We start from the raw sequence: 56,211 nt of genomic DNA on the forward strand, positions 1-56,211 counted from the left end.
CCTTCAACACCAAAGAGACCTATCCCGAGCAGAAGCTCGACAACGATCTCTGTCAGGCCGTGGTCACGCAGGGCGGCAAGACGGTCTGGCTGCGCGGCCAGTGCCCGCAGAACCTCGACGATGCCAGGAATATCGAGAGCCACGACCCGGTGGAGCAGACCCACAAGGTCATGCAGAACATCCGGCAGCTCATCGAAGAAGCCGGCGGCTCGATGGAGCATCTGGTGAAGGTGGTGGTCTATATCACCGATGTGCGCCACCGCGAGGCGGTCTACCGCACCATGGGAGAATATATCAAAGGCGTGCATCCGGTCTCGACGGGGCTTGTGGTGAGCGCGCTGGCACGGCCCGACTGGCTGGTCGAAATCGACGGCACCGCCGTGATCCCCGACGACTACAAGGCCTGATCGCATGACCTTTTCGCTCGTCGCCCGCTGCCCCGAGACCGGCATGTTCGGTGTCGCGATCTCCTCCTCCTCCCCCGCCGTCGCCGCGCGCTGCTCCTATGCCCGCGCGGGCGTGGGCGCTGTCGCCTCGCAGAACGTCACCGACCCGACGCTCGGGCCGCGCACGCTCGACCTGATGGCGGGCGGCATGAGCGCCGCCGAGGCGATTGCCGAGATCAAGGCGACGGGCAGCTTTATCGAGTACCGGCAGGTGCTGGCCGTCGATACCGACGGCAACACCGCCATCCATTCCGGCCCCAACTCGCTGGGCATCTGGACGGAGGCGCGGGCGCGGGATGTCGCCTCGGGCGGCAACCTGCTGGCCAATGACGGCGTCCCGCAGGCCATCGTCGACGCCTATCTCGCCAGCACCGGCCATATCGGCGACCGGCTGCTTGCCGCGATGCGCGCGGGCCTCGCCGCCGGCGGCGAAGCCGGGCCGGTGCATTCCGCCGGCATGATGATCGTCGACAGGGTCGCCTGGCCGGTCGCCGATCTGCGCTGCGACTGGACCGAGGAGTGCCCCATCGAAGCCGTCGCCACCGCCTGGGACATCTACAAACCTCAGCTCGACGCCTATGTGCAGCGCGCCCTCGATCCGCGCGAGGCGCCCTCCTATGGCGTGCCGGGCGACGAATGACGCACAGACCGACAAGAGAGACATCATGGACCTGAGCTTTGCCGACTGGCAGGAGGCCGCCGCCGCCCTCTGCTTCCGCACGAAAGCCTATATCGACGGGCAATTCACCGACGCGGCCTCGGGCAAGACCTTTGCCACGATCAACCCGGCGACGGGCGAGGAGATCGCGCAGATCGCCGAGTGCGACGCCGCCGATGTGGACCGCGCGGTCAAGGCCGCCCGCGCCGCCTTTGAGGACGGGCGCTGGTCGCGCATGGATCCGGGCGGGCGCAGGGCGGTGCTGCTGAAGCTCGCCGAGCTCATCCGCGAGAATCTGGTGGAGCTGGCGCTGCTCGACAGTCTCGACATGGGCAAACCGGTCACGGATGCGGCCACCGTCGATGTGCCCGGCTCGGCGCATTTCTTCCAGTGGTATGCCGAGGCCATCGACAAGCTTTACGACGAGGTCGCCCCCACCGGCAAAGGCGATCTGGCGCTGGTGCGCCGGGTGCCGCTGGGGGTTGTGGGCGCGGTGGTGCCGTGGAACTTCCCGCTCGATATGGCGACGTGGAAATCCGCCGCGGCGCTGGCCGCCGGCAATTCCGTGGTGTTGAAACCCGCCGAGCAGTCGCCGCTTTCGGCGCTGCGTCTGGCGGAGCTCGCCTCCGAGGCGGGGGTGCCGCCGGGCGTCTTCAACGTGGTGCCCGGCTTTGGCACCACGGCGGGCAAGGCGCTTGGCCTGCATATGGATGTGGATTGCCTCGCCTTCACCGGCTCCACCGCCGTGGGCAAGAAATTCATGGAATATTCCGGCCAGTCGAACCTGAAAGCGGTCTGGCCCGAGACCGGCGGCAAGAGCCCCAATATCGTCTTTGCCGATTGCGAGGATCTGGAAACCGCCGCCGACATGGCCGCCTTCGGGATCTTTTTCAATGGCGGGCAGGTCTGTTCCGCCAACAGCCGGCTTTATGTGGAGCGCTCGATTCAGGACGAATTCCTCGCGCTGCTGAAAGCCCGCGCCGAGGCGATGGCCCCCGGCAACCCGCTGGACCCTGCGACCAGGCTCGGCGCCATCGTGGACGAGAAGCAGACGCAATCCATCATGGCGCGGATCGCGGCGGCGCGGGAAAGCGCGCGGCTGGTCTCCGGCGGCGAGCGTGTGACGCTTGCGGGCAAGGGCTGCTTCGTGGCGCCCACCGTCTTTGGCGATGTGGCGCAACACGATCCCATCGCCACCGAAGAGGTGTTCGGCCCGGTGCTTGCCGTCATCCCCTTCGACACCGAGGAAGAGGTCATCGCCATGGCCAATGACAGCATATATGGTCTCGCCGCCTCGGTCTGGACCGACAATCTCAGCCGCGCCATGCGCGTCTCCGACCGGCTGCATGTGGGCACCGTCTCGGTGAACACCGTCGATGCGCTCTCGGCCCAGACGCCTTTTGGAGGCATGAAGCAATCGGGCTTCGGGCGCGATCTCTCGCTGCATTCGCTCGACAAATACACGGCGTTGAAAACCACCTGGATCAAGTACAAACTGTAGGTCGCGACGTGGCCAAGAGGCGCCCAATGATCCGTTACACGCTCCGGCAGCTTGAATATTTCGTGGCGGTCGGAGAGGCGGGCAGCATCACCGTGGCGGCGGGGCGGGTGAATGTCTCGTCGCCGTCGATCTCCACCGCGATCTCGCAGCTGGAAACCGAGTTCGGCATGCCGCTTTTCGTGCGCCAACACGCGCAGGGCCTGTCGCTGACGCAGGCGGGCCGGGCGCTGATGGATCAGGCCAGGGCGGTGCTGCGCGAAGCCGACCGGCTGATCGATCTGGCAGGCGACATCTCGGGTCAGGTGCGCGGGCCGATCACGGTGGGCTGCATGCTGACCTTTGCGCAGGTGGTCCTGCCGGCGCTGCGGCGGGATTTCGTCGATGCCTATCCCGACGCCCGCTTCACCCAGTCGGAATACGATGCCAACGATCTGGTCAGCGCCCTGCGCCGGGCAGAGATCGACGTGGCGCTGGCCTATGACCTGGTGGTGCCGCCGGATCTGACCTTCATCCCGCTGATGGCGCTGCCGCCCTTCGTGCTCATCGCCGCCGATCACCCGCTGGCCGAGCGCGAGGAGATCGCCGTGGAGGAGCTGCGCGCCCTGCCCATGGTGCTGCTCGACCTGCCGCAGAGCGCCGATTACTTCCTGTCCTTCTTTCAGGAAAAGGGCATCAAGCCCGAGATCGCCGAGCGTTCGCGCGACATCGCGGTGGTGCGCAGCCTCGTGGCCAACGGCTTTGGCTATTCCATCGCCAATCTGCGCCCGCTGAACGGTCTCTCGCCCGACGGCAAGGCGCTGAAATTCATCCCGCTCGCCGGGGAACTGCGGGCGTTGAAGATGGGCCTTCTGGTGCCGCCGCAGGCCGAGACCACCCATGTGGTGCGCAGCTTTGTCGAGTTCGCGCAGAGCTGGGTGCATGACGGGTTTTCGCGCGGCGGCGTGCCGCTGGAGGTCAGCGGGCCTCAGGCGCGCCCAGCAGTGGCAGGAACAGCGAAAACAGTTCCGCCTGAGAGCTGATGGCGCAGCGGTGATAGAGCTGTTTGCGGAACACCTTGACGGTCTGCGGGCTGAGATCGAGCCGCAGCGCGATGGAGGCGGTGGAATGCCCCTTGAGGATCAGAAACGCGGTTTCCGCCTGGCGCGGGGTCAGTTCGATCCCGAGCCTTGCCGCCGCGTTGCGCCGCAGCCTCTCGACCACCGCATCGCTCTCGGGTGCCGGCGCACCGCCCGGATGGAGCCCTGCCCAGTGCCGCCGCATCAGCGCGAGGCAGACAGGCGCGATGCGCGCGGCCTCGGCCAGATCGCGGCCGGAAAACCGCTTTCCCGACGAGGCGTCGCGACCAAGGCAGACGGTCACGCTCACCCCCGGCGCGGGCGAGGCGACATAGGCGATCTCGTCAGTCAGCGTCGTGCCGGCGTAGTAGGTCAGGTAATAATCGCCCCGGGTGAAGTGATCCGGCGCGATGTCTTGCAGGCGATAGAGCCCGTCCGGCGCCGCATCGAGATGCAACTGGTGGAACGGATCGAGCAGATAGGCACCCTCCAGATAGGCGCTGTCGAGCCGCGCATGCACCCGGGGCTCCGCCGCCGCGCGGTAGAGCATCTCGGGCGCCGCGCCGTCGCGATAAGCCAGCGTCGTGACATTATCGAAGGCAAGCTCGCGGCCCAGCCAGCCCGCCAGCACCGCCGGGAATCCTGCCATACCGAGCGCCTCCAGCGCCGCCGCCAGCGCTGTGGCGCGCGGGTCGTCACCGGTGAGGGCAAGGCTGCGGGTCACGGGATACCTCCTTGGGGGTATATACCCCTCAGAGAATCATATCTTAATCTCAAATCGAGTTGAAAGGGGTATCTCCCCGCACATTCCCACCCTCAGCCGATCAGAGACCGATATGACCAGCACCGCCGAGATTCTTGCCCAGGACAGCCACCTCATCCAGTCCTTCGCCGACCTGAACGCGCTCAAGGCGCAGGGCGCGCGGACCGTCATCAGCCGCGCCGAGGGCGCCCATGTCTATGACAATGAAGGTCACCGGATGATCGACGGTATCGCCGGGCTCTGGTGCGTGAATATCGGCCACGGGCGGCAGGAGATGATCGACGCCATCACGGAGCAGCTCCGCCAACTCGACTATTACTCGACCTTCTACAACTTCACCCACCCCACTGCCGCCGCCTTGTCGGAAAAGCTGGCCTCGCTGGCGCCGGGCGATCTCAACGCGGTCTATTTCGGCAATTCCGGCTCGGTCGCCAATGACAGTGCGATCCGCATCCTGCACCATTACAACATCCGCAAGGGGCGCCCCAACAAGCTCAAGGTGCTGTCGCGGCACGGCGCCTATCACGGCTCCACCCATCTTGCGATGGCGATTACGACGCCCGCCTATTCCGAGGGCTGGACCGCTGCCTCCGATCTCGTCCACCACCTGCGCGCGCCGCATTTCTGGCGCGAGGGCGAGGGCATGAGCGAGGCGGAGTTCCTCGATGCACTGGCCGGAGAGCTGACGGACAGCATCGAGCAGATCGGCGCGGAGAACATCTGCGCCTTCATCGCCGAGCCCATCCAGGGCGCCGGCGGCGTGATCACCGCGCCGGCGGGCTATCACCGCCGCATGCAGGAGATCTGCCGCGCGAATGACATCAAATATATCGCCGACGAGGTGGTCACCGCGTTTGGCCGGCTCGGGCATTTCTTTGCCTCCGAAGCTGTGTTCGACACCACGCCCGACATCATCAACACCGCCAAGGGTCTGACCTCGGGCTATCAGCCGATGTCGGCCACCATCGTGTCGGACGAGATCCACGACGTGATTTCCGGCCCCGACGGCATGTTCCTGCATGGCATGAACTATTCCGGCCATCCCGCCGCCGCCGCCGCCGCGCTCACCAATATCGCCATCATGGAGCGCGAGGGCATTCCCGAGCGCGTGCGGACAACCGGCGCCTATTTCGAGCGCAAGCTGCGCGGGCTTGCCGATCTTGAGTTGGTCGGCGAGGTGCGGGGCAGCCATTTCATGATGGGCATCGAATTCGTCAAGGACCGCGCGACAAAGGCAAGCCATCCTGCCGAGGCGGAGGTCGGGCTCAAGGTTGCCCGCGCCTGCCAGAAACGCGGTCTTGTCGCCCGGCCTCTGGGCAATGTGCTGATCCTGTCGCCGACGCTCATCATGGATGAGCCGATGATCGACGAGATCGAGGGCATTCTGCGCGAGGCCATCACCGAAATCGCGGCGGGGCTCTGATCGCGACACAGCGCAAGGCATCTCATGGACACGCTCTCTCTTCTCGACCGGCTGATCGCCTTCGACACCACCAGCGCCAGATCCAACCTGCCGCTGATCGGGTTCGTCGAGGAATACCTCAGGGCGCGCGGCTTCCACATTACGCGCCTGCCGGACACGACCGGAGAGAAGGCCGGGCTCTTTGCCGTGCTGGGACCGGAGGGTCACGGGGTGATACTCTCGGCGCATACGGATGTGGTGCCGGTGGCAGGGCAGGAGTGGCACCGCGATCCGTTCCGCCTGACCCGCGAAGGCGAGCGGCTCTACGGGCGCGGCACCACGGATATGAAGGGCTATCTCGCCAGCATGCTGGCGCTCGCCGATCGCGCGGCGAAAGTGCCGCTGCGCGAGCCGCTGAAACTGGCCATTTCCTATGACGAGGAGATCGGCTGCGTCGGCATCCGGTCGATGATCGGTGCACTGCCCGAGGCGCTCGGCACGCCGCGGGCCTGTTTCGTCGGCGAGCCGACCGAGATGCAGGTCGCCATCGGTCACAAGGGCAAGGCTGCCTTCGAGGCGGTGTGTCATGGTGAAAGCGGGCATTCGGCACTGGCACCGCGCTTTGTCAACGCCCTGCATCTGGCGGCGGAGTTCGTGACCGAGCTGCGCGGCATTCAGGACCACTACGCGCGAAACGGCGCCCGCGATCCGGCCTATGGCGTGCCCTATTCGACGATCCATGTGGGCACGCTCTCGGGCGGAACCGCGCTGAATATCGTGCCGGACCGCGCCGAGCTGCGCTTCGAATACCGCCACCTCGCCGCCGACCCCGCCGAAGAGATCGCCGCGCGGATCCATGACGCGGCGACGCGCGTCACCGGGCATTTCGCCGCGCAGAGCCCGCAGGCGCGGATAGATGTCACGCAGGTCAATGCCTATCCCGGACTCGATCAGCGCGAGGATGCAGGGATCGTCACGCTGGCCAAGGGGCTTGCGCAAAGCAACGCGGTCACCAAGGTCGCTTTCGGCACCGAGGCCGGGTATTTTCAGGGCCTCGGCATCCCCACCGTGGTCTGCGGCCCCGGCTCGATGGAGGGACAGGGGCACAAGCCCGACGAATACGTCACCCTGCCCCAGCTTGCCGCATGCGATGCGATGATGGACCGCATTCTCGACAGTCTCAAAGACTGAGACCGCCCCGGCAGATTCGGCAAGCAGAACCTTGATCGCATGTCGGCCATTGAAATCGCAGGCAGGATTAGCTAACTTAGCCATATCCATTCCGGAGCCCGCGTCATGCAATTCAACGTCCACACCGCCAAGAGCCAGCTTTCCAAGCTGATCGATGCCGCGCTCGCGGGCGAAGAGGTGATCATCGCCAAGGGCGCGCGCCCGGTGGTGCGGCTGGTGCCGGTGGCACAGTCGGGTTTCAAGCTCGGCACGCAGCAGGGCAAGCTGGGCGCCCTGCCCGATTTCCTCGAACCGCTGGACGAAGACGAGCTGGATCTCTGGGAAGGCCACTGAGTGCCTGCCGTCCTGCTCGACACCCATGCCTGGGTCTGGTCCTTTGCCGACGAGACTCTGCTTTCGCCCGCCGCGCGCGCGGCGATCCTGAGTGCCGAGGCGGTGATGGTCAGTCCAATCTCGTTTTTCGAGATCGGGCAGAAGGTGCGCATCGGAAAATGGCCCGAAATGGCCGGAATGGTCTCTGACCTGCCGCAGATCCTGCGCGATCAGGGCGGGCTGCTGGCGCCGTTCACGCCGGAAATCAGCCTGCGCGCGGCGCTCTGGGACTGGGCGCATCGCGACCCGTTCGACCGGATCATCGGCGCCACCGCCGCCGAGGCCGGCCTGCGGCTGGTCACACGCGACGCGGCCTTTGCCGGGCTGCCGGAACTTCAGCCGATCTGGTAGGCGTTCAGACCTCGTCTTCGTCGCGCAGCCGCGAGCCTTCGGGCGGCGCGCGGCGGATATTGCGCTCCAGATCCAGCACATAACCGATGATCGCCGCCACCGCCTCCCAGTGCTCGACGGGGATCTCGCGGTCGATCTCGCTCACATCGTAGAGCGCGCGCGCCAGCGGGCGGTTCTCGACAATCGGGATCTCGGAGTCGCGGGCCAGCCGGCGGATCTGCGCCGCCATGAGATCGGTGCCCTTGGCCAGACAGACCGGCGCCAGATCGACGCCGTTCTCGTATTTCAGCGCCACTGCGTAATGGGTCGGGTTGGTGAGGATCACCGTGGCGCGCGGCACTGCCGCAGCGATGCGCTGGCGGGCGCGTTCGCGGCGCAGACCCAGCCGCTTGGCGCGGATCTGTGGATCGCCCTCGGTCTCCTTCATCTCGTCCTTGATTTCCTGGAAGGACATGCGCTGCTTGCGGCGATGGTCGAAACGCTTCCACATGATATCGGCGATGGCGATCACCGCCACCAGCGCCAGCGTCATCAAGAGCATCTGCCCCGCCGCCTGCCGCGCGTAATCGGCCAGCATCTCGGGAAAGATCCCCTGCCCCTGCCAGATCTGCCGCACCGCGCGATAGCTCACCCAGCCGGCAATCGCGCCGACCGCGAGCACCTTGCTCACGCTTTTCAGGAACTCGACGAAGGAGGCGAGCGAGAACAGCCGTTTCAGCCCCGCCGCGGGCGAGATCTTGGACCATTTCGGCCGCAGCCGCTCCGCCGCGACCACCACCTCTCCCTGAAGCGCCACGCCGGCCAGCGCGCCCAGCACCATCAGCAGGATCATCGGCGAGAGCAGCAACACGACGCCGCGCAGCAGCTCGCGCGTGACCCCGCCCAGATCGCGCAGCCCGGTGACATCGCCACCGATATGCACCTGCCCCGCCGTCTCGAACACGCCGCGCAACAGCCCGGTGAGCGGCGCCGAGACCGAGGGCAGCACAAAGGCGGTGATCCCGAAGAGCGACAGCACCGCCATCAGCGTGCCGGCCTCTCTGGAGGAGGCGACATCGCCCTTCTCGCGAGCCTTCCGCAGCCGGCGCTCTGTCGGCTCTTCTGTCTTGTTGTCCTTGTCCTCGTCGGCCATGGCTCAGAACACCAGCAGGCCGAGCCAGTCGGCGAAACGATCCGCGAATTCGCGCAGCATCATCGGCGCGGCAAGCCCCAGCACCAAGAGCCCCGCCATGATCAGCACCGGCGCGGCGACAAAGAACACCGGCAGCGCCGGCATCATCCGCGCCGCGAGCCCCATGCCGAGATTGGCCAGGAGCCCCATGACGTAGAACGGCGCGGCCACGGTGAGTCCGAGATAAAAGCTCTGCCCCACCGCCTTGACCATCTGCTGCGCCAGATCGCCGGTGAGGATGCGGCCCGGCGGGAACATGTCGTAGCTCATCATCATGGCGCGGATGATCAGGTGATGCAGATCGGTGGCAAAGATCACCGCGATGCCGCCAAGCATCAGCCCGGTGGAGATCAGCGTGGAGCCCTGAAAAGACCCTAAGTCGGGCGAAAACGCGTTGGACAGGCCCGAGATCAGCCCGATCTGATAGCCGGCGAATTGCAGCCCGGTCATCAGGATCCGTGCCGTCATGCCGATCCAGACCCCCAGTGTCAGCTCGATGGCAAACGTGCCCAAGAGCTGCCCCGGCGTGTCGAGCGAGATCGGCCCCACCGGCAGCGCCGGGTAGAGCGTCAGCGACAGCAGCACCGCGAAGGCCAGACGGTGGCGTGTGGGGATATAGGTCTCGCCAAGCGCCGGCATGAACATCAGCACGCCGCCCAGCCGGGCAAAGACCATCGCCACCCCGAGGAATTCCAGCGTGAGCAGCGCCGAGAGGTTCATCTACTGCCCGATCGTCGCGACGGTGCGCAGCGCCGCCTTGCGGTGGATCTCGTTATGCGAGAGCACCACGGTCATCGGGCTCACCCGTTCCAGCATCGAGCGCACAAAGCTGCGCACCTCGGGGCTGACCAGCAGCGCCGGCCACTGGTCCTGCTCGGCAAAGCGCTGGATCTCGCGCCGTGCCTGCAACACGAATTCCTGCACCCGCTGCGGCGACATCACGAAATTCCGGTCGTCGCCATTGACCCGCAGCGCTTCGAGGAACTCCTTTTCCCAGGCGGGCGACATGGACAGCACGGAAATGAACCCGGTATCGTCGATCAGCGACTTGCAGATCTGGTTAGACAGCCGCCGCCGCACCAGTTCGGTGATCTGCACCACGTTCGAGGTGCTGCGCTTGGCCTCGGCGATGGATTCGACGATCAGCGGCAGGTTGCGGATGGAAACGCGCTCGGCCAGCAGGTTCTGCAGCACATGCTGGATCAGCACCAGCGGCGCGTTGCCCGGGATCTCGTTGGCGAGCTTCTGATATTCGCGGTCCAGGCCCTCCACCAGATCCTGCGTGGCACCATAGGTCATCAGCTCGGGCAGGTGTTCCTTCACCACCTCGGTCAGGTGGGTGATGATCACGCTTTCCGGATCGACCACGGTGAGCCCCATCGCCTCGGCGCGCGGCCCGTTCTCGGCATCGACCCAGAGCGCCTCCAACCCGAAGGTCGGATCCTTGCCGCGCTCGCCCGGCAACCCGCAATCGCCGGGATTGACCACCATGAGCCCGGCGGGCCGCACCTCGCCCCGCGCCACCTCGACCCCCTGCACGATCAGCGCATAGCACTGCCCCGGCAGCATCGGCTCATCCTTGATCCGCACCGAGGGCAGTACGAAGCCGAACTCGCGAGCAAAGAGGTTGCGCAGGCTCTTGATCTTGCCGGCCAGTGCCGCGTCGCTGCTGGAGATCAGCGGCACCAGCGCCTGCCCCAGCTCCAGCCGCAGGCTGTCGAGCTTCAGTGTGTCCTTGATATTGTCCTCGGGCGTCGCGGCCTCGGCCTTTTGCTTGGCCGCCTCGTCGCGCGCCGCCGAGACCCGCGCGGTGCGCGCCTGCTGCGCCACCACCACGCCGAGCGACACCATGAGCCCGGCGAGCAGCGTGAACACCACGCTGGGAAAGCCAGGCAGAAGCCCGATGCCGAAGAGCAGCACGGAGGCCATGAACAGTGCTTTCGGGAAGCGCGAGAGCTGGCCCAGAACCGCCTCGTTGGTCGCGCCTTCGGTGCCGCCCTTGGTGACGATCAGGCCCGCAGCCAGCGACACGATCAATGCCGGCACCTGCGTCACCAGCCCGTCGCCGATGGTCAGCGACGTGTAGAAATCCGCCGCCTCGGAAAGGCTCAGCCCGTGCTGCGCGACGCCGATCAGGATGCCGCCCACCACGTTGATCAGCGTGATGATGATGCCGGCCACCGCGTCGCCGCGCACGAATTTCGCGGCACCGTCCATGGCGCCGAAGAAACTGCTCTCGTCCTCCAGCTCCTTGCGGCGGGACCGGGCCTGTTCCTCGTCGATGAGACCGGCGCCGAGATCGGCGTCGATGGCCATCTGCTTGCCGGGCATCGAGTCGAGCGAGAAGCGGGCGGAAACCTCGGCGATGCGGGTCGAACCCTTGGTGATCACCACGAAGTTGATCACCACCAGAATGGCGAAAACCACGATCCCGATGATGAAATTGCCCGAAACGATGAAGCGCGAAAAGCCCTCGATCACCCCGCCAGCGGCGCTGGCGCCGGTATGGCCTTCGGACAGGATCAGCCGGGTCGAGGCCACGTTGAGCGACAGGCGCATCATCGTCACGACCAGCAGCAGCGTGGGGAAGCTGTTGAACTCCAGCGGCTTCGGAATCCACAGCGCCACCATCAGGATCAGCACCGAGACCGAGAGCGACACCGCCAGCCCGAAATCGAGGATCACCGGCGGCAGCGGCACAAAGAGCACCGCGAGGATCAGGATCACCGCGACGGCAAAGCCGATATCCCGGTTACCCCGGCCCCGCGTCAGCCAGCCGGAGCCGGCGGCGTTGAGGATGGGATCTGACATCGCCATCAGAACATCTTCCGGAATGCGGGCAGCACCGGCTCCATGACGCCGCGCCCGAAGAGACTGCGCGCGCCCTCGGCGGCGGCGCCGGAGCGCTGCGTGAGATCGGAGGTCCAGAAATGCCCCGCCGGCAGCGGTGCTGCGGCGGCGGTCACAACGCCCCCTGCCCCGACCCCGCGAGAGGCTAGCGCACGAAAGATGTCGAGCCGTTCATTGGCGATATCGACATTCTGCTTGAGCCGCGAGAGGTAGGCGTCCTTGTATTGCTCGGTGGCCGAATGATACCGCCCCGCCGCCTCGATCCAGTCACCGGTCTGGCCGTAAAGGCTCACCAGCAGCCGCGCCGCGTAGTCGACATTGCGCGCCGGGTCGAGCCCCTCCTCGACCGAGGCAAAGGCATCCGGGTGCCAGCGCAGATTGACCTGCATGCATCCGACGTCGATGGACTCGACCCCCTGCCCCTGACGCGCGCGCACCCAGCTTGCCGTGGTGCCGGGGCTGGAAAAAAACCGCCCGTCGCCATCGGCATTTGCGACCCAGGGCCAGATCGTCAGCTCGCCCTCATGCATCAGCCCGGCCTCCTGCAAGCCGATGCCGAGCAGCAGATTGCCGGGGATCTGGTGGCGCAGCTGCGCGCGCAGGATCTCCTGAATGCAGACCCCGGCGGGATCGACGGCGGCGCCGGGACGCGCGGCGGCCTCAGCCCGGGCACTGGGACGATAGAAATTGCTCCAGTCGGCAAAGGCCCCCTGCCCCGCCGCGAACACGGCAACCAGCACCGTCAGCATCCCCGCAAGCCAGCGCATCACGAGCCCCCGCTGACGATAAGATCGAAGGCACGATCAGAGAGCGTCTTGACCATGGAGTACATGAAGGGCGTGAAGACCAGCAGCCCGAGAAAAATCGCGACGATCTTGGGCACGAAGGTGAGCGTCATCTCCTGAATCTGCGTCAGCGCCTGAAAGAACGCGATGAGCAGACCTACGACCAGGGCAATCGCCATGATCGGCCCCGCCGCGTAAAGCACGGTGAGGAAGGCGTCGGAGAGTATCCTATGGGTGTCGCTCTCGGTCACAGTGCCCCCTGCCCGATCAGACCGCTGCTCAGACCGGCATACGGATGATTTCCTGATAGGCCTCGACCAGCTTGTCACGCACCGAGACGGCGGTGCGCACGGTCGAATCCAGCTCCAGCGTGGCCTCGACCACCGCCTGGGTGTCGGCCTGCCCCTGCAATCCGGTCTGTGCCACCGCCTCGGCGTGGCGCACGGTCTGCACCGCATCACGACCGGCCTCGGCCAGCATGTCGGAAAAGCTGGGCTTGTCGGCCGCAGGCGCCGCGACGGCGCCCGGTTCGGCCGCCATGTCGCGCGAGGCCCGATAGGCCCCCGAGGCGGCGTTGATCGAAAGGAGAGAAGAGGCATCAGCCATGACGGGTTACCTTATTTCAGCAAATCGAGAAGCTGCGAGCGCATGTTGCGCCCGGTTTCGAACATATTGAGATTGGCCTGATAGCTGCGCGAGGCTTCGCGCATATTGCTCATCTCGAGGATGGTCTTGACGTTGGACACCTTGATGAACCCGTCCTGATCCGCCGCTGGATGGGCGGGATCGTAGCGCAGTTCGAAATCGGTATCGTCGCGGCGAATGCCCGAGACCTCGACCATGGAGTTGCCGCTCTCGCGGTCGACCATTTCCTCGAAGGAGATGATCTTGCGACGATAGGGCTCCTCGCCCGGGCTGGTGCCGGTGGAATTGGCATTGGCGACGTTTTCCGAGACGACCTTGAGCCGTTCGCCCTGCGCCCGCATGCCGCTCGCGGCGATGGCGCTGATGGATTTCAGCGAGTCCATGATGTCCCCCTTAACGAATGCCGGTGACGGCGATGGTCAGCAGCGTGTGACCCTTGCGGTAGAGCTCTGCCGCCAGCCGGTAATTGCCGGCCACCTCGGCGGCCTTGATGGTCTGCTGTTCGAGCGCCACGGTGTTGCCGTCGAGGCTGCCCTCCCAGGCGCTCTCGTCGGTGGTCACCCGCACGCCGTCCGGCGCGCCGCCCACGCTCTGGATATGCTTGGCGTTGGTCACATTCAGCCCGCGCACCGTGCGCGCGCCGTCGGTCATGCTTTCGAAAGAGCTGATCTCCTTCGCCTTGTACTCCGGCGTATCCGCATTCGCGATATTCTCGGAGATCACCGACTGCCGCGCGCCCAGCCACTTCATGCGCTGAGAGGCGAGCTGAAAAAACGACATACCCGCAAGCTTCATCACCAGTTCCCTTTTGCTTGAAACAAGGATAGCATGAATAAATCCGCGTTAGCAATGGATAGAGACCATGCACACAGCCTTTTCAGAGCTTTCAAGCCTTACAAGGACCATTGAAAGGGCAAGTATAACCGGTCAGGTGACCTCTGCGCTGGGGCTGGTGCTCACCGTCTCCGGTCTGGAGCGCGCGATGGGAATCGGGTCGCATTGCGTGGTGCAGGGCAGCGGCGGGCCGGTACTGGCCGAGGTTGTGGGGGTCGATGCGCAGGGCACGCGGCTCCTGCCTTTCGGCAGCTGGGACGGCGTGCGCGCCGGCGATCCGGTCGCGGTCAGCCACAGCGCCGCCGAGATCCGACCCGACGACGCCTGGATCGGCCGGGTGCTCGATGCGATCGGGCGCCCGCTCGACGGTAAGGGGCGGCTGCCCGAGGGCGCCGAACCGCGCACCATCCGCGCGGCCCCTCCCCCGGCCTTTCAGCGCCGCCGCGTCGGGCCCCGGCTGGCGACCCGGCTCAAGGTCATGGATGCCTTCACCCCGCTGTGCCGGGGTCAGCGCATGGGGGTCTTTGCCGGCTCGGGCGTCGGCAAGTCGACCATGATGGCAATGCTGGCGCGCAATGCGCAGGCGGATGTGATCGTGGTCGGGCTGGTCGGCGAGCGCGGCCGCGAGGTTCAGGATTTCCTTCAGGACGATCTTGGCGAAGAGGGTCTGGCGCGCGCGGTCGTCGTGGTCTCGACCGGGGACGAGCCGCCGCTGATGCGCCGGCAGGCCGCCTGGACCGCCACCGCCGTGGCCGAGCATTTCCGCGATCAGGGCAAACAGGTTCTGCTGCTGCTCGACAGCGTGACCCGCTTTGCCATGGCGCAGCGCGAGATCGGCCTGGCGGGAGGCGAGCCACCGACCTCCAAGGGCTACCCGCCCACCACCTTTGCCGAGCTGCCGAGGATGATGGAACGCGCCGGCCCCGGGTCGGGCGAGGCCGGCGACATCACCGCGCTTTATACGGTGCTGATGGATGGCGACGATATGGAGGATCCGATTGCCGACGCGGTGCGCGGCATTCTCGACGGCCATATCGTGCTCGATCGCAAGATCGCCGAGCAGGGCCGGTTCCCGGCGGTGAACCTGCTGCGCTCGATCTCGCGGATGCTCCCGGACTGTCACAGCGAAGAGGAATACGCGCTGTTCAAGACCGCGCGCCGGGCGGCAGCGCGCTACGCGGATATGGAAGAGCTGATCCGGATCGGCGCCTATCGTCAGGGCAGCGATGCCGAGGTCGATTCGGCGATCCGGCTGGCCGAACCGCTGGACGCGCTGCTGTCGCAGGGCAAGCGCGAGGCGATGGAACCGGGCGAGACGTTTGAGCAGCTCAGACAGTGCCTCGCCGGCGCGGGCCTCGCGACATAGCCCACCTGACGCAGCCTGCCCTTTCCCCTATCGCAGACGGCGCGCGACGTTTACAGTTGTAAACAGCCCTCGGCAGCCTTGGCGCATATAGTCTCGAACCGCCGCATTAGACACTATATCCGCGAAAATCCTTGACTTAGAGGGGTGAATCACGGCCTTTGATCTCAAGTGGCGTGAAAAAGGCCACATTTCTGGATTTGGGGCAACCACATGATTCCTGTGACACCACTGGCGACCGAGCGGCCCTCGGCTCTCGCGACCGAAATTTCGGAGCGTCTGAACGCCGCGATCCGCGAGCATCTGCTCTCGGCCTTCGCCCCGGACAACACCAAAACGCTGCGTCATTTCTCCGCCCCCGAGGCGGCAGAGCTGCTGGGTGTTTCGGGCCAGTTCATGCGCAAGGTTCATGCCGAAGGCACCATCCCCGAGCCCGCCGATATCCGCGGCGGGCGGCGCTACTACTCCGCCCAGGAGCTTTGGGACGCCCGCGAAATCCTCGAACAATCCTCGCGCAAAAAGGGCCGCTACGTGCCCCGCCGCAGCGGCGATGAAAAGCTCCAGGTCTGGCAGCTGATGAACTTCAAGGGCGGCAGCAGCAAGAGCACGACGAGCATCCATCTCGCGCATTATTTTGCCCTGCGCGGCTACCGGGTTCTGGTCGTCGATCTCGATCCGCAGGGCTCGCTGACCTCGATGTGCGGCATCAGCCCCGAGATCGAATTCGACGGGCTCACCGTTTACGACGCGATCCGTTATGACAATCCGGTCGACATGGCCGATGTCGTGGTGCCCACCTATTTCCCCGGCCTGTCGATTGCGCCCTCGCGCCTGTTGCTCTCGGAATTCGAGACGGAATCGGCGGTGCATTCCAACCCCGATCAGCCGTTCTTTACCCGCATCCGCAACGCGCTGGCGCAGGTCGAGGGTGATTTCGATCTTGTGCTCATGGACAGCCCGCCGCAGCTCGGCTTTCTGACCATCGCCGGCATGGCCGCCGCCAGCTCGCTGGTCGTGCCGCTGACGCCGTCGATGCTGGATGTCTCCTCCACCGCACAGTTTCTGGAACTCGCGGGCGCCTATATGGGCGTGATCGAGGATGCCGGCGCGACGCTGCAATACGATCACTTCAAGTTTCTCATCACCCGCGACGAGCCGACCGACGTGCCCTCACAACAGCTCACATCCTTCATGCGGGCGCTGTTTCAGGATCGGGTGATCTCGGCAACCGCGCTCAAGAGCACCGCGATCAGCGATGCCACGATGCTGAAACAGTCGATCTACGAGGTTGTCCGATCGGAGATGACACGCGCGACCTACGATCGCGCAAAAAGTTCCATGGATGCGGTCGGCCATGAGGTCGAGACGATGATCCACCAGGCCTGGGGGCGTAAATAATGGCCAGAAAATCGCTCAAGGACATGTCCGGCATCGCCAACACCATCGCCCGCTCGGGCGGCAACGCGCCGGAAAAGACCCCCCGCACCAGCGCCCCTGCCCTCGGTGCGCTTCAGGGCTCGCTCGCCGCGATCCGCGAGATTGACCCCGCACTCATCGACGATTGGGGTCCGGCGGACCGGCTCGAGGAGTTTACAGCTGTAAACCCCGACGAGGATGACGACAGTTTCGAGGCGCTCAAAACCAGCATCGAGGAGGGCGGGCAGCATGTCCCGATCCTCGTGCGCCGCGCCAAAACCGAGGGGCGCTATGAGGCGATCTATGGACGGCGGCGGCTGAAAGCCTGCCGCGAGCTTGGCATCAAGGTGCGCGCCAATGTTCAGGATGTCGACGATGCGACGGCGCTGCTGGCCAAGGGGCTGGAAAACGCCGCGCGGCGCAACCTTTCCTTCTATGAAAAGGCGCGCTTTGCCGAGGCGATTCAGGCTGCGGGCCATGACGGTGCGACCGCGCGGCAGGTACTCAACCTGTCCGCCTCGGGCCTTTCCCATCTGAGCAAGGTCACGCAGAACGTGCCCGCAAAGGTCGGCGACCAGCTTGGGGCCGCGCCGCGATCCGGGCGCCCGAAATGGACCGCGCTTGCCGAGCTCTTCGCCACTGGCAAGCTTACGGAGCGGGCGGCGCTCGATCTGCTTAAAAAGATGCCGCCGGAGCTGAGCTCTGACGAGCGTCTGGAAACCCTGCTGAAAGAGGCGGCAAAGCGCGGTGCCCGGCAGGGCGGCACAGCCACCGAAATCACGCCCGTCGACGGCGTGACAATCAAATCCAGCCGGAGCTCGCTCTCGCTGTCCGTGAAAAAAACAGGCGAAAACGCCGCCTTCGCGGATTGGCTCGACGAGAACCTGGCGGAGATCATCAAGGAATCCTACGCGGCGTTTACAGATGTAAACGCCAAGGATGACAGCTGAACCTGAGGACGAGCAGAAAGGAGGAAGGCGAACAAAGAAAACCCCCGAAACCGGAGTTTCGAGGGCTGCTGCGCAAAGCGCAATTCTTAGATTAGACACCTAGAATCTAGCAGCCAGCGAATCGCCATACAAGAGAAAACGCTCCTGAGCGAACGGGATTTCTTTGTCTGCTGGCAAATAAATGGAACAATTCAACGATGCTCCGCGTGGAGCGACCGGGGCAGGGCTGTCCCGGACAGGATATGCTGTGTCTCACGACAGCCAACCGTCGGGATGGCGCAAGGCAACCGCCGGGCTGGCAATCGCCGAACGACATGCCCGTGCCGGCGAACGCGCCGCCATTCCGAAAGCGCGGGCCTTCACCGCAGCAAAGCGTGTCGGGCCACAGATCGGTCTCAAACCCGGAGACCTTCTGCTACTGGACACGCTCGGTGCCTTTACACAGCCACAGGACTGGACGGCTGGACGGCGACCCATTGTCTGGGCATCGAACGCCTATCTCATGGAACGGACAGGCTTCTCTCTCTCCGCTCTGAAGCGTCATGCGCGACGTTTGACAGAGGCCGGCATAATCACCTTCCGTGACAGCCCTAACGGCAAGCGCTGGGGATATCGCGACGCCGAAGGTGTGATCGTTGAAGCCTATGGCTTCGATCTGTCTCCACTGGCCGCCCGTGCTGAAGAATTCGAGCAACTGCATGCCGAGTTGCAGGCGGAACGCACCGAATGCCAGCGCCTCAAACGGCAGATCACCATCACCCGCCGTATGATCCGCGCCCGCATCGAAGCCGCTCAGCGTGAGACGCTCGACGGCCCTTGGGACCGGCTTTCGGCCTTCTTCGATGATCTGCTTGCACGGCTACCCCGACGCAACGCCTGCCGAGAAACCCTCGAACAGCTGCTGACGGGCTTTCAAAAACTACTAGAGCGGGTCGAAACGATCCTTCTGAGCAGTGTCGAAGCTGTGGAGAACTCAGACCAAACCCCTGAGGAAAGATCTGAAAAATCCACCAAACAGAACACCGTGGGGGCCATTTCCGACCCCCACATACAAGCTACAAATCAACTTCATATTGTAACAAGTACAGGATCGGAAATCGCGACAACACCAAACAACAAGCCTGATACCAAAGGGCAGAACGACATTGAAACACAGCGGGTCGAACAATCACGCAAGCCCCAGAATATGAGCGATGAGCCTCATTTCCCCACAATGGTCCGCGCTTGTCCTGAATTCTCCATCTGGGCAAAGACCATGGGTGAAGCGATAGCGAACTGGAACGATCTACACCGGATTGCAGGCCAACTGGGACCAATGATCGGCCTATCCAAACTGGTATGGAATCGAGCCCAGGAGCAGTTGGGCAACAGGTGCGCAACAGCGGCGCTGGCGCTTGTCTTTGAAAAACACTGTGCGGGTGAGGTGACCTCACCAAGTGGATATCTGTATGGCATGATCCGGAAGGCCAGGGCAGGGGAGCTGCATCTCGACCGAAGCTTTCATGGTCGCTTGAAGCGCCAGACGAAGTTGAGTGCCTTGTGACCCCGGAGTCTTTGTTATGAGGGTGCAGCACTGAAGGTCGGCTGGAAAAACGATGCCAGCCGAAGGCGCAAGCCAGCGCCATGAAAGAGACGGGCGATGTGATCTTTTTCCCTTGATCTCCAAGGCCACTGCTGAGTGAGCATCTGCCATGCACAATGAAAATATTATTGGACATAACTAAGCGTAGTAAAGCGAGGCGGTTCAAGCGCAAGAAAGTCGCGGAAAGCGCCGTGTCCAGGAGATCGTAGACAGGCTACTCGCATGCAGGGACACCACCAACGGCCCTAAGATCATATCTCGGATAACCTCTTGTGCCCATCGCAGCGCATTTGGAATCCACTGAAGATGTGTCGTTTTTGTCGGATCAGCCCACAGAGAACTGCATATTGTGTCCGACAAGAAGAACATCGCCATCACCTTGTGCAGTATGTTGATCCGCTCTCGGCCGGACGATCACGCCAATCTGCCGGATCACCTATGGCGCGCCGAAGGGGATGAGAACCGACATGCTCATGAGGAAAAGCGTTCGAGATAGCTGGCTGACATACCACAACGGCTGCCAGGAGGCGCTGGTAGGAAGACGGGCAGACGCAGCGCCTGCCCGCAGGGTGTGGATCAGGTCTTTGCGTAGACCGGGAAAACGCTGGCGTCGCCGTAGTCCTTGATCGGCTCGATCGTCTTCAGCGCGTCCATGTCTGCCTCGGAAATCTCGAACTCAACAGCGGCGTTGCCCTTCATGTGGTCCGGGTTGCCGGTTTTCGGCAGCGCGACCAGGCCCAGTTGGAGCACGTAGCGGATGCAGAGCTGCGGCACGGTCACGCCGTATTTCTCGGCCATGGCGCCGATCTCGGCATTGTCGAGGATCTTGCCGTGGGCGATAGGCGAATAGGCCTCGACCGTCACGCCTTTGCTCTTGGCATAGTCGATCAGCTCGAACGGCGTGTTGCTCACATGGGCGAGGATCTGGTCGACCATCGGCTTGATGCGCGCGTTTTCGAGCAGGTTGTCGAGATCTTCCTTCTGGAAATTCGACACGCCGATGGCGCGGATCTTGCCGGCGTCATAGGCCTCTTCCAACGCTTTCCACGCCGCGAGGTTGCCCTCGAAAAAGCGGTCGTCGCCAGAAAAATCCGCCCAGGGCTGCGGGCTGTGGATGATCATCAGGTCGATATAGTCGAGCCCGAGGGTGTCGAGCGAGCCGTCGATGGCGGCCTTGGCGCCCTCGTAATCCTTGACCTCGGCGGCGAGCTTGGTTTGCAGGAAGATCTGGTCGCGGGCGATGCCGGCGTTGCGGATGCCTTCGCCAACGCCGCGTTCGTTGCCATAGGCCTGGGCGGTGTCGATATGGCGATAGCCGAGGTCGATGGCGGCTTTCACGGCATCGGCGACCACATCGTCTTCGATCATCCAGGTGCCGAGCCCGAGCTTGGGAATTTCGACACCATTGGACAGAGTGTATGTTTCTTCGAGGATCATCTGAGTCCCTTTCCTTCTGACGTTTCCCGACCCGGCTGTCACACCGGTCCTGCCATCGTTGACGGCCCGCACCGCTGCCGGTCGGCCAATCGCGTCGATGGCGGGATCTGCATGATTGCCCGGCGGGCGCGATCGGTAGCCGACCTCGGCGGTGGCGCGGGGCCGGCTTTACTGCACTCATATATAACGTGGTCCGGCCGCCGGATTAGACCGGGCAGGGCGACAATCACCCATGAACGCATCTCATGAATGCGGTCAGTGTGACCCGGCCTGTGGCCGCATGTGCCGATCCCGCATGACGGGGGCCATGGGTGAGGAGGGGGCCCGGACCCGAGCGTGGCTCACAGCTTCGCCGGTCAGGCGACCTGCCGAGCCTTGCGCAAACCGTCCAGTGCCTCGGAAACCGGAATCTGGCCATCGGTCAGTTCAATGAACTCGCGGCGGATCTCCGGGCGCTCGATCAGTCCTGCCAGAACACGGGCCACGTTCCCCCGCGCGACAGGGCCATATGGCACTGCCGGGCCAAGGCTGACCTTGCCGTTGCCATCCTCGTGCTGGAGCGTCCCGGGGCGGACGATCACCCAGTCCAGATCCGAAGAGGCAACGGCCACATCGGCGCGTTTCTTTTCCGCCATGTAATGTTCGAAACGCGGATTGCGCTCGCGCTGTCGCCCGGCTTCGGGAAAGGCCGAGACGAGGTACAGGCGCGAAATGCCGAGCGCGCGGGCCGCGGCCACCACCTTGATCGGACCCTCTCCGTCGATGGCGGTTGTGCGGTCGAGCCCGCTGCCCGCCGCACCTGCGGAAAATACAATCGCATCGCAGCCGCGCGCGGCGAGAGCAAAATCGTCCGCGCTCATCTCGATGACGTCGCCCGCGACCGGTTCGGCCCCGGCGGCACGGATCGCTTCGGCCTGTTCGGGCTTGCGGTGCAGACCGACAACCTGATGCCCGTTTTCGATGAGCATCGGCAGGAGGCGATGGCCGATCCCGCCGGTTGCGCCGATGATGAGGACCTTCATTGTCATCACTCCTTTCGCGTTCCGTCGCTGTGCATGTAGCGTGGGAGACGCAAGGGCAATGCCAACCCGGTCGTCAGGGATGGCGCTTTGCTTGCCTCAGAGCGGGGCAGGCCGCAGACAATCGAGCCGGCGACCACGAGGATCGCCGGCCGCCTGCGCGCTGGCCTCTCAGGCCGTGCCGAAATGCGCAGAGGAGGGTTTGCGGCCCAGCGTCAGCTCGCTCACCGAATTGGCGATGGCGTGGCGGTCGATGCCGAAATGGTGGGCGAGATCGCCGATGGTGCCGGTCTGGCCGAAATGCTCGACCCCGTGCGGGATCGTCCGGTGGCCCTGCACCGAGCCGAGCCAGGACAGCGTGGCCGGGTGGCCGTCGATCACCGTGACGATGCTGCAATGGGACGGCAGCTCGGCGAGCAGCGACTCGACATGGCTGGTGGCGGCGGGATTGCCGCGCGCGCGCTCGCGCTGCGCCGCCGTCCAGCCGGCGTTGAGCCGGTCGGCGGAAGTCACCGCCAGCACGCCCACGTCGCGCCGGTGCTCGCCGATCATGCCGGCGGCGGCGATGGCCTCGTCGGCCACCGAGCCCTGATAGGCGATGACCACCGAGCAGTTCGGCCCCGGCTTGCGCAGCCAGTAGCCGCCGTCGATGGCGCCCTGACGGAAGGCGTCGTCCACCCGCTTGCCGGGCTGCTCCAGCGGTTTGGTGGTCAGCCGCAGATAGACCGCGCCGCCGGTTTCGTCGCGCAGCCAGGTGCGTTCGTCCGGGTCGCCCTCGCCGTCGCGTTGCAGGTAGTCGAAGGCCCATTCCATGATCACCGCCAGCTCGTCGGCAAATGCCGGCTCGAAGCTCGCCAGCCCGTCCTGCGCCATGCCGGTGAGCGGTGTGCCGACCGACTGGTGCGCGCCGCCCTCCGGCGCCAGCGTCACCCCCGAGGGCGTGCCCGCGATGAGGAACCGCGCGCCCTGGTAGCAGGCGTAGTTCAGCGCATCGAGGCCGCGATGCACGAAGGGATCGTAGAGCGTGCCGACGGGAATGACGCGCTTGCCCCAGAGGCTGTGCGCCAGCCCCGCCGCGCCCAGCAGCAGGAAGAGGTTCATCTCGGCGATGCCCAGCTCGATATGCTGCCCGTCGGGGGCGAAGTTCCACTTTGCGGTCGAGGGGATACGATGCTCGATAAAGGCGTCCTTCAGCTCCTCGCGGGCAAAGAGCTTGCGCCGGTTCACAAAGGCGCCGAGCCCGGTGGTGCCGGTCACGTCGGGCGAGGTGGTCATGATCCGGGCGGCAAGCTCGCTGTCGCCCTTGGCCAGCTCGTCGAGGATCTTGCCAAAGGCCGCCTGGGTCGAGATTTCCTTGTCGCTGGCAAATTCGATCTTCGGCACGTCGAGCCGCACATCCGAATAGCGCCGCGTGCCCTTGGCAAAGAACGGCACGCTGTCGAGGAAAGCCTTCAGCGCCGGCACGTCCTCGACCGTCGCGAAGGGCTCCCATTCCTGTCCTTCGGGCACGCCCATGTCCTTTTGCCAGCCGGCCATCTGCGCCTTGGTCATCAGACCGCCGTGATTGTCCTTGTGCCCGGCGATGGGGGTGCCCCAGCCCTTGATCGTGTAGGCGAGAAAGCAGGTCGGGCGGTCGTGGTCGATGGCGGCAAAGGTCTCGGCCATGGTCTCCACGCAGTTGCCGCCGAGGTTTTCCATCAGCGCCGCAAGCTCGGTGTCGCTGCGCCGGTCGATGAGCGCGCTCACCTCACCCTGATCGCCCAGATCGTCCATCAGCCGTTTGCGCCAGACCGCGCCGCCCATATAGGTCAGCGCCGAATATTCGGTGTTGGGGCAGGTGTCGATCCAGTCGCGCAGCCGCGCGCCGCCCGGTTCCTCGAAGGCCGCCCGTTGCAGCGCGCCGTATTTCACCCGCACCACATCCCAGCCAAAGGCTTCGAAGATCTTTTCGATGCGGGTGAACAGCCCCTCGCGCACGATCCCGTCCAGCGACTGGCGGTTATAGTCAATGATCCACCAGGTGTTGCGCAGATCGTTCTTCCAGCCTTCCTGGAGCACTTCGTAGATATTGCCCTCGTCCATCTCGGCATCGCCCACCAGCGCCACCATGCGCCCGGGTGTGACCTCCTCGCCCCAGCTCTTGGCGGTGATGAAATCCTGCACCATGGAGGCAAGCGCGGTAATCCCGACGCCAAGCCCCACCGAGCCGGTCGAGAAATCCACGTCGTCGATATCCTTGGTGCGGCTGGGATAGCTCTGCACCCCGCCGAAGCCACGGAAATTCTCCATCTTCTCGCGGGTCTGGTTGCCCATGAGATATTGCATCGCGTGGAACAGCGGCGAGGCATGCGGTTTGACCGCCACCCGGTCCTCGGGCCGCAGGGTCGAGAAATAGAGCGCCGTCATGATCGACACCATGGAGGCCGAGGACGCCTGGTGCCCGCCCACCTTGATGCCGTCCACCTTGGGGCGGACATGGTTGGCGTTGTGGATCATCCAGTGCGACAGCCACAGCAGCCGTTGCTCGATGGTCTTGAGGTGGTCGGTCATCGGGCGTCCCTCCTTGTGCGGGGCAGTGGGATTTGGCGGATCACGGCGCGCAAGCGCGGGCGGGCTCCTGCAACCGGTCTGTACCGGCGGGAGTCTTCTGGTGCGTGACCGCGAAATGTTGGGGCAGTATGGCGGATTTTTCGACGGGCATGTGCGATATCGAAAAATCCGGGGTGGCCTTGGGCGAGGGCGCTCCGGGAAAGGCTCTTTCTCCGGAACGCCCGAAGCGCGCCTCAGCCGTCTTTGTAGTAGTAGCTGTAGCCGTTCAGCGCCGGTGCGCCGCCGAGATGGGCATAGAGCACCTTGGAGCCTTCGGGGAAGAAGCCCTTCTTGGTGAGGTCGATCAGGCCCTGCATGGATTTGCCCTCATAGACCGGGTCGGTCATCATCGCCTCGGTGCGGGCGGCCAGGCGGATCGCCTCGTTGGTCTCTTCCGAGGGCACGCCGTAAGCGGGGTAGGCGTAATCCTCGTTGATGACGATCTCGTCGTCGCGCACGGTGCGACCGAGCCCCACCAGCTCGGCGGTGTTGTCGACGATGCCGCGCACCTGCGCGCGGGTCTGTTCCGGCGTGGCCGAGGCGTCGATGCCGATCACCCGGTCGGCGCGGCCCTGATCGGCAAAGCCCACGATCATGCCCGCCTGGGTCGAGCCGGTTACCACGCAGACGACGATATAGTCGAACTTGAAGCCTAGCTCTTCTTCCTGCTGCGCCACCTCTTCGGCAAAGCCGATATAGCCGAGCGCGCCGTATTTGTGCACCGAGGCGCCCGCCGGGATCGCATAGGGCTTGCCACCGGAATCCTTGACCGACTGGATCGCGTCTTCCCAGCTCTTGCGGATGCCGATATCGAACCCGTCATCCACCAGCCGCGAATCCGCCCCCATGAGGCGGGTCATCAGGATGTTGCCCACACGGTCGTAGACGGCATCGTAATGCGGCACCCACTTCTCCTGGATCACCACGCAGTCCATGCCGATCTTGGCGGCGGTGGCGGCGACCATGCGGGTGTGGTTCGACTGCACGCCACCGATCGACACCAGCGTGTCGGCGCCCGAGGCGATGGCGTCGGGCACGATATATTCCAGCTTGCGCAGCTTGTTGCCGCCCATGGCAAGACCCGAGTTGCAGTCTTCGCGCTTGGCGTAGATCTCGACCTTGCCGCCGAGGGCTTCGGAAAGCCGGGGCAGGTGTTCGATGGCGGTGGCGCCGAAGGTGAGCGGGTAGCGGTCGAATTTGTCGAGCAGTGACATGGTGAACTCCTGTTGTCTCTGCCGCGAAGGTTAGCGGATATGATGTGAAAGGTGCTTTCTAATTTTATCCTGATTTTTCCATATTTCTGGGTTTATAAGGATATTGTTGCCGGATATATGTCAAATATCGCCACTATAATGAGAGATTCTTTCATGTCGGGTCTGGACCGAATCGACCGCGAGATTCTGCGCCATCTCCAGCGCGACGGGCGGCTCACCAATGCCGAGATCGCCGAGACGGTAAACGTCAGCCCGGCGACCTGTCACCGCCGCACGCAGCGGCTCTTTGCCGAGGGGCATATCAGCGGCGTGCATGCGCGGGTGAACCCGGTCTCGGTGGGGTTGGGGGCGCTGGTGATGGTGGGGGTGGTGCTCGACCGCTCGACGCCGGACAGTTTTGCCGCCTTCGAGCGTGCCGCGACCGAGATGAGGGAGGTGCTGGAATGTCAGCTCGTGGCGGGCGATTTCGACTATCTGCTCAAGATCCGTGTGCGCGACATGGCCGATTTCAATCTGCTGCACGGCAAGGCGCTCATTGCCCTGCCGGGGGTGCGGCAGATCCGGACCTTCTTTGTGATGAAGGAAGTGAAGGAAAAAACCGCGCTGGCCTTTTGAGCGCGCGGTCCGGGGTGTTCCGTCAGACCCCGCGCAGGGCAGGGGAGAGCGCCGCCGTCACCGCGTCGGTCTGCCCCTCGACGATATCGGCCAGCAGCCGCCCGGTGGTTGGGCCGAGGGTGAAGCCCTGATGCCCGTGGCCGAAATCGAACCACAACCCGCGATGGCGCGGCGCGGCGCCGACCAGCGGCAGCATGTCAGGCAGGCAGGGCCGGTGCCCGTGCCAGGTGCTGTCGGGCACCGGCGCGCCCAGATCCAGCAGTTCGCGCGCGGCGCGCTGGCCGCGCTCGAGCTGGCGCAGGGTGCGCGGCGCGTTGCGGCCCACCAGCTCGGCGCCGGTGGTGATCCGCAGCCCGCGTGTCATGGAGCTCATGACAATGCCGTTTGCATCATCCAGACAGGGCCGGTTCAGCGGCGTCGGCGCGTTGAAATGACCGTGATAGCCGCGCTTCCAGATCATGTGGATGCGGTAGCCCAGCGGTGCCAGAAGATCCGGCGACCAGGGGCCGAGCGCCACCACCACATCCGAGGCCTCGACCGGCCCCTCGCTGCTTTCGACCGTCCAGCCGCTGCCGGTCTCGGTCAGGCTGGTGGCGTCGCCGGTCAGAACCCGACCGCCGCGCGCAAGGAAAAGATCCGCATAGGCGCGGGTCAGCGCACCGGGGTCCGAGGAACTCCAGCTGTCGGTCCAGAGCAGCATCCCGGCCAGCGGGCCGTTTAGCGCCGGTTCGGCCTCGGCCAGCGCGCTGCCGGTCAGAACCTCCGATCCCAGACCGTAGCGGTCACGCATGCGCTCGGCATTGGCCGCCGCCGCGTCCAGCGCCCGCGCCGTCCGGTAAAGCTCGCCCAGCCCGGTGCGCCGGATCAGCGCCTCGCTCTCCGAGGCGGCGATGAGCGGCGCGTGATCGGCGGTGGCGCTGAGCACAAGCGGCGCATAGCCCTTCGAGAGCACCGCGTGACGCGCGGGCGCCGAGTGCCGGAAATAGCGCCAGAGCGCCGGGGCGACCGCCGGCAGGTCGCGCAGGTGCCAGAGCACATCGTTGCTCTGGCCCGTCGCGTAGGAGAACAGCGTCGCGAGATCGCGCGGAATGGCGTAGGGCTCCACCGCCTCGGCCTGGATCACCCCGGCATTGCCGTGGCTGGTCTCCGTACCAGGTGCGCTGCGATCCAGCACGGTGACCGCATGGCCGCGCGCCTGAAGCGCCAGCGCCGCGCCGATGCCGACCATGCCGGCGCCGAGAACGATGAATTCCGCCATTCCGCCTGTCTCCCGAGCCGGGCCTCAGCCCTCTGCGATCACCGTGATTTCCACCTTGGCGTCGATCATCAGCGCGCAGCCGATGGTGGTGCGCACCGGGAAGGGCTCGGGGAACATCTCGGAATAGACCGCGTTGAAATCGGCGAAATCCGCCGGGTCGGTCAGGTAGCAGGTGCAGGAGAGGACATTCGACAGGTCGAGCCCTTCCTTGGCCAGCGTCGCGGTGATGTTCTCGATGCACTGACGGGTCTGCGCCGCGATGCCCTCGGGCATGGTGCCGTCGGCGGCAAAGCCCAGCTCGCCGGAGAGATACAGCGTCTTGCCGGAACGGCGGGTCTTGGAGAGGGGGATAGCCATGAGCTTGGTCCTTTTCTTGGGTTAATCGAAGGTCAGAAAGCCGGGAGCTTCGCTGAGACGCGGCGCGGCGGCAAGCGCCGCGATGTCGGGTCCGCGCGGGGCGAGATCGGAGAGCCCCGCGATCACCGCTTCCAGCTCGGCGGCGAGGGCCAGAACACCCAGATCGTCATGCCGCTTGCCGACGATCTGAAGCCCGAAGGGCATGTTGTTGGTGTCACGCCCGCAGGGGATGGTGATAGAGGGATGGCCCGGAATGGTCGAGGCATAGGCCATGGCCAGCCAGTGATAATAGCTCTTGGTCGGCTCGCCGTCGATCTCGATCGGGTAGAGCTCGTGCCAGTCGCGCGGGCTGATGCAGACGGCGGGCGAGATCAGGTAATCGGTGGTCTCGAAAAACGCCTGCCAGGCGCGGTAATAGCGGCCCTGCGCAAAGATCGCCTGCGCCACATCCTCGGCGGAATAGGAGCGGCCTTCCTCGACGTTGTCGCGCACATTGGGGCCGACCAGCTCGGGCTGCGCGTCCACCAGCTTGGCATGCACGCCGAGGAACTGCACCGCGCGCAACACCGAAAAGATGCGGTCCGCATCGGTGCAATCGGGCGTGGTCTCCTCGACCTGTCCGAAGAACGGGGCGAGCTGTGGCATCACCTTGCGGAAATGCTCGCGCACGATGGTTTCGGTGGGGGCGAAGCCGTAATCCTCGGTCACCGCGATCTTCAGCGACGACAGATCGCGGCGCGGCAGGTTGGCGAACTCGGCGGGATCCCAGAGCGTCTTGCCACCCGCGATCAGCGTATAGGGGTCGTTGCGGTCGGGGCGGGCGAGCACCGAGAGCATGAGCGCGCAATCGGCAACGCTGCGGGCCATGGGCCCCGATGTCGGCATCGGGATCAGCGCCGCCGCCCGGGTGTTGCCGGGCACCACGCCGGGGCTGGGCCGGTAGCCGACGATGCCGCAGAAGGCCGCCGGGTTGCGCAGGCTGCCGCCGGTATCCGAGCCGGTGGCGAGCGGGGCATAGCCGCAGGCCAGTGCCACCGCCGAACCGCCGGACGAGCCCGCGCAGCTGCGCGTCAGGTCATGCGGGTTGGCGGTCACGCCATAGACGCGGTTGCGGGTGTTGCCGCCAGCGCTCCATTCGGGGTTGTTGGTCTTGCCCATGGGCGTCGCGCCCGCCTGCCGCATCGCCGCGACAATGGCGTCGTCGCCGCTGGCGATATTGTCGCGGAACGCCTCGGAGCCGAAGGTGGTGGGCAGACCCTTCACGTCGATCATGTCCTTCACGCCAAAGGGCAGCCCGTGCAGCGCACCCAGCGGCGCGCCGGACATCACCGCCGCCTCTGCCGCTTTCGCCCCGGCGCGCAGCCCGTCGAAATCGCGCGCGACAAGCGCGTTCACCGCATGGTCGATTTTTTCGACGCGGGCAATGCAGGCCTCGGCCAGATCGACGGGCGAAAGCGCCTTGCGCGCGATGAGGCTGCGCGCCTCGATGGCGCCGAGATCGGCGGGGTCGGTTGCGGTCATGTCATGTCTCCCTGCATGCCGGAGGCGGGGCCGAGGCTGCGGCCCGTCGCGACATGGCTCTGATAGATCTCTTCGGGCAGGAAAGCGCCACCGGTGGTCCAGACCACATGCACGGCTTGTGCTCCGCGCCCCGCCAGATGCGCGAAGCAGAACGCCCGTCCGGCCTCGGTGCCTTGCAGCATCCGCGGCCCGCCAAAGCCCGACGCCGCCGAGGGTTCCAGCCGCAGCCCTTCGGCATCGGCCATCGCGAGCCAGCGGAAGAGGTCGTCGTCGGTGACCGTGAACACCCCCGCCAGACGCTTGCGCATGCGCTCGGCCACAAGCTGCGACATTGTGGCGACGGCCATGCCGTCCGCCTCGGTGCGGTTGCTGAGCCCCAGCTCATAGACCGAGGTTTCGCGCCCCGGCCCGTGGCGCATCTGGACCAGCGCGGACGGCGCCTGCACCGGCTCGACAAAGAACGGATGCACATCGGCGCCGAAGACACCGCGCGCGCCATAGGCGATGCCGCCCGGCGCGCCGCCGATGCCGCAGGGCAGGTAGAGGATCAGCGGGCGCTCCGGCCCGATGACAAGGCCCATGGCGTCGAGCTGGTCCTTCAGCTCGGCGGCGGCGGCGCTGTAGCCGTTGAAGAGCAGGGCGGAGCTTTCGTCATCGACGAAATGGGTCAGCGGATCGCGCGCGGCGATGTCGCGCGCGGTGGCCACGGCGGCGGAGTAGTCGCTGCGATGCTGCACCACCTCGACGCCGAGATCGCGCAGCCGCGCCACCTTCCACGCTTTGGCATCGTGCGACATGTGCACCGTCGCCGCATATCCCAGCGCCCGTGCCGAGATCCCGACGCTGAGCCCGAGATTGCCGGTGGAGCCCACCGCGATGCGACGCTTGGCGAAAAACGCGCGGGCATCGGGGCCTGCAAGCGTGGCGATATCGCCGCCCTCGGCCAGAAGGCCGGCGGCGCGGGCCTGCGCCACGGCGGTGCTGAGCACTTCGAACACGCCGCCGCGCGCCTTGACCGAGCCCGCGATGGGCAGCGCGTGGTCGCCCTTGACCAGCAGCGTGGCCAGATCCGGCGCGGCGGCGGCCAGCGCCTCCCGGCAGCCGGGCACGGCAATGAGTTCGGAGCGGATCGCGCCCGACGCGCCGAGCTCCGGCCAAAGCGCGGCGAGCAGCGGGGCAAAGCTCTGCCAGTCCGCCTGTGCCTGCGCGACATCGGCGGCGGCCTGCGGATCTTCCGCAGGCGTATAGTCCGGGTTGGTCCAGAGCACGGGCTGGCCCGCGCGCAGCCGCTCCAGAAGCCTGTCGTCCTGCGGCTGGCTCATCCCATCAGCGCCTTGCGCAGCATATTGCCCGCCAGCAGCAGCACCGTGAGGGCAAAGACCAGCCGCAGCCGGGCGGGGCTCAGGCTGTGGGCGAGCTTTACGCCCACCGGCACCATCAGCAGCGAGGTCACCATGATCAGCGCCACGGCGGGCAGGTTCACATAACCCACGGTGCCCGGCGGCTTGCCGGCGATGCCCCAGCCGGTGAGCAGGAAGGCGATGAAACCGGGGATCGAGATCAGCAGGCCAAAGCCCGGCGATGTGCCCACGGCGCGGTGCGGCGGCACGTTATAGGCGGTGAGCAGCGGCACGGTGAAGCTGCCGCCGCCGATGCCCATCAGCGCCGAGAAAAACCCGATAATCCCGCCATAGAGGGCGCTCAGCGCGCGGCCCGGCAGGGTGTCGGAGATGCGCCAGCTGCGTTTGCCGAGCAGCATGTAAAGCCCCAGCGACACGCCGATGCAGCCGAAGACCAGTTGCAGTTCCTGGCTGCGCAGGCTCGCGGCGGCGAGCACGCCCAGCACCGAGCCGATGGCGATGAACGGCCCCCAGCCGCGGATCAGCTCCATGCTCACTGCGCCGCGCTTGTGATGCGAGGTGACCGAGCGCAGGGAGGTGACGATGATCGTGCCGGTCGAGGTGGCGACGCAGATCTGCATGAGCTGTTCGGGCTGATAGCCGAGCCCGCTGAAGACGTAATAGAAGGCGGGAACGAGGATGATCCCGCCGCCGACGCCCAGCAGGCCCGAGATGAGGCCGGCCACGGCGCCGGCCGCGGCGATGACCGCGAAGAGGGTCAGAAGATCCATCGCTCAGGCCTCCGGTGCGCCATGTTCCGCCAGATCGGCGAAGAGACCGGTCATGCCGAGCAGCGCCTGCCGTGACAGGGATTTCAGCACATGCTCGTTGGGCGCGTGCTGGTTGCAGCCGGCATAGGAATGCGGCACCCAGATCGTCGGCAGCGCCAGCACCTCGGCAAAGCAGTCATTGGGCAGCGAGCCGCCGAGATTGGGCAGGATATGCGGCGCGGTGCCGGTGCTGCGCTCCAGCGAGGCGGTGGCGAAACGCACCCAGGGGTGATCGGGATCGAGCCGCGTGGCGGGGAAGGCACCGCGATCGGAGGGGACGATCTCGACCTTGTCGAACCCGTGCTTGTCGAGATGGCGGCGCAGAGCGGGGAGGATGTCGTCGGGATCGGTGCCAACCACAAAGCGCAGCTGGCAGGTGGCGCGCGCCCAGCCCGAGATCGCGTTGACCGGCGCCTCGGGCACGCCCGACACCATGGCGAGCACCGCAAAGCTGTTCCAGCCAAAGACCCGCTCGGACATGGTCAGGCTTTCCTCGCCCCAGTCCGGATCGAGTGCGATGCCCGACTCGACGCCGGGCAGCACAGACAGCACCTCGCGGATGCGCGGGGTGAGGCTGTCGGGGCGCCACTCCGGCACCGCGATCTGGCCGCGCTCGTCGGTGATGCAGGCCAGCGCATGCGCCAGGATGATCGCCGGATCGGCCAGCAGCCCGCCGAAATTGCCCGAGTGATGCGCGCCCTCGCGCAGATCCACCCGCAGATCGAAGAGCGATCCGCCGCGCGAGCCGGTGAAGATCGTCGGCGCCTCGGGCGACAGGCGCGGCCCGTCCGAGGCGATCAGCACGTCGGAGGCCAGCAGCTCTTTATGTTCTTCGCAGAACTGCTTGAGGCCGGGCGAGCCGTTTTCCTCGCCCATCTCGATCAGCACCTTGGCGTTGAAGCCAAGCCTGCCCTGCGCCTCGATCAGCGCTGCCATGGCGCGGATATTGATGAGGTGCTGGACCTTGTTGTCCGCGCTGCCGCGCCCGTAAAGCCGGTCGCCCTCTTCGGTCAGCTCAAAGGGAGAGAGTCCCTCGCGCCACTGGTCTTCCTGCGCGCGGATCACATCGCCATGGCCATAGACCAGCACCGTGGGCAGGGCGGGATCCTCGATGCGCTGCGCCACCAGCAGCGGGCCGGCGCCGGGCTGCGGGTTGTCGAAGAGCTCGGTGGTAAAGCCCATCCCGCTGAGCATCGGCACCATCGCCTCGGTCAGATAGCCCATGAGATGCGGCGTGCCGCGCGGATCCTGGCTTTCCGTGGGGCGCGCGACCAGCGCCGCCAGCTCGGACCGGAAGCGTCCGCTGTCGAAATACTCGGTGATCTTGGCCAGCGCCGTGTCGCGGATTGCCATGTTGGGTCTCTTTCTTCGTAGGTCAGTCTGCCGTCACCCCGTCGCCCCAGGGCGAGAAGGTCTCGGTGGTGCCGGAATTGGTATTGCCCTCGCGCAGCACCCCGGCGGGGCAGGCAAAGGCGTAGGGGAAAGGCATGCGCTGCGCCAGTGCCAGCGGATGCGCGGCGGCCAGCGCCTCGGCCACGGGTCCGGCGAGCCGTTCGTCGGCCACCACTTGATCGCCGCCCGAGACGTCGATGCGCGGCGCCTCGATGGCCGCCTGCATGGAGAGGCCCTGTTCGATGATATGGCCGGCGATCTGGCCCACGGCGGGCATGATCTTGCGCCCGCCGCTGGCGCCGAGGGCAAAGCGTTTGCCGGGCGCCTCGCCGATCACCGGGCAGACATTCATCAGGCAGCGCTTGCCCGGCGCGAGCGAGTTGGGTTTGCCCGGCTCCGGATCGAACCACATGATGCCGTTGTTGAGCAGCATGCCGGTTGAGGGAGAGACCACGCGCGATCCGAAGATCGACAGCAGCGTCTGGGTCATCGCGACCATGTTGCCGTCGCGGTCGACGATGGAGAAATGCGTGGTGCAGCCCGGCGCCTTGGCGCTTTCGTGGTCGCCCATGCCGTCGAGCCGCGCCTTGTAGGCGGCTTTGAGTGCGGCGGCGCGGGCGAGATGCGCCTTGGGCGTGGCGGCCTCCTCGGCGCTGTAGCCCTCGGTCCATGTGCCGATCGCATGGGCCAGCGTCGGCCCGGCGGTGAGGCCGGGCAGGGCAAAGAGCTGCCCGCCGCGGAAGGGGATGACCAGCGGGTCGGACCAGTCCGGCGCGTAGTCGGCCAGATCGTCCACGGTGAGGAACCCGCCCTTGGCGGTCACGTCGCCCACCAGCATCGCCGCGATGTCGCCGCGATAGAAATCTTCCGCGCCGGCCTCGGCCAGATGGCTGAGCGTGGCGGCATGGCGCGACTGGTCGAGCCTTATGTTCGACAGCGCCGTCCAGCCCGCGCCCTTGGGCCATTGCCCGTCATCGAGGAACAGCGCCGCCGCGTCGGCATCCTGCGCCAGATCGCGCGCCGAGGCGGCGATGACCAGCGCGGCGTACCAGTCCACATGCAGCCCCTCTTTGGCAAAGCTGATGGCGGGGGCGAGCAATTCTTTCCACGGCATCCGGCCATAGCGCCCATGCGCCGCCGAGATCCCGGCGACGGTGCCGGGCACCGCGACCGAAGAGCCGCCGATGACGTTGCGGTCCTCGACCACCGCCTCCCAAGGGAAGAGGTCCGAGGCCTTGCCGGCGCCGGACAGCGGGTAATGCGCCGGATCGAGAGTTGCCGAGCTGCGCATGCCGTAGTTCAGCGCATGCGCGCGGCCCTCGTCCTCGCGCCAGATCATCATGGCGCCGCCGCCCATCGGGCCGGACATCCAGGGCTCCAGCACGCCGATGGCAAAGCTCACCGCAACGGCGGCATCAAGCGCGTCGCCCCCCGCCGCCAGCACCTCGGCCCCGGCCCTGGCGGCCAGCGCGTGCTGGGCCGCCACCACACCGTTGGCGGTGGCGGTGACGCCGGGCTTTCGGGTGATCTGCGACGGCGAGAAGGAGCCGCTCATGCCGCCCCTCCGACACCCATGACGGGGGAGACCGGCGGCAGTTTCGACACGTCGGGCACATCCCAGCCCTGGCCGGGCTGCGCCGCCAGAAGCTGCTGCGTGTAGGGGTGCGACGGGGCGCCGAACACCTCGTCCACGGTGCCGCGCTCGACGATGGCGCCCTGCTGCATGACGATGAGATTGTCGCAGACCTGCGCCGCGACCCGCAGATCGTGGGTGATGAACAGTACCGTCAGCCCCATCTTGTCGCGGATCTCGTTGAGCAATTTCAGCACTTCCTTCTGCACCGACACGTCCAGCGCCGAGACCGCCTCGTCGGCGATCAGCACCTTCGGTTCGACCATGAGCGCGCGGGCAATGCAAATGCGCTGGCGCTGACCGCCGGAAAACTGGTTCGGATAGCGGTTGAGCGCATCGGGATCGAGCCGCACGATCTTCATCAGCTCACGGGCGCGTTCCATCGCCTCGGCGCGGTCGCGACCGAAATTCACCGGCCCCTCGACGAGCTGGTCGCCAATGGTGCGGCGCGGGTTGAGCGAGCCATAGGGATCCTGAAAGACGATCTGGATCATCTTGCGGTAGGGGTGCAGCGCGCGCTTGGAGAAGGCGGCGATATTCGTGCCCTCGACCCAGACCGCGCCCTCGTCGGGATCTTCGAGCCGGATCAGGCATTTGACCAGCGTCGACTTGCCAGAGCCCGACTCGCCCACGATGCCCAGCGTCTCGCCCTTGCGCACGGCGAATTCGATATTCTTGCAGGCATGCACGATGCGGCCCGGGCGGAACATGTTGCCCTTGACGTGATAGGTCTTTTCCAGCCCCGCCACCTTCAGCAGCTCGGGCCGCCCGTCGAGACTGTCGCGCTCGACCCGTGTGCGGCGCGGCACCGCGTCGATCAGCAGGCGGGTATAGGGATGCTGCGGGCGGTTCAGCACCTCTTCGGCTGTGCCTTCCTCGACGATCCGGCCCTCTTTCATCACCACCACCCGGTCGGCGATCTCGGCCACCACGTCGAAATCGTGGGTGACGAACATGATACCCGCGCTGTGATGCTCGCGCAGCTCCTTGAGCAGATGCAGGATCTGCGCCTGGGTCGAGAGGTCGAGCGCGGTGGTCGGCTCGTCGGCGATCAGCAGCGCCGGGTCGAGCGCCAGCGCCATGGCGATCACGATGCGCTGCCGCTGCCCGCCCGAAAGCTGGTGCGGATAGCTGGTATAGATGCGCTCGGGCTCGGGCAGGTGCACCTCTTGCAGCAGGCGCAGTGTGCGGGCGCGGCGCTCGGCGGCGGCAAGATCGGTGTGCTGCTCGAACATTTCCTCGATCTGGTTGCCGACCGTGTAGCAGGGGTTCAGCGCCGACATCGGTTCCTGAAAGATCATCGCCATGCGGCGTCCGCGCAGCTTGGCGTGTTCGCTTGCCGAGATCTTCAGCAGGTCCTGCCCGTCGAAGATCATCTCGCCCGAGGAAGGCGTCAGCGCCTTGGGCAAAAGCCCCATGGTGGTGAAGGAGGTGATCGACTTGCCCGAACCGGATTCGCCGACGATGCAGACGATCTCCTTGGGCTGGATGTCGAGGCTCAGAGCTTCGACCGCGTGGGGGCGGTCGCCACCCTTGGGCAGATCGACCGTCAGGTTGCGGATGGAAAGGATGGGATCGCTCATCAGTTACGGCCCTCCGGTGCGGTGACATCGCGGATCGCGTCACCCAGCATGTTGATCGACAGGACGAGGCAGAACAGCGCCACACCCGGAATGGTGATGAGCCAGGGCTCGAAGAGCAGCATTTCCTTGCCTTCCGAGATCATCAGGCCCCAGGACGGGGTGGGCGGCTGCACGCCGAGCCCGAGGAAGGAGAGCGCCGCCTCCAGGATGATGGCGTGGGCCATTTCCAGCGTGAAGATCACGATCAGGTGGTTCATCACATTGGGCAGGATGTCTTTCCACAGCACGCGGGGCAGGGAGGCACCCAGCACCTCTGCGGCGGCGACATACTCCAGCTTGCGCACCTGCATGGTGGCCGAGCGCAGCACCACGGCGAAGCGGTCCCAGAGCAGCAGGCCCAGCACAGAGACCACCACCATCAGCGAGCCGCCGAAGAGTGCGACCACAGCCAGCGCCACCAGCACCACCGGCATGGCGAGGCGCACGTTGATGAGGAAGGTCACGGCCATGTCGACGCGACCGCCGAAATAGCCCGCGAGGATGCCCAGCACCGAGCCGATCACCGCCGAGATCGTGGCGGCGAAAATGCCGATCATCAGCGAGATGCGCGCGCCATAGGCGAGGCGGGACCAGAAATCGCGCCCCAGCGCATCGGTGCCTAGCCAGTGCTCGGCCTCACCGCCGAGGAACACCGGCGGCTTCATCCGCGCCAGAAGATCCTGGTCGTAGGGGCTGTACTGGGTCAGCAGCGGCGCAAAGATCGCGACGAAGACGATGATCCCCATCAGCGTTGTGCCGAAGATCAGCCCGCGGTGGCGCAGGGCGCGGCGCAGCATGGCCTGGCGCGGGGTCAGCGGCGCTTCGCGGGCGGGGGGCGTTGCGGGGGAGGCGGCAGCGGTCTGTGTCATGTGTCGGCTCCGAGGCTCAGCCCACGCGCAGGCGCGGATCCATCCACGCGTTCAGCACGTCGGCAAGGAAAGTGAAGAGGATGTAGAACATCGAGAAGACGAGGATCAGCGCCTGCATCACCGGCAGGTCGTTGCGGCTGATGCTTTCCCAGGCGAGGAAGCCCGCCCCGTGCAGCGCAAAGATCGACTCGACCACGATGGAGCCGCCCAGCATGAAGCCCATCTGCACGGCGGCAAGCGAGATCACCGGGATCACCGCGTTGCGCAGCGCGTGCTTGAACAGCACCTTGCGCGGGTTCAGCCCCTTGGCGCGGGCGGTACGGATGTAATCCGCCGAGAGCACCTCGATCATGCCGGCGCGGGTCAGGCGCATGATGGCGGGGGTGGCGTAGTATCCCAGCACCACGGTGGGCAGGATGAAGTGTTTCCAGCTGTCGGAACCCGAGGCGGGCACCAGCCCCAGCTTGATCGAAAAGACCACGATCAGGATCAGCCCGAACCAGAAGGACGGGATCGCCTGTCCGACCACCGAGATGAACAGCGCCGCCCGGTCGATCAGCGAATTGGGCCGTACCGCCGCCGCGACGCCCATGGGGATCGCGAGGATCAGCGCGAAGGAGATCGCCAGCAGCCCCAGCGTCATGGTCACGCCCAGCCGGTCGCCGATGATCTGGGTGGTCGGCAAGTCGAAATACCACGACCGCCCCAGATCGCCCTGCGCGGCAGATACCAGCCAGTCGGCATATTGCACCGGTAGCGGCCGGTCGAAGCCGTATCGCTCGGTGATCGCGGCGATGTCTTCCGAGGAGGCGTTCTCGCCCGCGATGGAGATCGCGGGGTCGCCGGCGAGGAAGAGCAGGCTGAAGCTGATCGCCGAAACGGTCAGCGCGACAAGCGCCGCGAGCCCGAGGCGTTTGAGGATATAGAGCAGCATCTGAAGGTCCTGTGGTCAGGCGATGCCCGGCAGCGCGGATGGCTGCCGGGCATCGAGAGAGATTAGTTCCACGAGAAGTCGAAGAAGCGTACCAGCTCGTCATCGGTGGGGGTGAAATCCATCTCCGGGCTCATCACGTAGTTCACGTTATAGGTCCAGAGCGGCACCCAGTAGGCTTCGGTGGCGATCTTCTGAAGCGCCTTGGAATAGAGCGCCTTACGCTCTTCCTTGTCGATGGTGGTGTCGGCGGTCTCGATCCACTCGACCACTTCGGGATCGCGCGCATCGTCCTGCGGGCCTTCGGTGAAGAATTCCGCGGTGATCGCCGAGGCGTCTGCCACCGAGTTCGACCCCCAGGTCAGGAAGGCCATGGGCACCTCACCCTTGCGGTGCTTTTCGCGCAGCGCCGCGTATTGCATGAAGTTGAGGTTGGTGGTGATGCCGACCTCGTTGAGATAGCCCATGATCGCCTCGGCATAGGGCCGGTTGCGATAGGCGTAGAAGTCGATCTCGAACCCGTCGGGATAGCCGGCCTCGGCCAGAAGCTCCTTGGATTTCTCGGGATCGTATTCATAGCCGGTCACCGACTGATCGCAGGCGAACTGTGCCGGCGAGCAGGCGGTGTCGATCACTTCCGACGAGCCCTTGACCAGCGCGTCGACAATCGCCTGACGGTCGATGGCGTGATAGACTGCCTCGCGCACGCGCTGATCGGTCATCGGGCCGTCGCCCGAGCGGCCGGCGGTGTCCATGGTGACATAGCCGACGCGCATCGCCGGCGCGTTCACCACCGTGTATTTGCCCATCGCTTCGAGCTTTTCCGCCTGATCGGCGGGCACGCCCCAGAGGAAATCCAGCGTGCCGTTGAAGAACTCGGCGATCTGGGTATTCACCTCGGGAATGGTGCGGATCTCGACATTGCCGACCCCGGCCATGCCTTTCGGGCCGCCGAAATAGTCGTCGTTGCGCTCCAGCGTAAAGCTCTTGCCCGGTTCCAGTTCGGCCAGCTTGAACGGGCCGGTGCCGATCGGTTTCAGGCCCATGCCGGTCGGGCCGACCTCGGCATAATACTCATCGGGATACATGGCGACGGGACCGGCGAGGAATTCCTCGGCGGCGGGGAAGGGCGCCGGGAGGATGATCCGCACGGTGTATTCGTCGACCTTTTCCGCGTGATCCATCCAGCCGACATTGGCCTTGTTCTTCACGCCGTTTTCCGGGTCGGTCACGTAGTTGATCGTGTAGACCACGTCATCGGCGTTGAACGGCTCGCCATTGTGGAAGGTGACGCCTTCGCGCAGCGTGAGCTCCAGCGTCGTGTCGTCGATCCAGGTCCAGTCGGTGGCCAGGTTGCCCTTGTACTCGCCGGTCTCCGGATCGCGGTAGAGAAGCCCGTCCCAGACTGCGTGATTGAGCAGCAGGCCCTCACGTGCGGTGTTGAAATAGGTGTCGGCGGTCTCAAGCTCTTTGTTGAAGGCCATCGACACGGTGTCGCTGGCTTTGTCCGCGAAAGCCGGGGCCGAAAGGCAGGCGCACAGCGCGGTTCCCGAAAGAAGTTTCCATATTTTCATAAGGTTAAGCTCCGAGTTGGTCATTTTAGTAGTTGTATTCCGTCTTTTTATATTGTATACAGAAATCATGGATTGCATATCGTCAAGGATTTTCTGCTGTGACAGACCATTTGAAGACGGCCGCCCGCATCTGCTCAATAATTGAGCAACGCATCGCCTCCGGCGCTTACGAAGACGGCGACAAGCTGAGTGAGATGGCGCTGGCCGAGCAGCTCAAGGTGTCGCGCACGCCGCTGCGCGAGGCGTTTCAGATGCTCGAGTCCATCGGGCTGGTGACGCTGATTCCGCGCCGCGGGGCATTCGTGAAGCGCCCGACCATGACGCGGCTGGTCGAGATGTTCGAGGTCATGGCCGAGCTCGAGGCCTGGTGCGTGCGGCTGGCGACCAAGCGGATCACCCCGGCGCAGCGGCTTTATCTGCGGCAGGCGGCGCAGGACTGCGAGGCGGCGTTGCAGGCAGGCGCGCCGGATCGCTATTACGAGGCCAACAACCGGCTGCACGGGATGATCTATGAGGCATCGGGCAACCAGGTGCTGGCGGAAGAGACCCAGCGCATGCACCGCCGCCTGCGCCCGTTCCGGCGCCAGCAGCTGGATGTGAGCGGGCGTCTCGCGAAATCCATGAAAGAGCACGCCGATATTCTCGATGCGATGAACGCCGGCGATGCCGACCGCGCGGCGGATCTGATGCGCCTGCACATCAACACGCTGAGCTCCACCTATGACAGCTACCTGATGACGATCGGAGAGCCCGCTAAAGACAGCGTCTGAGCCGCGCCTGATGTCTTCCAATGCCGGTAAGAGCATCTCTTGCCGGTGTGCGACGATGTCTCCCGCGGGGCGATCCTCTGCTGGTCCATCAACGGTTTGACGTTTTCCTGTTCTGCGCAGCGTGGCGACCGCGAGTCACAGGCCTGCTGCCCGGGTCAAATTCATGCGGAACCGTTCCCGCCGGGGTGGGGCGTCGGCGGTGGAGGGCTCCGGCGATTTGGGATCATGGCGCCCGTCGAGTCCGATGCTGTTGATAAGACCTGCACGCAAGGAGTGTCCCGAAAACAGCGCGAGGCGGTCTTTCTCCGGCAGTTCCGCCCGCAGCCCGGCGTCAAGCGCCGTCCGCTTGATCAGCCGCGCGATATGCCTGTCGTTCAGCCGCGTATCGAGTGCGCGCTTGCCGTCGCGCGAGACACGGGTAAAGACCGGGCCGGACTCGATGCGCGCGAAGTCCAGCCATTGTTCGAGCGCGTGCACAGGGCAGCTTCGCTTGGTCGAACCACGTCCAACCTCGATCTCATGCCTGCCGGTTCTGCCGTTCAGGGTCACCAGTGCGCCGCCCTGGAAGATCTCGACATGGCCTCCGCTGCCGGGCGCGTCGCCCGAGCGGAGGTCGAGCCCGACGATCTCGGAGCGCCGCAAGCCGCCGGCATAGCCCAGCAGCAGGATCGCCCGGTCGCGCAGGCCGCGCAGATCGTGGGGCAGAGTGGCGGTCATGGCGAGGATTTCGTCGGCGCGGATCGCCTCTTTCCGCGCCGGCGGGCGGGCCTGCCGTTGCCTGATTTCCGTCAACACGGCGATGATCTCGCGGCTCTTGCGGTCGAGAAAGAGCCCCCGCTGCGTATAGTTCCAGACCAATCCGGAGAGGCGGCGGTCGATGGTTGCCGCCGAGAGCGCGCGGGCTCCGTCCGGCGCTGCTGCCAGGTCGGAGAGATAGAGCGCGATCAGCTCCGCCGATGGGGGCAGGGGATCAACGCCTTTGAGGCGGCACCAGCGGGTGAAATGCGCCCAGTCCCGGCCATACGCCAAGAGTGTGTGGGGGGAGGCGGGCCGTGTTTCCTCTGGACCGCTTGCTGTGTTTGCGCTCGGCGGGGCAGGGGAATCGGGCATCTTGAGCAAGTGTCCATCGGGCGAAGAGCGGGGCTTTGATGTCAAAGAATAGGTCGAAAGCCCTGATGGCGCAATATTATTGGACATCTGGTGCGCCGGATGTAAGCCCGTCCTGCGGCTGATTTCCGCGGTGAAAGCGCCGCCGGGAAAGAGGCTGATACAGGCCGAAAATGGCAGAGACGGTTACCGGTCCGACATCGCCGGCCTGAATGACCGGCCGGGCGGCGCGGTCAGAGCCCGCCGGGCAGCTTGTCGCGCATCGCTTCGCTGCGGTCGAACCGGTCGCCATCGGCTGTGAAGGTGCCGTCGCCGACCGCGTGCAGCAGCCGGGTTTCTTCCCGGTCGGTATCGATATGGGCGGCGACGCCCTGAAGCAGCACGAGGCTCAGGCGGTCGGCGATCTCTTCGACGCGGCATTCGATATTTCCGAGGCACTCGCCGATCAGCGGTGCCCGGACATGCTGCGCGGGCAGGGGGGTAAGGCCGAACCGGGCAAACTTGTCGGTATCGGCGCCCGAGCAGGTGCCGATACCCACGACCGTGTCGAGCATGTCGGCTGTCGGGATCGAGAGCACGCATTCGCCGGTCTCGACCAGCGCGTCCCAGGAATGGTTCCAGGGCCCTGTGGTAAGCGCGAAAGAGGCGCCGAAGCCGCGCACCATCGTCCAGGTGATGGTCATGATATTGGGCCTCGTGCCGTCATGGGTCGTGACCAGAACGACCGGCCCGGGTTCGATCAGGGTAAAGGCGCGGGACAGCGGCAGGGGTTCCATGGGTCTCCTCCTTCGGCGTGGTCGCGTTGCGGCTCTGACTAACCCGGAATGGCGCGCGATGCACGAAGGGTCGGCAGAACGCCGCCGGCCCTGCCGCGATGCGGGCTATGCGCTCCCGCCGGGCGGGCCCAGCGTCTCGCGCACCATTAGCCGGTAGGGCAGGCGTGTCGTCTCGTCATGTGGCGCGCCGTTGATCCGCTCGATCAGGATGCGGCCCGCCGCCTCGCCGATCTCGCGATAGGGCAGGTGGACGGTGGTGCGCTGCGGATGACAGAGCCGGGCGATGGAGACGTCGTTGCAGCCGGTCACGCTCAGCGCCGAGGGCACGGGAATGCCGAGCGCATGCGCCTCCATGGCCAGCGGCGTCGGCAGCATCTCTCCCTTCGACCGGGTGAACAGCTCGTCGTTCAGCGTGCCGCGCAGCCGGTTCAGCGCGTGGCTCACCGCCGATTGCGTGCGCCCGAGCCGATCCTCCGCCCGCGAGGTGCTGCGCTCCAGCATGAGCGCGCCGAAGACCTTCAGCAGGTTGAGGTCGCGATGTTTGTGCAGGATCTTGTCTTGCGCCACCTCCCGCCCCCCTTTCCGTACAGTCCACGGTCCAAGCGCGGCTCGGGGGAGTTTATCCATCATCCGCCCCGGTTCGAGGCGCCGCCAGGGCGCGGGGAGGTTGATCCTCGGGCGCAAAAGATATACATTTTTAAATGTAGATCCTTCCATGGGGGCGCAAGATGCAGGTTTCCAGATGGGGCAATTCGCTGGCCGTGCGCCTGCCTGCGGATCTTGTGCGCGCGCTCGATCTGAAAGAGGGTGACCGGATCGAGCTGCACGCGGATGCCCAGGGCCTGGCCGTGTCGCGCCAGCCCCGTGCAGACGAGATCCTCGCCAGCCTGCGGCGGTTCCGGGGGCGGCTGCCCGACGGCGCGCAGCTGAGCCGCGACGCCGCGCATGAGCGATGAGTTCTTCGATACCAATATCATCCTCTACCTGCTGAGCGACGGCCCCAAGGCCGACATCGCCGAGCGCCTGCTGGCGCGCGGCGGCACGATCAGCGTGCAGGTGCTGAACGAGGCTTTGGTCAACTGCCGCCGCAAGGCCGGGATGAGTTGGGACGAGGCGGGCGCCTTTCTGAGCGCGATCCGGGGTCTTTGCGAGGTGATCCCGCTGACCGAGGACATTCACGATGTCGGTCGGGCCCTGTCCGAGCGCTATGGCTTTTCCGTATATGACGGCATGATCGTCGGCGCGGCCCTGTCGTCGGGCTGCACCCTGCTCTGGTCGGAAGACATGCATAACGGCCTGCTGGTCGAGGGGCGGCTGCGCATCCGCAACCCCTTTGCCGAGCTCTGAAGTCGCCCGCTACCCCGGGTCCTCGCCTTTCAGCATGCCCAGTTGCGTGACCTTTGTCCGGCTTGCGGAGGCCTTCCGCAGACCGCTGCCGTAAACCACCGCAAAGATCGTCACGCCGGCCGCATCGGTCCAGATCGCGCTGGGGAACAGCCCGGCGGGCAGCAGCGCCAGCACCCCGCCGACACCGAGCAGCAGCCGCAGGGCGGTCGGCAGGGTCTGGCGCAGGAAACCCACCATCGCCGCCGTGACCATCAGGATCCCCAGGATGGCCGAAAACAGCGCCCAGAGGATGTGCAGCCAGTCGCCTTCGAGGATCAGCGACGGCGCGAAGATGAACAGGAAAGGCACGATATAGGCGGGCCAGGCGAGCTTCATCGCCGCGATGCTGGTGTCCCAGGCGCTGGCGCCGGCGATATTCGCTCCGGCAAAGGCGGCCAGCGCCACCGGTGGCGTGACCATGGAGAGCAGGCCGAAATAGAGCACGAAGAGATGCGCGGCGACCACCGGAACACCGACCTCGACCAGCGCCGGCGCGACCAGCGTGGCGAGCAGCACATAGACCCCGACCGTCGGCATTCCCATGCCCAGAACGATGCTGATGAGCGCGGTGATCAGCGCCAGAAGAAAGACCGACTGGCCGCTGGCATTGATGATGTGAAGCGTCAGGTTGAAGGCCAGGCCCGAGACGTTGAGTACGCCGATGATCAGGCCTGCGGCGGCGCAGACGATGACCAGTCCGGAGGCGGCGATGCCGGCCTCTCCCAGAACGCTCCAGCTTTCGCGCAGGGGCAGGCGCCGGCCCTTGTAGCCAAAGATCAGGCTGACGGCGAAAAGCGTGCCGATGGCCCAGATCGCCGCTCGCTCGGGCCGCATGTTCAGCTCGAAGAGACCGTAGAACAGCACCGCGAAGGGCAGCAGGAAATGCCAGCCCTGACGCAGGGTCGCGAGCGCGGAGGGCAGTTCGGCGCGGGGGATCGCCGCCACCCCCGCCTTGCCGGCGTTCAGGTCCACATTGATGAAGACCGCCAGGTAATAGAGGGCGGCGGAGGGCAGTGCGGCCAGCATGACGACGGCGTAATCGACGCCGATGAAATCGGCCATGATGAAGGCGGCGGCGCCCATCACCGGGGGCACGAGCTGCCCGCCGGTGGAGGCCACCGCCTCGACCGCGCCGGCATAGGTGCCGCTGAAGCCTGAGCGTTTCATCATAGGGATGGTGACGACGCCCGTGCCCACCACATTGCCGACGGCGCTGCCGGAGATCGAGCCGAAGAGGCCGGAGGCCGCGACGGCGACCTTGGCCGGCCCGCCCCGGAAACGCCCCATCCCGGCGAGAGCGATATCGTTGAAGAAATCCGCCGCGCCGCAGCGCGCCAGAAGCTGACCGAAGAGCAGATAGGGGATCACGATCACGACGCCGACCTTCAGCGCCGTGCCCAGCATGCCGTTGGCGTCGATGGCCAGATAGGTGACGAGCTCGGCGGCGCTGGTCGGGCGGCTGCGCAGCTCGCCGGGCAGCAGGTGGCCCAAGAGGCCGTAGCCCAGGAAGAGCACCACCACCACCAGAATGCCCATGCCGACGCTGCGCCGCAAAGACAGCATGAGCGCGCCAAAGAGCACCGCCGAGATCGCGATCAGCCAGGGCGGCATGAACGGCGCCTCCATGGAGATCTCGGGGTAGAACAGGCCGACATAGAAGCCCATCCCGAGGGTCAGAGCGGCGCAGAGCAGCATGAGTCCGCGCAGCAGCGGGCCTCTCTCACCGTCGATATGGATTTGCAGGAACCCTCTGGCGAGGGCAATCGACAGCACCGTCACGAGAAGCTGCGCGTCATAGACGGAGAGGCCGAAGCGGCGCTGAAGATTGGCCGCATAGGCCACCGGCAGGGCGACCAGCAGGATATTCAGCGTCAGCGCCAGCAGAGTGGCCCATGACGCGCGCGGCGTCATGGTGGAGGTATGATCGGCGGATCCCATCTGCGTCAGTCCATCAGCCCGACGGATTTGTAGTATGCCATGGCGCCCGGATGGTAGGGCAGATCACCGAAGTCCGGCGCCATGGTGTCGATTGCGAACTCGGAAAAGGTCGAGCGGATCGCGCGGACACCGTCGGGGTCGTCATGCAGCGCGCCGAGGATCTGTGCGACCACCTCGTCGGACACATGCGCGCCGGCCACCAGCACATAATCATAGCCCATCATTGGTGTCGGCTCCGCCACGCCCACGGCGGTCGGGCCGGGCTCCACGGTCTTGATGTATCCGGTCGGCAGAACGCCCTGCATCGCGGCTTCCGCCTCCGGCGTGTCGTCGAGCGCGAGCCAGCGGATTCCGACCGCGGCGTCGGCCTCTCGGGTCTTGCCGCCCTGAAGCGCAAAGAAGGCCACGTCAGCCGCACCGGCGATGAACTCGTCCACGCCATTGGGCACCGAAGGCACCATGACCGGCTCCATCTCGTCGATGGACAGCCCGGCGGCGGCGAGTATGCCATTGACCTGCGTGACAAGGTTCGGCTGCGCCGAATAGCCGTAGGTGATTGTCTTGCCCGCGATGTCGGAGACCTTGGTATAAGGCGAATCCGCCCGCACCATGAACCCCACGACCGAGGGGCTGAGCGAGGCGAGAACGCGCAGCTGCGACAGCTGCCGGCCTTTGAACGCGCCCTTGCCGCCGGCGGCTTCCTCGAATTCCGGGCTCGGCACAAGCTGAAGGTCGAGCCGTCCGGCGTCGATCAGCGGCATGGATTGCCCCGAGCCGCCATAAGACTGGACGCGCAGGTCCATGCCCGCCTCTTCGGTCAGAAAGCTGGCGAGCCCGGCATTGCTGGCATAGTTCTGCGAGCCCTGACGGCCCGCACCGATGCCGAGCGACTGCGCGGCGGCGATGTCGCCGAACGCAATCGCGGCGGTGACGCAAAGCATGAACAGTTTGAAGATTTTCATTTTCCCCTCCCTTGGTTGAAAACGCTCGCGCGCGCCTCTGGTCCTCCCGGCGCGCGTAAGGTGGTCACAGGCCGGAATATCCGGCGCGCGCGACCCAGTAGTCCCAGGCCCGTGCCAGCGGCATCTTGCCCAGAAGCATGGCGCTGGTCTTTTCGATCTCGCCATCGGTCAGCGGAACCGGCTCGCCGATCTGGAGCGCCTGCTGCACCAGCTCGGCATTGTCCCGCAGACCCATCGAGATCATGCAGACCGACTTGATGTCGGGGGCGACGCAGATGCAGCCATGCCCGCGCAGCAGCGCGACGCTGTTCTGCCCCAGCGTCCGGGCCAGCGAATGGCCCATCTCCATGCTGTCGACCAGCATGTTGGTGTCGCCGAATTCGTCCTGGCTTTCCCAGATCGGCACCTCCTTGCCGATGACCGAGGACATGTGAAAGATCGGCCGCAGCGAGATATTGTTCATGGTGAAGGGGATGATCGAGCGCGCATGGTGATGCGTCACCGCGTTCACATCCGGGCGGTCCTTGTAGAGCGCGCCGTGAATGTGCCGTTCGCTATAGGGCCAGCGGTGATCCTTGCTCAGAAGCTCGCCTTCGAGCGTGAACTCCATGATATCGTCGCGTGTCACATTGCCCGGGCTGCGCGAGCGCGACAGCAGATAGCGGTCGCGGTGCACCGGATGTCGCACGCTGACATGGCCGAAATTGTCGATCACGCCTTCATGGTCGAGAATCCGGTTGGCAACCACCAGTTCGGCAATCGCGGCATCGACCAGCTGCGACTGGCCGGGAGTGTTCATGTCGTTGGGCATCGAGGGCTCCTTCTGCATTTCATGGGCGGAGCCTAGCAATCGCTAAAGAACTGGAATAATATATATCTTATGGTGTTTTTATAGCTATCAGGGTATGTAATGCGCTCGGTGATTTCACAGCTTTCGCTGCACAAGCTGGAAGTCTTCTGCATGGTGGCAGAGCTGGAATCCGTGTCACGGGCGGCGGAACGGCTGGGGCTCGCGCAGCCGGTGGTGTCGGCGCATATCAAGGCGATGTCGGAAAAGCTCGGCACGCCGCTCACGCAGCGCAACGGGCGCCGGATCACCCTGACCGAAGAGGGGCGCCGGGTTCTGAAATGGGCGCAGGAGGTCACCGTCCGGACGCGGGAGCTGGAGCGCGAGCTGGTGGAAAGCAAGAGCGGGCTGCGCGGCACCGCGAGCGTCGGCGCCTCGATGACCATCGGGTCGTTCATCCTGCCCGGCATGATCTCGACATTCCGCAAACGGCATCCCGGCGCGCAGATTTCCGTGCATGTGGCCAGCCCGGCTTCGGTCATGGAGGCGGTGCAGAGCGGCGGCTGCGATTTCGCCTTCACCATTCTCGACCCAAGGCACGATCTGGCCGGCGTGCAGATCGAGCGGCTGCGCGACGAAAAGCTGATGCTGGTCGCCGCTGAGAGCTCCGATATCAGCGGAAACCGCATCGCGCCGGGCGATCTGTCGAAACACTGGTTTGTCACCGCGCAGACCGGCACGCCCCGGCGCGAACTGGAAGAGGCGGCGCTGCGCAGCCACGGCGTCTCGCGCGGTCGGATCGCCATGGAGTTCGGCCATGCGGAGGCGATCAAGCAGGCGGTGCGCGCGGGGGCCGGGCTCGCCTTTCTGTTCGAAAGCTCGGTGCGCGACGAGCTTGCCTCCGGGCTGCTGCGCGAGATCGAGACGCCGGGCATGAGCCTCGCCGTACCCGCCTATCTGGTTCGGCGCGAGGGCAAGCGGCTGAATCAGTACCAGACCCGGCTCATGGAAGAGCTCACCGCCGCCATGCGCAGCGGCGACATGACCTGACGGGCGGAAAGGCGGAGCGTCATGACTCCACCATCCGCTCCGAGCGCAGCCAGTCGATAAGCCGGGCCAGGGGCGGGGAGGGGGCCTGGGTCTTCGGCCACACGAGGGAATAGGCGCCATCGGTTTCGCTGTAGCCGTCATGGGCCGGCACCAGCGCCCCGGTCTCGAATTCATGCGCCGCGACAAAATCCGGCAGCAGCGCGACCCCCATGCCGACCGCCGCCGCCCGCGCCATCGTGGCGACCTGATCGAACATCATGCCGCGCAGCTGGGCGGTCTCGACGGATTGCGCGTGAAACCACTCCTCCCAGCCGCCCGGGCGCGTTTCGAGATGCAGGAGCGGTTGGTCGCGCAGGGCTTCGGCGGGAAAGGGCAGGGTCGGGGCAAAGCCCGGGGCGCAGGCGGGAATGACCCGGTCGCGCGACAGGGCGAGAGAGTGCACATTGCCCCAGTCCTGCGCGCCGGAATGGATCGCGGCGTCCATGTTCTCCTGAAAGAAATCGAACGGGGCCAGCCGGGTGTACTGGTTGATCAGGATATCGGGTGCCCTTTCCTGAAACCGCTTCAGCCTCGGGGTGAGCCAATAGGCGCCGAACGCGGGAGGCGTGGCAATGTTGACCGCGCTTTTCGGCCCGCGTGCCTTCAGTTGCAGGCTGGCCTGGGAGAGGTTTCGGAGATAGCCGCGCACCGAGCGGGCATAGGCGATCCCGGCGGGGGTCATGGCGAGGCTCTTGCCCTCGCGAAAGAACATCTGCACGCCGAGCTGCTCCTCCAGAACCTTGAGCTGGCGGCTGACGGCGGAATGGGTGAGCGACAGCTCCTCCGCTGCGGCGATGGCGGTTCCGAGCCGTTCGACGGCCTCCAGCGCCAGCAGCGAACTGACCGAGGGCAGGAACCGGCGCGGCGTGGACATGTGAGTTTTGCTCCAGTGTTTGGGAGGAGATGTCGATTTTTAAGCCTGCATCTCCATCCTAAAGTGATCTTAATGAACACAGGGCGCCGTATCAATCAGGCTGCGTCGCGGCTCCCGGGAGCCGCGATGCGCAGGCACTGGCAGCCCGTCACCGCAGTCAGGAGACAGACACATGCATACCGACATTCTTGCCGCCGCCGGCCTGACCGACGCCGATCTCACCGGCGGCACGCTGGTCGTCACCTCGCCGATCGACGGTGCCGAGGTGGCGCGGGTCGCCGAAACCCGCCCCGAAGACATGTCCGGGATCATCGCCAGATCGCAGGCGGCTTTCCGGGAATGGCGCAAGCTGCCCGCGCCGCGCCGTGGCGAGCTCGTGCGCCTGCTCGGCGAGGAGCTGCGCGCGGCGAAGGCGGAGCTCGGCGCCGTGGTGACGCTCGAGGCCGGAAAGATCGGGTCCGAGGGTCTGGGCGAGGTTCAGGAGATGATCGACATCTGCGATTTTGCCGTGGGCCTCTCCCGCCAGCTCTACGGTCTGACCATCGCCTCGGAGCGTCCCGGGCACCGGATGTCGGAGACCTGGCACCCGTTGGGGCCGACCGGGGTGATCACCGCCTTCAACTTCCCGGTTGCCGTCTGGTCCTGGAACACGGCGCTGGCACTGGTCTGCGGCAATCCGGTGATCTGGAAACCGTCGGAGAAGACCCCGCTCACCGCATTGGCGACGCAGAAGATCATGGCGCGCGCGATGGCCCGGTTCGGAGACGACGCGCCCGAGGGCCTGATGCAGGTGGTGATCGGCGATGCGGCAGTGGGTGAGGCGCTGGTGATGTCGAAAGACGTGCCGGTCCTCTCCGCTACCGGCTCCACCCGCATGGGCAGCATCGTCGGGCCGAAGGTGGCGGCGCGCTGGGGCCGCCCGATCCTCGAACTTGGCGGCAATAACGCGATGATCGTGACGCCCTCCGCCGATCTCGACATGGCAGTGCGCGCCATCGTGTTCTCGGCGGTGGGCACCGCCGGCCAGCGCTGCACCAGTTTGCGCCGCCTGATCGCGCATGACTCGATCCGCGAGGAGCTGGTCGCGCGCCTGGCCAAGGCCTATGCGTCGCTGCCTGTCGGCGATCCGCGTCAGGGCGGCACCCTGATCGGCCCGCTCATCGACCACGCGGCGCGCGACGCGATGCTGGCCCAGCTTGAAAAGGCGCGGGCGGAGGGTGGCACCGTGCATGGTGGCAGCGCGGTCACCGAAGGCGTGCCGCAGGGCGGCGCCTATGTGGCCCCGGCGCTGGTCGAGATGCCCGCCCAGACCGATACCGTGCGCACCGAGACCTTTGCGCCGATCCTCTACGTTATGGGCTATGACCGGCTGGAGGACGCCATCGCCATGCAGAACGATGTGCCGCAGGGCTTGTCCTCCTGCATCTTCACGCTGAATATGCGCGAGGCCGATCTGTTCCTCTCGGCGGTCGGGTCCGATTGCGGCATTGCCAATGTCAATATCGGCCCCTCGGGGGCGGAGATCGGCGGTGCCTTCGGCGGCGAGAAAGAGACCGGCGGCGGGCGCGAATCCGGTTCCGATGCGTGGAAGGGCTATATGCGCCGCCAGACCTCGACGGTGAACTATTCGGCAGAGCTGCCACTGGCGCAGGGGGTCAGGTTTGACTTCTGATCCGCAGGCCAATCTGTGGCGCGCCAGCGCGCAGGAGCGGATCGACACGGCCCGCCTCTGCGGCGACACCGCCACCGATCTGCTGGTGGTGGGCGGCGGCTTCACCGGCTGTTCCGCCGCGCTCGAGGCTGCCCGTGCCGGCGCCTCGGTCACATTGCTCGAGGCCAACACCATCGGTCACGGCGGATCCGGGCGGAATGTCGGGCTGGTGAATGCCGGGCTGTGGCTGGCGCCCGACGATGTCCTCGCCGCCGCCGGCCAGACTGCCGGCACCCGTCTGCTGACCGAGCTGGGGCAGGGGCCGCAGGCGGTCTATGACATCATCGCCCGCGAGGGGATCGACTGCGAGGCAACGCGGAACGGCACGCTGCATCTCGCGCATGCGCCTGCTGGGCTGCGCGATCTCGAAAACCGGTTTCGCCAGGGCAACCGCACCGGCGCGCCCCTCGAGCTTCTGGATGCGGCGGAAACCGCGCGCCGCACCGGCTCGACCGCCTTTCACGGCGCGCTTTTCGATCCACGCGCGGGCATGATCCAGCCGCTGGCCTATGCGCGCGGGCTGGCGCGGGCCGCGATGCGCGCGGGCGCGCGGGTCCATGAGGGCTCGGCGGTCACCGCCATCGCCCATAGCGACGGTGTCTGGCGGGTGAGGGCGAACGGGCACGAGATCCGCGCCCGCGCGCTGCTGCTGGCGACCAATGCCTATTGCGAGGCCATCACCGGCGCGCCGCTGCCGCGTTTCGTGCCGGTGAGCTTCAGCCAGTTCGCCACCGCGCCGCTGCCGGAAGAGCAGCGCGCCCGCATCCTGCCCGGCGGCGAGGGCTGCTGGGACACCGCCATGGTGATGAGCTCGCTGCGGATCGACGCGGCCGGCCGGCTGATCGTCGGCGGCATCGGCAATGCCGAAGGCGCCGGCGGCAAGATCCACGCCTCCTGGGCGCGGCGCAAGCTGCGCGCGCTTTACCCCGAGCTCGGCGCGCTGCCCTTCGAGCATGTCTGGCACGGCAGCATCGCGATGACCTCGGATCACATCCCGAAAGCCGTGGCTTTCGGTCCGAACGCGCTGTCGATCTTCGGCTATTCGGGCCGTGGCATCGCGCCGGGCACGGTGTTCGGCAGGGCCGCCGCCACGGCGCTGCTCAACGGCACCCCCGAGGCGCTGCCGTTGCCGCCGATCCAGACATATACCGAGCGTTTCACCGTCCTGCGTGAGGCCTATTACGAACTGGGCGCCGCACTCACCCATGCGACCCGTTCGCGCGGCTGAGCCCGTACCGGATCACCGGATGGCAGATCTTTGCTGTCGGGCTTGGAAGCACTAGCCTGCGGCTGTTCGCATAAAGCCAGCTCTGTGCGCTATGCAAACTTCTGTTTTGATACAGAATTTGCACTTCGTTTGTGAATCCACCGAGCTGCGCAAGGGAATCCAATAATTGGAATTATGTAAATAGAGGCGTTCAGCCTCTAAACACCCCGGGCTGTACCTATCCGAAATCCTACGCAGATTTTCTGAGATCTCCTGCGTCGCCTCACGGCTTAAATTTCGCTTGGGCCTGGGTGGCGCATGAACCCCTTCGCCCGTCGAAAAGGACCACGTGGGCATGATCGATTGGTGGTTGCTGTTTACGGTGCTCCAGTGTCCGTTCGGGGCCATCGTTCTCCATGCCCCGGTGTCGGATCATTGCGCCCGCCACCAGATCGCGGCGCACACCAACTGTGCGAGGCCCTGGTCAGTTGGTGAAACACGGGCCGACGGCAAGACGTGGGATGACTTGGTTAAACCTTGTGGTGGGCAATGATCAGCAAGCGGTGTCTGAAGCCGCTGCGGATTTGGCCATCCACGGGAGCCACTGCTCCGCACCAAGTAAATACGCTCCCGCCCGGTTTGCCCGGGCGGGAGCGTTTTTTGCATTCGAACTGGCCTGGTTTAGCCGAAGATCGCGTTCAGCGTGGCCGAGGGGCGCATGACAGAAGCGGTTTTCGCCGCGTCGCCGTGGTAGTAGCCGCCCAGATCCGCCGGCTTGCCCTGCGCAGCCGCGAGCTCACTGACAATCGCCGCCTCGCCCTCGGCCAGTGCCTTGGCGATGGGTGCGAAATGCGCCGCAAGATCGGCATCGTCCGATTGCGCCGCCAGTGCCTCGGCCCAGTAGCGGGCGAACCAGTAGTGGCTGTCGCGGTTGTCCGGCTCACCCACCTTGCGCGAGGGCGAACGGTCGTTGTCGAGAATGCCTTGCGTTGCGGCATCGACCGCATCGCCCAGCACGCGGGCTTTCTCGTTGCCGGTCTGGTCGGCGAAGAACTTGAAGCTTTCGCCGAGTGCGCAGAACTCGCCCAGGCTGTCCCAGCGCAGGTGGTTCTCTTCCATCAGCTGCTGGACGTGCTTGGGCGCCGAGCCGCCGGCGCCGGTCTCGAACAGGCCGCCGCCATTCATCAGCTTGACGATGGACAGCATCTTGGCCGAGGTCGCCAGCTCCAGGATCGGGAACAGGTCGGTCAGGTAATCGCGCAGCACGTTGCCGGTGATGGCAATCGTGTTCTCGCCCTTGGTGATGGTTTCGAGCGAGGCGATGGTGGCCTCGCGCGGCGCCATGATCTCGAACTTGTCAGAAACGCCCTTGGCTTCGAGGATCGGCTTCACATAGGCGATCAGCTCCGCGTCGTGGGCGCGGTTTTCATCCAGCCAGAAGATCGCCCGGTAGCCGGTGGCCTTCTGACGGTCGATGGCGAGGTTCACCCAGTCTTCGATCGGCGCCTGACGGGCCGAGGCCGAGCGCCAGATATCGCCCGCTTCGACATTGTGCGAATGCAGCACGGTGCCGTCGTCGAGGATCATCTTGACGGTGCCGGCTTCGGGCATCTCGAAGGTGGTCGGGTGCGAGCCGTATTCCTCGGCCTTCTGCGCCATCAGGCCGATATTCTGAACGGTGCCGGCGGTGGCCGGGTTCAGCTTGCCATTGGCCTTGAAGAACTCGATGGCCGCGTCATAGACCGGCGCATAGGAATTGTCGGGGATCACGCAGTTGGTGTCGTGTTCCTTGTTGTCCGGCCCCCAGCCCTTGCCGCCGGCGCGGATCAGCGCGGGCATCGAGGCGTCGATGATCACGTCCGAGGGGACGTGCAGGTTGGTGATGCCCTTGTCGGAATTCACCATGTACATCGGCGGACGCTCGGCCCGCACCGCTTCGATGGCGGCGAGGATCTCGGGCTCGTCCTTGACGCGTTCCAGCAGCGCGCCGAGGCCGCCATTGGGGTTCACACCCAGCTCTTTCATCTTGTCGCCGAACTGTTCGAAGACCGGCTTCAGCCAGGCCTTGACCGCATGGCCGAAGATGATCGGGTCCGAGACCTTCATCATCGTCGCCTTCATGTGCAGCGAGAACAGCGTGCCCTCGGCCTTGGTCTTGGCGATCTCGTCCTCGAGGAAGGCATCGAGCGCCTTGGCGCTCATATAGGTGGCATCGACCACGGTGCCGGCGGGATAGGCCACGCCCTCTTTCAGCACGGTCTCGCCGCCGGCGCTTTCCAGCACGATCTTGGCGGTGGCGGCTTTCGGCAGCGTCGCCGAAACCTCGTTGGAGAAGAAATCGCCGCCCGACATCGCCGCGACGCGGGTCTTGCTCTCGGCGGTCCACTCACCCATGCGGTGCGGGTTCGACTGGGCGAATTTCTTCACCGCTGCGGCGGCGCGGCGGTCGGAGTTGCCCTCGCGCAGCACCGGGTTCACCGCCGAGCCCTTGATGGTGTCGTATTTGGCGCGGGCGGCTTTCTCCTCGTCGGTCGAGGGGGAATAGGGATAATCGGGCAGCGCATAGCCCTGCGACTGGAGCTCTTTCACGGCAGCGACGAGCTGCGGCTCGGAGGCCGAAATGTTCGGCAGCTTGATGACATTGGCCTCGGGTTTCTTCACCCATTCACCGAGCCAGGCGAGATCGTCAGACTGTTTCTGCGCGTCGGTCAGCACTTCGGGGAAGGTCGCGAGGATGCGGCCGGCGAGCGAAATGTCCTTGGTGCCGACGGTGATTCCCGCCGCCCCGGCAAAGCTCTGGATGATCGGAAGCAGCGAGGCCGAGGCCAGCTCGGGCGCTTCGTCTACCTTGGTATACACAATATCGGGGGTCGTTTGGTCAGCCATGGTACAGAGCTCCTCCATTTTCAGGAAATCCCGGCCGCAGGCTTTGGCGGCACATTACGGGTAGAGCCTGTAGCATCCCCGTGCAGGAGCGGAAAGCACCTATCCGCGCGACCTGTCGGCTGTTAACGCCGCAACTCCGATCCTGCCCGTTGTCGGGGCGCGCGAGCGGCTCTATTCTGACGGCAGAGACGATGGAGGCCACCGCAATGATCCGCCGTGACGACAGTCCGACCCATGCCCGGAGCGGACGTGATGCCGAGCTGCGATTGCGGGATCTGCACGAGCGGTTGCGCAGAGGTCTGTATCAGGCGGATCGGGGCGAGCGGGCCGACGGCAGCGGGGCCGATGCCCTCCGCGCGGCCTTTGCCGAAGCGCGGGCGCGGCATACGCGCGACTGAGACCTGCGCAGATTGCGGCTGGCCCCGCTCCGCCGCGCCGCAAAATTTTCGAGAAAATTTTGCCCCTGCCCCGTCAGCCGCCCTTGCGCCGCCGCGTCATGCCATAGGCCGGATCGTAGCCGACAAGCGCCAGCCCGAAGAACAGCACGAAACTCAGCGCCACCCAGAGCAGCGCCCATCCGTTCAGGCTCTGATACAGCGCAAAGCGGATCAGCTCGACCGCATGGGTGAAGGGGTTGGCGGCGCAGATGTCGCGCAGGATCGCCGAGCTTTCCGCCATCTTCCACAGCGGGTAGAGCGCGGTGGAGAGAAAGAACATCGGGAAGATGACGAAATTCATCACCCCCGCGAAATTCTCCAGCTGCCGGATCGTCGAGGAGATCAGCAGCCCCAGCGCCCCCAGCATCAGCCCCGAGAGCACCAGCGCCGGCAGCACCGCCACATAGCCCAGCGGCGGCAGGGTGATGCCGAATCCGGCGGCAATGGCGAGGAACACATAGACCTGGAGGATCGACACCGCGACCCCGGCCAGCAGCTTGCACAAGAGCAGCCACCAGCGCGGCAGCGGCGCGGTCAGCAAGAGCCGCATGGAGCCCATCTCCTGATCGTAGACCAGCGAGAGCGAGCTCTGCATGCCGTTGAAAAGCTGGATCATCCCGCAAAGCCCCGGGACGATATAGACCTCATAGGTGATATAGGTCTCGTAGGGCGGGATGATCGACAGCCCCAGCGCCGCGCGGAAACCGGCGGCAAAGACCACCAGCCAGACCAGCGGCCGCACCAG

At 65.6% G+C, this 56,211-nt stretch carries 53 protein-coding genes (2 of these 53 running past the window's edge); 20 read left to right on the forward strand and 33 right to left on the reverse strand.

Translation table 11 applies throughout. The features are described from left to right. The 4 genes in view from Ga0080574_RS00295 to Ga0080574_RS00310 are tightly spaced (at most 26 nt apart) and all read left to right on the forward strand, a layout consistent with a single transcriptional unit that may run on beyond the window. Positions 1–407 carry the 3' portion of a RidA family protein gene (locus Ga0080574_RS00295; protein ID WP_076694004.1) on the forward strand. Its footprint begins 22 nt before the window's first position, so the window shows 407 of its 429 coding nt (coding positions 23–429); the start codon falls outside the window, past its left edge; the stop codon is at positions 405–407. Positions 408–411: 4 nt separating this feature from the next. Continuing rightward, a complete protein-coding gene (locus Ga0080574_RS00300) occupies positions 412–1,086 on the forward strand; it encodes a DUF1028 domain-containing protein (protein WP_076694006.1) in 675 nt (224 codons plus the stop codon). Between the two features lie 25 nt (positions 1,087–1,111). Continuing rightward, positions 1,112–2,605 carry an aldehyde dehydrogenase gene (locus Ga0080574_RS00305; protein WP_380659267.1) on the forward strand — a complete coding sequence of 498 codons (1,494 nt, stop codon included), beginning with the start codon at positions 1,112–1,114 and terminating at the stop codon, positions 2,603–2,605. Positions 2,606–2,631: 26 nt separating this feature from the next. After that, complete coding sequence (locus Ga0080574_RS00310; protein ID WP_076694008.1) at positions 2,632–3,624, forward strand: LysR family transcriptional regulator; 993 nt, start codon at positions 2,632–2,634, stop codon at positions 3,622–3,624. On the opposite strand, the gene Ga0080574_RS00315 is transcribed toward Ga0080574_RS00310, so the two are convergent. Then, positions 3,560–4,384 carry a helix-turn-helix transcriptional regulator gene (locus Ga0080574_RS00315; RefSeq protein WP_237219230.1) on the reverse strand — a complete coding sequence of 275 codons (825 nt, stop codon included), beginning with the start codon at positions 4,382–4,384 and terminating at the stop codon, positions 3,560–3,562. The genes Ga0080574_RS00310 and Ga0080574_RS00315 overlap by 65 nt on opposite strands. Before the next feature lie 112 nt (positions 4,385–4,496). On the opposite strand from Ga0080574_RS00315, the gene Ga0080574_RS00320 reads away from it, so the two are divergent. The 4 genes from Ga0080574_RS00320 to Ga0080574_RS00335 all read left to right on the forward strand — a co-directional run bounded on the left by Ga0080574_RS00320 (position 4,497) and on the right by Ga0080574_RS00335 (position 7,739). After that, positions 4,497–5,846, forward strand: a complete 1,350-nt coding sequence (locus Ga0080574_RS00320) for an aminotransferase class III-fold pyridoxal phosphate-dependent enzyme (protein WP_076694010.1) — start codon at positions 4,497–4,499, stop codon at positions 5,844–5,846. A 24-nt stretch (positions 5,847–5,870) separates the two neighbouring features. Next, on the forward strand, positions 5,871–7,016 hold the full coding sequence (argE, locus tag Ga0080574_RS00325; protein WP_076694012.1) for an acetylornithine deacetylase: 1,146 nt from the start codon (positions 5,871–5,873) through the stop codon (positions 7,014–7,016). A 105-nt stretch (positions 7,017–7,121) separates the two neighbouring features. Further along, positions 7,122–7,349: a type II toxin-antitoxin system Phd/YefM family antitoxin gene (locus Ga0080574_RS00330; RefSeq protein ID WP_076694014.1), complete on the forward strand. Its 228-nt coding sequence runs from the start codon at positions 7,122–7,124 to the stop codon at positions 7,347–7,349. Beyond that, complete coding sequence (locus Ga0080574_RS00335; protein WP_076694016.1) at positions 7,350–7,739, forward strand: type II toxin-antitoxin system VapC family toxin; 390 nt, start codon at positions 7,350–7,352, stop codon at positions 7,737–7,739. 4 nt (positions 7,740–7,743) lie between these two features. Here Ga0080574_RS00335 and Ga0080574_RS00340 read toward each other — a convergent pair whose 3' ends face one another. From Ga0080574_RS00340 to Ga0080574_RS00375, 8 genes are read right to left on the reverse strand one after another with little or no spacing between them, the layout of a single operon-like run. After that, entirely contained in the window at positions 7,744–8,871 is a 1,128-nt protein-coding gene (locus Ga0080574_RS00340) for an EscU/YscU/HrcU family type III secretion system export apparatus switch protein (protein ID WP_076694017.1), read from the reverse strand. A 3-nt stretch (positions 8,872–8,874) separates the two neighbouring features. Beyond that, entirely contained in the window at positions 8,875–9,630 is a 756-nt protein-coding gene (locus Ga0080574_RS00345; protein WP_076694019.1) for a flagellar biosynthetic protein FliR, read from the reverse strand. Beyond that, the gene (gene flhA / locus Ga0080574_RS00350) at positions 9,631–11,721 is read right to left on the reverse strand and encodes a flagellar biosynthesis protein FlhA (RefSeq protein WP_076694155.1); all 2,091 of its coding nucleotides are present in this window, start codon (positions 11,719–11,721) and stop codon (positions 9,631–9,633) included. A 5-nt stretch (positions 11,722–11,726) separates the two neighbouring features. After that, the gene (locus tag Ga0080574_RS00355; protein ID WP_076694021.1) at positions 11,727–12,527 is read right to left on the reverse strand and encodes a transglycosylase SLT domain-containing protein; all 801 of its coding nucleotides are present in this window, start codon (positions 12,525–12,527) and stop codon (positions 11,727–11,729) included. Further along, on the reverse strand, positions 12,527–12,796 hold the full coding sequence (locus Ga0080574_RS00360) for a flagellar biosynthetic protein FliQ (RefSeq protein WP_076694023.1): 270 nt from the start codon (positions 12,794–12,796) through the stop codon (positions 12,527–12,529). The genes Ga0080574_RS00355 and Ga0080574_RS00360 overlap by 1 nt, the downstream gene beginning before the upstream one ends. A gap of 28 nt (positions 12,797–12,824) precedes the next feature. Next, positions 12,825–13,151, reverse strand: coding sequence for a flagellar hook-basal body complex protein FliE (gene fliE, locus Ga0080574_RS00365; protein ID WP_076694025.1), 327 nt, complete (start codon positions 13,149–13,151; stop codon positions 12,825–12,827). Between the two features lie 11 nt (positions 13,152–13,162). Then, the gene (gene flgC / locus Ga0080574_RS00370; protein WP_076694027.1) at positions 13,163–13,573 is read right to left on the reverse strand and encodes a flagellar basal body rod protein FlgC; all 411 of its coding nucleotides are present in this window, start codon (positions 13,571–13,573) and stop codon (positions 13,163–13,165) included. A 10-nt stretch (positions 13,574–13,583) separates the two neighbouring features. Continuing rightward, positions 13,584–13,985, reverse strand: a complete 402-nt coding sequence (locus Ga0080574_RS00375; RefSeq protein WP_076694029.1) for a flagellar basal body rod protein FlgB — start codon at positions 13,983–13,985, stop codon at positions 13,584–13,586. 67 nt (positions 13,986–14,052) lie between these two features. On the opposite strand from Ga0080574_RS00375, the gene fliI reads away from it, so the two are divergent. From fliI to repC, 4 genes are all read left to right on the forward strand, one after another. Continuing rightward, a complete protein-coding gene (fliI, locus tag Ga0080574_RS00380) occupies positions 14,053–15,390 on the forward strand; it encodes a flagellar protein export ATPase FliI (protein ID WP_076694031.1) in 1,338 nt (445 codons plus the stop codon). Positions 15,391–15,600: 210 nt separating this feature from the next. Further along, complete coding sequence (gene repA, locus Ga0080574_RS00385; RefSeq protein WP_076694033.1) at positions 15,601–16,785, forward strand: plasmid partitioning protein RepA; 1,185 nt, start codon at positions 15,601–15,603, stop codon at positions 16,783–16,785. Beyond that, on the forward strand, positions 16,785–17,753 hold the full coding sequence (gene repB, locus Ga0080574_RS00390; protein WP_076694035.1) for a plasmid partitioning protein RepB: 969 nt from the start codon (positions 16,785–16,787) through the stop codon (positions 17,751–17,753). The genes repA and repB overlap by 1 nt, the downstream gene beginning before the upstream one ends. Before the next feature lie 247 nt (positions 17,754–18,000). Next, positions 18,001–19,296: a plasmid replication protein RepC gene (repC, locus tag Ga0080574_RS00395; protein WP_076694037.1), complete on the forward strand. Its 1,296-nt coding sequence runs from the start codon at positions 18,001–18,003 to the stop codon at positions 19,294–19,296. Positions 19,297–19,911: 615 nt separating this feature from the next. Here repC and Ga0080574_RS00400 read toward each other — a convergent pair. The 4 genes from Ga0080574_RS00400 to Ga0080574_RS00415 form a co-directional block, all read right to left on the reverse strand. Then, a complete protein-coding gene (locus tag Ga0080574_RS00400; RefSeq protein ID WP_076694040.1) occupies positions 19,912–20,772 on the reverse strand; it encodes an aldo/keto reductase in 861 nt (286 codons plus the stop codon). 356 nt (positions 20,773–21,128) lie between these two features. Beyond that, a complete protein-coding gene (locus Ga0080574_RS00405) occupies positions 21,129–21,794 on the reverse strand; it encodes an SDR family oxidoreductase (protein ID WP_076694042.1) in 666 nt (221 codons plus the stop codon). A 168-nt stretch (positions 21,795–21,962) separates the two neighbouring features. After that, positions 21,963–24,341 carry a thiamine pyrophosphate-binding protein gene (locus Ga0080574_RS00410; RefSeq protein WP_076694044.1) on the reverse strand — a complete coding sequence of 793 codons (2,379 nt, stop codon included), beginning with the start codon at positions 24,339–24,341 and terminating at the stop codon, positions 21,963–21,965. 233 nt (positions 24,342–24,574) lie between these two features. Next, complete coding sequence (locus Ga0080574_RS00415) at positions 24,575–25,594, reverse strand: 1-aminocyclopropane-1-carboxylate deaminase (protein ID WP_076694046.1); 1,020 nt, start codon at positions 25,592–25,594, stop codon at positions 24,575–24,577. Between the two features lie 153 nt (positions 25,595–25,747). Between Ga0080574_RS00415 and Ga0080574_RS00420 the strand changes: the two genes are divergently transcribed. After that, on the forward strand, positions 25,748–26,209 hold the full coding sequence (locus Ga0080574_RS00420; protein ID WP_380659266.1) for an Lrp/AsnC ligand binding domain-containing protein: 462 nt from the start codon (positions 25,748–25,750) through the stop codon (positions 26,207–26,209). 22 nt (positions 26,210–26,231) lie between these two features. Here Ga0080574_RS00420 and Ga0080574_RS00425 read toward each other — a convergent pair whose 3' ends face one another. The 11 genes from Ga0080574_RS00425 to Ga0080574_RS00475 all read right to left on the reverse strand — a co-directional run bounded on the left by Ga0080574_RS00425 (position 26,232) and on the right by Ga0080574_RS00475 (position 39,536). Then, the gene (locus tag Ga0080574_RS00425; RefSeq protein ID WP_076694050.1) at positions 26,232–27,467 is read right to left on the reverse strand and encodes an NAD(P)/FAD-dependent oxidoreductase; all 1,236 of its coding nucleotides are present in this window, start codon (positions 27,465–27,467) and stop codon (positions 26,232–26,234) included. A gap of 24 nt (positions 27,468–27,491) precedes the next feature. Next, positions 27,492–27,824 (reverse strand): RidA family protein, encoded by a 333-nt coding sequence (locus tag Ga0080574_RS00430; RefSeq protein WP_076694052.1) that lies wholly within the window; start codon positions 27,822–27,824, stop codon positions 27,492–27,494. 21 nt (positions 27,825–27,845) lie between these two features. After that, a complete protein-coding gene (locus tag Ga0080574_RS00435) occupies positions 27,846–29,345 on the reverse strand; it encodes an amidase (RefSeq protein WP_076694054.1) in 1,500 nt (499 codons plus the stop codon). Then, positions 29,342–30,667 carry a D-serine ammonia-lyase gene (gene dsdA, locus Ga0080574_RS00440; RefSeq protein ID WP_076694056.1) on the reverse strand — a complete coding sequence of 442 codons (1,326 nt, stop codon included), beginning with the start codon at positions 30,665–30,667 and terminating at the stop codon, positions 29,342–29,344. Before dsdA ends, Ga0080574_RS00435 begins: the two co-directional genes overlap by 4 nt. Continuing rightward, positions 30,664–31,476, reverse strand: a complete 813-nt coding sequence (locus Ga0080574_RS00445; protein WP_076694058.1) for a sulfite exporter TauE/SafE family protein — start codon at positions 31,474–31,476, stop codon at positions 30,664–30,666. The genes dsdA and Ga0080574_RS00445 overlap by 4 nt, the downstream gene beginning before the upstream one ends. Before the next feature lie 3 nt (positions 31,477–31,479). Further along, entirely contained in the window at positions 31,480–32,868 is a 1,389-nt protein-coding gene (locus tag Ga0080574_RS00450) for a M20 family metallopeptidase (RefSeq protein WP_076694060.1), read from the reverse strand. A 22-nt stretch (positions 32,869–32,890) separates the two neighbouring features. Beyond that, positions 32,891–34,462, reverse strand: coding sequence for a gamma-glutamyltransferase (locus tag Ga0080574_RS00455; protein WP_076694062.1), 1,572 nt, complete (start codon positions 34,460–34,462; stop codon positions 32,891–32,893). Further along, on the reverse strand, positions 34,459–36,123 hold the full coding sequence (locus Ga0080574_RS00460) for an ABC transporter ATP-binding protein (protein WP_076694065.1): 1,665 nt from the start codon (positions 36,121–36,123) through the stop codon (positions 34,459–34,461). Before Ga0080574_RS00460 ends, Ga0080574_RS00455 begins: the two co-directional genes overlap by 4 nt. After that, on the reverse strand, positions 36,123–37,031 hold the full coding sequence (locus Ga0080574_RS00465) for an ABC transporter permease (RefSeq protein WP_076694067.1): 909 nt from the start codon (positions 37,029–37,031) through the stop codon (positions 36,123–36,125). The genes Ga0080574_RS00460 and Ga0080574_RS00465 overlap by 1 nt, the downstream gene beginning before the upstream one ends. Before the next feature lie 16 nt (positions 37,032–37,047). Then, on the reverse strand, positions 37,048–37,965 hold the full coding sequence (locus tag Ga0080574_RS00470; protein WP_076694069.1) for an ABC transporter permease: 918 nt from the start codon (positions 37,963–37,965) through the stop codon (positions 37,048–37,050). Positions 37,966–38,027: 62 nt separating this feature from the next. Next, a complete protein-coding gene (locus Ga0080574_RS00475; RefSeq protein WP_076694158.1) occupies positions 38,028–39,536 on the reverse strand; it encodes an ABC transporter substrate-binding protein in 1,509 nt (502 codons plus the stop codon). A gap of 98 nt (positions 39,537–39,634) precedes the next feature. Between Ga0080574_RS00475 and Ga0080574_RS00480 the strand changes: the two genes are divergently transcribed. Beyond that, positions 39,635–40,306 carry a GntR family transcriptional regulator gene (locus Ga0080574_RS00480; RefSeq protein ID WP_076694071.1) on the forward strand — a complete coding sequence of 224 codons (672 nt, stop codon included), beginning with the start codon at positions 39,635–39,637 and terminating at the stop codon, positions 40,304–40,306. A gap of 135 nt (positions 40,307–40,441) precedes the next feature. Here Ga0080574_RS00480 and Ga0080574_RS00485 read toward each other — a convergent pair whose 3' ends face one another. From Ga0080574_RS00485 to Ga0080574_RS00495, 3 genes are all read right to left on the reverse strand, one after another. Beyond that, positions 40,442–41,416 carry a site-specific integrase gene (locus Ga0080574_RS00485; protein ID WP_418314521.1) on the reverse strand — a complete coding sequence of 325 codons (975 nt, stop codon included), beginning with the start codon at positions 41,414–41,416 and terminating at the stop codon, positions 40,442–40,444. A gap of 230 nt (positions 41,417–41,646) precedes the next feature. Further along, positions 41,647–42,189, reverse strand: coding sequence for a flavin reductase family protein (locus tag Ga0080574_RS00490; RefSeq protein WP_076694075.1), 543 nt, complete (start codon positions 42,187–42,189; stop codon positions 41,647–41,649). A gap of 105 nt (positions 42,190–42,294) precedes the next feature. After that, complete coding sequence (locus tag Ga0080574_RS00495) at positions 42,295–42,756, reverse strand: substrate-binding domain-containing protein (RefSeq protein WP_076694077.1); 462 nt, start codon at positions 42,754–42,756, stop codon at positions 42,295–42,297. Between the two features lie 161 nt (positions 42,757–42,917). Here Ga0080574_RS00495 and Ga0080574_RS00500 point away from each other — a divergent pair, with 161 nt between their 5' ends. Both Ga0080574_RS00500 and Ga0080574_RS00505 read left to right on the forward strand, forming a co-directional pair. Beyond that, complete coding sequence (locus Ga0080574_RS00500; protein WP_076694079.1) at positions 42,918–43,145, forward strand: AbrB/MazE/SpoVT family DNA-binding domain-containing protein; 228 nt, start codon at positions 42,918–42,920, stop codon at positions 43,143–43,145. After that, entirely contained in the window at positions 43,135–43,536 is a 402-nt protein-coding gene (locus tag Ga0080574_RS00505; RefSeq protein ID WP_076694081.1) for a PIN domain-containing protein, read from the forward strand. Before Ga0080574_RS00500 ends, Ga0080574_RS00505 begins: the two co-directional genes overlap by 11 nt. 9 nt (positions 43,537–43,545) lie before the next feature. On the opposite strand, the gene Ga0080574_RS00510 is transcribed toward Ga0080574_RS00505, so the two are convergent. From Ga0080574_RS00510 to Ga0080574_RS00520, 3 genes are all read right to left on the reverse strand, one after another. After that, the gene (locus Ga0080574_RS00510; RefSeq protein WP_083716691.1) at positions 43,546–45,513 is read right to left on the reverse strand and encodes a TRAP transporter permease; all 1,968 of its coding nucleotides are present in this window, start codon (positions 45,511–45,513) and stop codon (positions 43,546–43,548) included. Positions 45,514–45,518: 5 nt separating this feature from the next. Beyond that, a complete protein-coding gene (locus Ga0080574_RS00515) occupies positions 45,519–46,475 on the reverse strand; it encodes a TAXI family TRAP transporter solute-binding subunit (RefSeq protein WP_076694083.1) in 957 nt (318 codons plus the stop codon). 64 nt (positions 46,476–46,539) lie between these two features. Further along, positions 46,540–47,286: a class II aldolase/adducin family protein gene (locus Ga0080574_RS00520; protein WP_237219225.1), complete on the reverse strand. Its 747-nt coding sequence runs from the start codon at positions 47,284–47,286 to the stop codon at positions 46,540–46,542. Between the two features lie 99 nt (positions 47,287–47,385). Here Ga0080574_RS00520 and Ga0080574_RS00525 point away from each other — a divergent pair, with 99 nt between their 5' ends. Next, on the forward strand, positions 47,386–48,312 hold the full coding sequence (locus Ga0080574_RS00525) for a LysR family transcriptional regulator (RefSeq protein WP_076694085.1): 927 nt from the start codon (positions 47,386–47,388) through the stop codon (positions 48,310–48,312). Positions 48,313–48,331: 19 nt separating this feature from the next. Here the strand turns inward: Ga0080574_RS00525 and Ga0080574_RS00530 are convergent, their stop codons facing one another. Further along, positions 48,332–49,225 carry a LysR family transcriptional regulator gene (locus Ga0080574_RS00530; RefSeq protein ID WP_076694087.1) on the reverse strand — a complete coding sequence of 298 codons (894 nt, stop codon included), beginning with the start codon at positions 49,223–49,225 and terminating at the stop codon, positions 48,332–48,334. Between the two features lie 172 nt (positions 49,226–49,397). Between Ga0080574_RS00530 and amaB the strand changes: the two genes are divergently transcribed. Together amaB and Ga0080574_RS00540 are read left to right on the forward strand one after the other, a co-directional pair. After that, positions 49,398–50,897, forward strand: a complete 1,500-nt coding sequence (gene amaB, locus Ga0080574_RS00535; protein ID WP_076694089.1) for an L-piperidine-6-carboxylate dehydrogenase — start codon at positions 49,398–49,400, stop codon at positions 50,895–50,897. Then, positions 50,887–52,164 (forward strand): NAD(P)/FAD-dependent oxidoreductase, encoded by a 1,278-nt coding sequence (locus tag Ga0080574_RS00540; protein WP_076694091.1) that lies wholly within the window; start codon positions 50,887–50,889, stop codon positions 52,162–52,164. The genes amaB and Ga0080574_RS00540 overlap by 11 nt, the downstream gene beginning before the upstream one ends. Before the next feature lie 660 nt (positions 52,165–52,824). On the opposite strand, the gene Ga0080574_RS00550 is transcribed toward Ga0080574_RS00540, so the two are convergent. Beyond that, positions 52,825–55,029 (reverse strand): NADP-dependent isocitrate dehydrogenase, encoded by a 2,205-nt coding sequence (locus Ga0080574_RS00550; RefSeq protein ID WP_076694094.1) that lies wholly within the window; start codon positions 55,027–55,029, stop codon positions 52,825–52,827. 206 nt (positions 55,030–55,235) lie between these two features. On the opposite strand from Ga0080574_RS00550, the gene Ga0080574_RS00555 reads away from it, so the two are divergent. Next, on the forward strand, positions 55,236–55,427 hold the full coding sequence (locus Ga0080574_RS00555) for a hypothetical protein (protein WP_156876213.1): 192 nt from the start codon (positions 55,236–55,238) through the stop codon (positions 55,425–55,427). Between the two features lie 73 nt (positions 55,428–55,500). Here Ga0080574_RS00555 and Ga0080574_RS00560 read toward each other — a convergent pair whose 3' ends face one another. Further along, on the reverse strand, positions 55,501–56,211 hold the 3' portion of the coding sequence (locus tag Ga0080574_RS00560; protein ID WP_076694098.1) for a lanthanide ABC transporter permease protein PedC. It continues 87 nt past the right edge of the window; only the last 711 of its 798 coding nucleotides appear in the window; the start codon falls outside the window, past its right edge — the gene reads right to left on this strand; it ends in the stop codon at positions 55,501–55,503.

The organism is Salipiger abyssi (assembly GCF_001975705.1).
Classification (GTDB): Bacteria; Pseudomonadota; Alphaproteobacteria; order Rhodobacterales; family Rhodobacteraceae; genus Salipiger; species Salipiger abyssi.

Coding starts and splice junctions, on each gene's coding strand:
- fliI (WP_076694031.1), top strand. CDS start 14,053: ATGCACACAGCCTTTTCAGAGCTTTCAAGCCTTACAAGGACCATTGAA.
- Ga0080574_RS00515 (WP_076694083.1), bottom strand. CDS start 46,475: ATGAAAATCTTCAAACTGTTCATGCTTTGCGTCACCGCCGCGATTGCG.
- repB (WP_076694035.1), top strand. CDS start 16,785: ATGGCCAGAAAATCGCTCAAGGACATGTCCGGCATCGCCAACACCATC.
- Ga0080574_RS00505 (WP_076694081.1), top strand. CDS start 43,135: ATGAGCGATGAGTTCTTCGATACCAATATCATCCTCTACCTGCTGAGC.
- Ga0080574_RS00320 (WP_076694010.1), top strand. CDS start 4,497: ATGACCAGCACCGCCGAGATTCTTGCCCAGGACAGCCACCTCATCCAG.
- Ga0080574_RS00330 (WP_076694014.1), top strand. CDS start 7,122: ATGCAATTCAACGTCCACACCGCCAAGAGCCAGCTTTCCAAGCTGATC.
- Ga0080574_RS00345 (WP_076694019.1), bottom strand. CDS start 9,630: ATGAACCTCTCGGCGCTGCTCACGCTGGAATTCCTCGGGGTGGCGATG.
- Ga0080574_RS00415 (WP_076694046.1), bottom strand. CDS start 25,594: ATGTCACTGCTCGACAAATTCGACCGCTACCCGCTCACCTTCGGCGCC.
- fliE (WP_076694025.1), bottom strand. CDS start 13,151: ATGGCTGATGCCTCTTCTCTCCTTTCGATCAACGCCGCCTCGGGGGCC.
- Ga0080574_RS00430 (WP_076694052.1), bottom strand. CDS start 27,824: ATGGCTATCCCCCTCTCCAAGACCCGCCGTTCCGGCAAGACGCTGTAT.
- Ga0080574_RS00520 (WP_237219225.1), bottom strand. CDS start 47,286: ATGCCCAACGACATGAACACTCCCGGCCAGTCGCAGCTGGTCGATGCC.
- Ga0080574_RS00310 (WP_076694008.1), top strand. CDS start 2,632: ATGATCCGTTACACGCTCCGGCAGCTTGAATATTTCGTGGCGGTCGGA.
- Ga0080574_RS00550 (WP_076694094.1), bottom strand. CDS start 55,029: ATGGCTGACCAAACGACCCCCGATATTGTGTATACCAAGGTAGACGAA.
- argE (WP_076694012.1), top strand. CDS start 5,871: ATGGACACGCTCTCTCTTCTCGACCGGCTGATCGCCTTCGACACCACC.
- Ga0080574_RS00455 (WP_076694062.1), bottom strand. CDS start 34,462: ATGAGCGGCTCCTTCTCGCCGTCGCAGATCACCCGAAAGCCCGGCGTC.
- Ga0080574_RS00530 (WP_076694087.1), bottom strand. CDS start 49,225: ATGTCCACGCCGCGCCGGTTCCTGCCCTCGGTCAGTTCGCTGCTGGCG.
- Ga0080574_RS00485 (WP_418314521.1), bottom strand. CDS start 41,416: ATGCCCGATTCCCCTGCCCCGCCGAGCGCAAACACAGCAAGCGGTCCA.
- Ga0080574_RS00400 (WP_076694040.1), bottom strand. CDS start 20,772: ATGATCCTCGAAGAAACATACACTCTGTCCAATGGTGTCGAAATTCCC.
- Ga0080574_RS00435 (WP_076694054.1), bottom strand. CDS start 29,345: ATGACCGCAACCGACCCCGCCGATCTCGGCGCCATCGAGGCGCGCAGC.
- dsdA (WP_076694056.1), bottom strand. CDS start 30,667: ATGAGCCAGCCGCAGGACGACAGGCTTCTGGAGCGGCTGCGCGCGGGC.
- Ga0080574_RS00375 (WP_076694029.1), bottom strand. CDS start 13,985: ATGAAGCTTGCGGGTATGTCGTTTTTTCAGCTCGCCTCTCAGCGCATG.
- Ga0080574_RS00425 (WP_076694050.1), bottom strand. CDS start 27,467: ATGGCGGAATTCATCGTTCTCGGCGCCGGCATGGTCGGCATCGGCGCG.
- repA (WP_076694033.1), top strand. CDS start 15,601: ATGATTCCTGTGACACCACTGGCGACCGAGCGGCCCTCGGCTCTCGCG.
- Ga0080574_RS00490 (WP_076694075.1), bottom strand. CDS start 42,189: ATGGAACCCCTGCCGCTGTCCCGCGCCTTTACCCTGATCGAACCCGGG.
- Ga0080574_RS00445 (WP_076694058.1), bottom strand. CDS start 31,476: ATGGATCTTCTGACCCTCTTCGCGGTCATCGCCGCGGCCGGCGCCGTG.
- amaB (WP_076694089.1), top strand. CDS start 49,398: ATGCATACCGACATTCTTGCCGCCGCCGGCCTGACCGACGCCGATCTC.
- Ga0080574_RS00500 (WP_076694079.1), top strand. CDS start 42,918: ATGCAGGTTTCCAGATGGGGCAATTCGCTGGCCGTGCGCCTGCCTGCG.
- flgC (WP_076694027.1), bottom strand. CDS start 13,573: ATGGACTCGCTGAAATCCATCAGCGCCATCGCCGCGAGCGGCATGCGG.
- Ga0080574_RS00405 (WP_076694042.1), bottom strand. CDS start 21,794: ATGAAGGTCCTCATCATCGGCGCAACCGGCGGGATCGGCCATCGCCTC.
- Ga0080574_RS00450 (WP_076694060.1), bottom strand. CDS start 32,868: ATGGCAATCCGCGACACGGCGCTGGCCAAGATCACCGAGTATTTCGAC.
- Ga0080574_RS00300 (WP_076694006.1), top strand. CDS start 412: ATGACCTTTTCGCTCGTCGCCCGCTGCCCCGAGACCGGCATGTTCGGT.
- Ga0080574_RS00465 (WP_076694067.1), bottom strand. CDS start 37,031: ATGACACAGACCGCTGCCGCCTCCCCCGCAACGCCCCCCGCCCGCGAA.
- Ga0080574_RS00475 (WP_076694158.1), bottom strand. CDS start 39,536: ATGAAAATATGGAAACTTCTTTCGGGAACCGCGCTGTGCGCCTGCCTT.
- Ga0080574_RS00460 (WP_076694065.1), bottom strand. CDS start 36,123: ATGAGCGATCCCATCCTTTCCATCCGCAACCTGACGGTCGATCTGCCC.
- flhA (WP_076694155.1), bottom strand. CDS start 11,721: ATGTCAGATCCCATCCTCAACGCCGCCGGCTCCGGCTGGCTGACGCGG.
- Ga0080574_RS00420 (WP_380659266.1), top strand. CDS start 25,748: ATGTCGGGTCTGGACCGAATCGACCGCGAGATTCTGCGCCATCTCCAG.
- Ga0080574_RS00510 (WP_083716691.1), bottom strand. CDS start 45,513: ATGGGATCCGCCGATCATACCTCCACCATGACGCCGCGCGCGTCATGG.
- Ga0080574_RS00470 (WP_076694069.1), bottom strand. CDS start 37,965: ATGCTGCTCTATATCCTCAAACGCCTCGGGCTCGCGGCGCTTGTCGCG.
- Ga0080574_RS00525 (WP_076694085.1), top strand. CDS start 47,386: ATGCGCTCGGTGATTTCACAGCTTTCGCTGCACAAGCTGGAAGTCTTC.
- Ga0080574_RS00305 (WP_380659267.1), top strand. CDS start 1,112: ATGGACCTGAGCTTTGCCGACTGGCAGGAGGCCGCCGCCGCCCTCTGC.
- Ga0080574_RS00340 (WP_076694017.1), bottom strand. CDS start 8,871: ATGGCCGACGAGGACAAGGACAACAAGACAGAAGAGCCGACAGAGCGC.
- Ga0080574_RS00355 (WP_076694021.1), bottom strand. CDS start 12,527: ATGCGCTGGCTTGCGGGGATGCTGACGGTGCTGGTTGCCGTGTTCGCG.
- Ga0080574_RS00410 (WP_076694044.1), bottom strand. CDS start 24,341: ATGACCGACCACCTCAAGACCATCGAGCAACGGCTGCTGTGGCTGTCG.
- Ga0080574_RS00555 (WP_156876213.1), top strand. CDS start 55,236: ATGATCCGCCGTGACGACAGTCCGACCCATGCCCGGAGCGGACGTGAT.